Below are 57,315 nucleotides of genomic sequence, written 5' to 3'. Positions count from 1 at the left end.
GCGCACTCCGTCGGCGTCACCGAAGAACTCCGCGTGCCGCAGCTGGTTGATCTTGTCGGGGCCGATCGAGCCGTTGGCAAGGTGTCCGAGATACCACTTCACCTGCTCGACGGAACCCGCGAGGAAACCGACTCCCGCTCCGGCGAAGGTGATCTTGGACGTCGACGCGAAGATGATCGGCCGGTTGGGGTGACCCGCGGCGCTGGCCAGCGACAGGATGTCGGCGCTCTTGGCCTCGTCCTGCGTCAAGTGGTGGAACGCGTAGGCGTTGTCCCAGAAGATCTTGAAATCGGGCGCCGCAGTCGGCATCGACGCGAGCTGCGCCGCAACCTCCTGGCTGCACACCGCACCGGCGGGGTTGGAGTAGGTCGGCACGACCCAGATGCCCTTGATCGTCGGGTCGTCGGCGACGAGAGCTGCGACGGCATCAGCGTCCGGACCTTGCGGCGTCATCGGCACCGACACCATCTCGATGCCGAGCGACTGCAGCAGCGTGTGGTGCCGGTCGTAGCCGGGCACCGGGGTGATGAAGCGGACCTTCTCATCCTGCGACCACGGCCGCGGGGAGTCGACACCGCCGAAGAGGGTCAGGTAGTAGAGGGTGTCGCGCATCATCGTCAGGCTCGAGTTGCCGCCGGCGACGATCTGCTCCGGCTCGACCCAGAGAAGCTCGGCGAAGATCTCGCGCAACTTGGCGATGCCCTGCAGGCCGCCGTAGTTGCGGGTGTCGACGCCGGCCTCGTCGACATACGAGGTGGGGAGCTTGAGGAGATCGTTGGACAGATCGAGTTGCTGTGCCGACGGCTTGCCGCGCGTCAGATCGAGCTTGAGACCGCTGGCCTTCAACGTCTCGTATGCCGTCTGCTGCACCTGGCGGAAGGCAGCGATCTCGTCGGCGGAAAGCTCGGTCAGCGGTTGCGCGTTGGACACAGCGTGGTTCTCCTGGGGACTTCCGAAGCGGTCGCCCCGATTGTCTCAAAAGCCGTCGACGCCACCCCGCACCGGACCGTATGACGGACGGTCACCGGGTTTGCGCGCTGCGGCAGCCTCCGCATGGTCGAGCGCACGCGGGACCTGGGTCAGGCATCGCACGCCCTCTCGCGCCTGTGTCGCCGCTACCCGCCACTGGCCGGACCGAGCCAGTCCCCACGAGGTGCGCGCCGCATAGACGAACGAGTAGAGCAAGGCCTTGCGGGTCGTCCCCGGACGCCGCGCCACCGCGACGTGCCTGCTGATCGTGCCGATCGCGGCGACCCGCTCGCGGATGTTGTCCCCGTTGCGGATTCGGTGCGAAGTGTCGGACCCGCGGTGCTTGCGGTAGCCGGCGAGGACTTCGTTGACGAAGACGAGCGGCGGCAGCACGAACACCGCGCGTTCACCGAGTTCCTGCAGTCCCGACCTGACCTGGACTTCGACGCCGTGACCATCGGGCACATGAACCTCGGCGTACAGCTGCGCCAAGCCTGACCACCACCATGCCGAATGACGACATCGGGCATGCTGCTCGCATGGAGCAGTCACAACTGGACCAACTCGTCACCGACCTCGCATCGGCCGACCCCGCCATACGAGATGAGGGTGCGTATGGCGGACTGGTCAAGGCGCTGACCGAGCACGCGCTGACGGTCGAGCAGCGGCGCGAACTGGGCGGGTGCATGGTCGAGCGGCTCCGCGACCCGGAGCCCTACGCGCGGTCCTTCGGATCGCTGATCTTCGCCGTCCTGGCCTCCACCTGGACCACAGACGACGGCGAATGGCCCGCCGCATGGACAGATTCCCTGCTGGCCTGGTGGAGCGCCGAGACCGACCTGCGTGGGTATGTCGAGCCGGTCGGCTGGATCCACGCCGTCGCGCACGGTGCGGATGCGGTCGGGGAGCTCGGCGCCACGGGTCTCGCGCCCGCCCCTCGACTGCTGACGGCAATCGCCGAACGCCTCACCATCGCAACGGATTTCGTATGGCGCGACCAGGAGGACGACCGAGTGGCCGCAGCGATCTGTGCGGTTCTGCTCGGCGACGCGACGGCCGACCTCGGCCTCCTGCTCGGACCGATCTCCGCGATGTTCGAGGCCGGCGAACACGGGCCGGTGCCGCCCGCCGCCAGCAACGCCATGCACACCTTGCGCAGCCTGTATGTCGCCCTCGGCAATGAGCTCGTGCACCCAGAAACCGGTGAGCCGGCACGCATTCCGGACAACGGCCGCTTGCAGCACGCCATCGCGGCCACGCTGGCGCCGACCACCCCGTGGTTGTTCAGCGCAGCCGGCGGATCTGCGGATTGATCGCGAACACCGCACACAGAGCGCTCATCGCCAGACCGAAGCACGTGGTGGTCACCACCACCGACGATGCACCGACGAGCAGACCGAAGATCGGTGTGGTCGCCGGTGTGAGCACCAGGTCACCCAGGTTGCTGACCGACGAGACGCGGCCGAGATGGCTGGGCGCGATGATCCGCTGGAACGACCCGCTCAGCCAGACCGATGCTTGCCCGGCCGTGACACCGACGAGCGTCATACCCAGGACGAGTCCGACGCGGCTCGGCAGTCCGACCGCGGACAGTCCGATGCCTTGCAGCACCAGCAGCTGGAACGAGCGCCGGGGCAGATAGTCGCCCTGCCAGCGCGTGCCGGCGACGGATCCGACGATGGCGCCGATGGCGAACGTCGCCTCCGAGACACCCAACCAGCCTGAGCCCCAATGAGATTGGGACACCCGCAACGCAACGCCCACCGACATGACCGGCGTGACGAAGACGTTCAGCGCGGCCAGCCCGAGCAAGAAGACTCGGGCGACTTCCGATCCGCGGATGTAGTCCCACCCGGACCGCAGTGATTGGGACACTGGCTCCTTCGGCGCCCGCGGCAATCGGTAACGGGTCTGCACGACGAGCCGCAGCACGATCAGCACAGCGAGGAACGTCAGCGCGTCGGCGACCATCGAGAAGCCGAATCCCCACTGGATCACGACCGCACCCAGCGGTGCACCGAGCAGCCGAGCCAGCCGTGAACCGGTCTGGGCCCACCCGCTGACTGTCACCAGATCGTCGGAGTCAACCAGTTGCCGCACGAGCGTCCTGGCCGCCGGCCCGCTCAGGCCACTCACCGTCCCGAAGCAGATCGCGACCGCGAAAAGCACTGCGCCGGCATGCAATCCGAGCTGCCAGCAGGTCGCAGCCACGCCCAGAACGACAACGCGGGCGAGTTCGCCCAGGATCATCACTCGGCGAGTGTCGTGGCGGTCGGCGATCACACCGCCGAACAGGGTGCACACTGCCTGCGGCAGCATTTCGACCCCGAGCACGAAGCCAGCCAGCCCCGGAGAAAACAGGTGTACGGCGGTCCACGCGAGACCGATCGCGAAGACGGTGTCGCCGGCCTCGGAGACGATCACGGCCAACAGGTACACCTGCACCATGCGGTCGCGGCGGACGGGCGGCGGCGGCGCAGCGACGAGCTCCGGTTGGTCCAGCGCCGGCGTCGTTCTCATGCGGGGTCCCCGCGAAGTACTCGGAGGAGCGAAGCGGGGGAGAGACTTCGTGGGGTGCTCAAACCGCACCCGGCTCACTGGGAAAGACCCGCGCGATGAAGCGAACCGGGCGCCGCTCGGCGTCGGGATGCGCCCCGGCGTCGGCTCGCACCTCACGTGACCACTCGTCCGACAGCGTGTTCACGCGCTGTTTGAGATCCTCCAACTGGTCGGGCGTCGCCGGCACGAACGTGTCGGTCGCCAGGCCCTCCCGCCATTGCGGTGGCAACTCGTCGCGGGTGCGCATCCACTGGACGGTGGCGGCATTGAGGTATTCCAGGTTCGCTCGTTCGGCGGCGTCGGCGACCTGCCGGGCGAAGCTGCCGTCCACGTAATCCTCGTTGCTCCACGACAGCCGACGGTTCTTCCCCCGCCACCACGATTCGCGGGTGTCCCGCGCGAGTCCCGGCGCGGGTTCAATGAAGCCGACCTTGTGCATCGGCTTGAGGTGATGACTCACCGAACCCACGGCGATGTCGAGACGGGATGCGAGCTGTCCCACCGTGGCCGGTCCGTCGTTGGTGAGGATCTCGTAGATACGGCGTCGCACCGGGTTATGCAGAGCGAGCAGCGCGTCGATCAGGGCAGCCCCGGCGGGCAGTTCGGGCGGCTCGTCGGCCGGTGCGGAGTCGGTATGCCGCTCGGCGGCGGTCTTGCGTGGCATGCGACCAGGGTGGGCGCTGGAGACGACATACACAAGCACTCTTGTATAACTGCCGACCGCGCCGGGGAGGCTCCGCGCTGGCGAACCCAGGACGAGCTCTATATCGCACGTTTCTCAAAATGCGTGATTGCGACACGCAGGGTCGTCACAACTGTCACAATATTCTCCGCACACCCTCGTGACGCACGCGCAGCCGAGGTGAGCACGACCGCCAGACCTCCGCCCCTCCCTGAGCCATGAGGACAACACACATGGGTTCCCCCGCCTTCTCACCGCCGCCACGGCGCTGTGCACCGTCGCCACCGCGCTGGGCACGGTGTCCGCAGCGCCGGCACACGCCAACACCAGGCCCACTCCCCGCGCCAGCGCCCTGAGCGGTGCGGCCATCCCCGGACCGGCCGGAGACCCGGTCTGGGCGCTGCGGTCCACGCACCGCAGCACCATGGCCCTCACCTGGGTGTCCTGTGTGCCCACCACAACGGATGCGACGACAGCGGCGCAACTGGCGTCGTCGATGACCTACGCGCGGATGGGCCGACTGCTCAGCGCCGAGCAGGTCGCCTGCGCGCGCCGTGTCGTCGGCGCAGCACGTGCGAGCGGCCTGGACCGCAAGGCCGCCGAGATCGCACTGATGACCGCCATGGTCGAGACGACGCTGCACAACTACACCGGTGGTGACCTGGACAGTGTGGGGCTGTTCCAGCAGCGCAACTCCTGGGCCACCTACGACCAGCGCATCAACCCCGAGTCCGCCACGGCGAAGTTCCTCGCCGTCATGCAGCAGATCTACCCGCGGAACACCTGGCTGGCCGCCCCGGCCGGTCAGGTCGCCGCGGACGTACAGCGACCGGCTGCGGCATACCGCGGCGAATACGCGCTGGCGCAGTCGTCCGCCGACGCCCTGCTAAACGCGCTGTGGCCACAAGGCACTCCGACTCCGACCCCGACACCGAAACCCACCCCCAAGCCGACGCCGAAACCGACCCCGAAGCCGGCCCCCAAGCCGACGCCGAAACAGATTCCGCGTCCGGTGAAGCTGCGGGTACTGCATCCCGGCATGCAGGGCGCGGATGTGAAGTACGCACAGCAACTGCTGAACCTGCTCGGCTCGCACTTGACCGTCGACGGTGACGACGGCCCGGCCACGACGGCCGCGGTCAAGTCCTTCCAGCGCCGGCAGCACCTGAGTGTCGACGGCATCGTCGGCCCTGTCACCTGGTCCCACCTGCAGGCCGCCACCGGTCAGCAGTCCGGTCGGGCACCCGAGACGAAGCCCACCTCCAAGCCGAAGCCCGCTCCGAATCCCACGTCCAGGCCCAAGCCCACTGCCAAGCCCACCCAGATCCCCCGCCCGGCGAAACTGCGGGTGCTGCACGTCGGGATGCGCGGTGCGGATGTGAAGTACGCACAGCAACTGCTGAACCTGCTCGGCGCGCACCTGACCGTCGACAGCGATGACGGCCCGGCCACGACGGCCGCGATCAAGGCCTTCCAACGCCGGCAGCACCTGCAGGTCGACGGCATTATCGGCGCCATCTCCTGGTCCCACCTACGGGCTGCCACCGGGCACTAGGACCGCACAGCATCCCCAAGCACATGCGAAAGGCCCCGAACCTCCTGAGAGGTCCGGGGCCTTTCGGCTGATCAGGTCAACCCGACGGTTGGAACTCGTCGAATTACTTGTTGATCTTGGTGACCCGGCCGGCGCCGACGGTACGGCCGCCCTCGCGGATGGCGAAGCGCAGGCCCTCCTCCATGGCGATCGGCTGGATCAGCGTGACGGACATCTCGGTGTTGTCACCGGGCATGACCATCTCGGTGCCCTCCGGCAGCGTCACGACACCGGTGACGTCCGTGGTCCGGAAGTAGAACTGCGGGCGGTAGTTGTCGTAGAACGGCGTGTGACGGCCACCCTCGTCCTTGCCCAGGATGTAGACCTGACCCTCGAACTCGGTGTGCGGGGTGATCGAACCCGGCTTCACGACGACCTGACCGCGCTCGACCTCTTCGCGCTTGGTGCCACGAAGCAGCAGACCGACGTTCTCGCCCGCACGACCCTCGTCGAGCAGCTTGCGGAACATCTCGATGCCGGTGACCGTGGTCTTGGCCGGCGGGCCGGTGTGGATGCCGACGATCTCGACCTCTTCGTTGACGTTGAGCACGCCGCGCTCGATACGACCGGTGACGACGGTGCCACGACCGGTGATCGTGAAGACGTCCTCGATCGGCATCAGGAAGGGCTTCTCGATGTCGCGGACCGGGTCCGGGATCGACTCGTCGACCGCGTCCATGAGCTCCTCGACCGTCTTGGTCCACTCCGGGTCGCCCTCGAGCGCCTTGAGAGCCGAGACCTTCACGACCGGGGCGTTGTCGCCGTCGAACTCCTGGCTCGACAGCAGCTCACGGACCTCCATCTCGACGAGCTCGAGGATTTCCTCGTCGTCGACCATGTCGGCCTTGTTCAGCGCCACCAGGATGTAGGGAACGCCAACCTGACGCGCGAGCAGCACGTGCTCACGAGTCTGGGGCATCGGGCCGTCAGTGGCCGCGACGACCAGGATGGCGCCGTCCATCTGCGCAGCACCGGTGATCATGTTCTTGACGTAGTCAGCGTGACCCGGGGCGTCAACGTGTGCGTAGTGACGCTTCGCGGTCTCGTACTCCTGGTGCGAGACGTTGATGGTGATACCGCGCTGGCGCTCCTCGGGAGCGTTGTCGATGTCCGCGAACGCCGACGCCTTGTTGAGGTCGGGGAACTTGTCCGCCAGCACCTTGGTGATAGCAGCCGTCAACGTGGTCTTGCCGTGGTCGACGTGACCGATCGTTCCGATGTTGACGTGCGGCTTGGTCCGCTCGAACTTGGCCTTAGCCACTGTGGGGTCCTCCTTCAAGGACAGTTACTGACGCCGGGGCGGCGCCTTCGGATGTTGTGTTTCTTTATTGACAGCCGGGCTGACGATAGGCGCTGCGACATACACGATCAATTCGGTATGCCGCGGCGCCAGGCATCACTCGCCCCGGATCTTCTTGATGATCTCCTCCGCGACGTTCCGGGGAACCTCTGCGTAGGAGTCGAACTGCATCGTGTAGTTGGCACGACCCTGGGTCTTGGACCGCAGGTCACCGACATACCCGAACATCTCCGACAACGGCACGACAGCCTTGACGACCTTGGCACCGCTGATGTCTTCCATGGCCTGGATCTGACCGCGACGGGAGTTGAGGTCACCGATCACATCGCCCATGTAGTCCTCCGGGGTGCGAACCTCGACGGCCATCATCGGCTCCAGCAGCGCCGGGTCGGCCTTGCGGGCCATCTCCTTCAGCGCCATCGAGCCGGCGATCTTGAACGCCATCTCCGAGGAGTCGACGTCGTGGTAGGCGCCGTCCAGCAGGATGGCCTTCACACCGACCAGCGGGTAACCGGCCAGGACCCCGAGCTGCATGGCCTCCTGGATACCGTGGTCGACCGACGGGATGTACTCGCGCGGTATGCGGCCACCGGTGACCTTGTTCTCGAACTCGTAAAGCTCGCCGTCCTCGGTGTTGAGCGGCTCCAGCGTCAACTGCACCTTCGCGAACTGACCGGATCCACCGGTCTGCTTCTTGTGGGTGTAGTCGTACTTCACGACCTCGCGACGGATCGTCTCGCGGTAGGCAACCTGCGGCGCACCGACGTTGGCCTCGACCTTGAACTCGCGCTTCATGCGGTCGACGATGATGTCGAGGTGCAGCTCGCCCATACCGCCGATGACGGTCTGGCCGGTCTCCTCGTCCTGGCGAACGGTGAAGGTCGGGTCCTCCTGCGCGAGCTTCTGGATCGCGGTGCCCAGCTTCTCCTGGTCGCTCTTGGTCTTCGGCTCGATCGCGACGTGGATGACGGGCTCCGGGAAGCTCATCGACTCCAGGACGATCTGCTCGTTCGGGTCGCACAGCGTGTCACCCGTGGTCGTGTCCTTCAGACCGATCGCCGCGTAGATGTGCCCGGCGACTGCTTCCTCGACCGGGTTCTCCTTGTTGGCGTGCATCTGGAACAGCTTGCCGACGCGCTCCTTGCGACCCTTGGTCGAGTTCACGACAGCGCTACCGGCTGCGATGCGGCCGGAGTAGACACGGATGAAGGTCAGCGTGCCGAAGAACGGGTGTGAGGCGACCTTGAAGGCCAACGCCGAGAACGGCGCGTCCTTGCTCGGCTCGCGGGTGATCTCCTCGTCCTCGTGGTTCGGCTTGTGGCCGATCATCGGGGGGACGTCCAGCGGCGACGGCAGGTAGTCGACGACCGCGTCGAGCATCGGCTGCACACCGCGGTTCTTGAACGCGGAGCCACACAGCATCGGGTAGAGCTCGGAGTTGACCGTCAGCTTGCGGATCGCGCCCTTGATCTCGGCGGTCGTGAGCTCACCGCCCTCGAGGTACTTCTCCATGAGCGCGTCGTCCGCCTCGGCGACCCGCTCGACGAGAGCTTGGCGGTACTCGTCGGCCTTGGCCTTGAGGTTCTCCGGGATCTCCTGGATTTCGTACTTGGCGCCCATGGTGACGTCGCCCTTGGAGTCACCCGGCCACACCAGTGCACGCATCTCGACCAGGTCGACGACGCCGACGAAGTCGGCCTCGGAACCGATCGGAAGCTGGAGCACGAGCGGCTCCGCGCCCAGGCGGTCCTTGACCGTCTGCACGGTGAAGTAGAAGTCGGCGCCCATCTTGTCCATCTTGTTGACGAACGCGATACGGGGGACGTCGTACTTGTCGGCCTGACGCCACACGGTCTCGGACTGGGGCTCGACGCCCTCCTTGCCGTCGAAGACGGCAACGGCGCCATCGAGCACGCGCAGCGAACGCTCCACCTCGACGGTGAAGTCGACGTGGCCCGGGGTGTCGATGATGTTGATCTGGTTGTTGTCCCAGAAGCTGGTGACGGCCGCGGAGGTGATGGTGATGCCCCGCTCCTTCTCCTGCTCCATCCAGTCGGTCGTCGAGGCACCGTCGTGGGTCTCACCGATCTTGTGGTTCACACCGGTGTAGAACAGGATGCGCTCGGTCGTCGTGGTCTTCCCGGCATCGATGTGCGCCATGATGCCGATGTTGCGAACCCTTTTAAGGTCGGTCAGCACGTCGAGTGCCACGTTGTCTTCTTTCGTGTGTTCTTGAAGTTGATCAACTCGTATGAGCGAACGGCGGTCACCCGTCCAGGCCCGCCGCCCGGTGTCGAACACCGGGCGGCGGAACGCATCACCAGCGGTAGTGCGCGAAGGCCCGGTTGGACTCGGCCATCTTGTGCGTGTCCTCGCGACGCTTGACAGCGGCACCCAGGCCGTTGCTCGCGTCGAGGATTTCGTTCATGAGGCGCTCGGTCATCGTCTTCTCGCGACGCTGACGGGCGTAGCCCACGAGCCAGCGCAGCGACAGCGTGGTCGCGCGACCCGGCTTGACCTCGATCGGGACCTGGTAGGTCGCACCGCCGACGCGGCGGCTCTTGACCTCAAGGCTCGGCTTGATGTTGTCCAGCGCGCGCTTCAGCGTGACGACCGGGTCGGTGCTGGTCTTCTCACGGCAGCCTTCGAGGGCGCCATACACAATGCGCTCGGCGATGGACTTCTTGCCGTCCAACAGAATCTTGTTGACCAGCTGGGTGACCAGCGGCGAACCGTAGACCGGGTCGACGACGAGGGGACGCTTCGGGGAGGGGCCCTTGCGAGGCATTACTTCTTCTCCTTCTTCGCGCCGTACCGGGAACGGGACTGCTGGCGGCCCTTGACACCCTGGGTGTCGAGGGAGCCGCGGATGATCTTGTAACGCACACCCGGGAGGTCCTTCACACGACCACCGCGCACGAGCACGATGGAGTGCTCCTGCAGGTTGTGGCCGACGCCCGGGATGTAAGCGGTGACCTCGATGCCCGAGGTGAGGCGGACACGCGCGACCTTGCGAAGCGCCGAGTTCGGCTTCTTCGGGGTCGTGGTGTAGACGCGGGTGCACACACCGCGTCGCTGGGGGCTGCCCTTGAGGGCCGGCGTCTTGACCTTAGCGATCTTGTCCTGCCGACCTTTGCGGACGAGCTGGTTGATTGTAGGCAACCTACTGTCTCCGTAACTGATCGAATCTTGTCTGCTGGCACGGGTTTTCACCCTGGCCAACTCCTTGGGTTTCCCGGTCGTCCCACCCACGCGTTCGGGAGTGTCGGACCGGCGCCCTCCCCCGCACTTCTCGTATGACGAACTGACCTGTCGAAACGACCGGCCGACGCGCCCGATGAGCTGCCCGGCGAGAGCGTGTGGTGGTCTGGTGCCACACTGTCCGGCATACCCGTTGAGCAGGGCGGCGGACCAGCGGGCAGGGCAGAGCCCACGCACGAATAACAATCGTACCGTTCCGCTACATGACGGCAAAATCGGTGCGGTATCCGCCCTCGCGGCGACGCCGCCCGCTCCCATCTGGCAGATTTGCCGGTGCCACCGTTCGTCGTTCGACCTGGAAGTTGACTCCCCGTGCCGGGAACCCCGCAGCCCACACACCCCGTGCTCTCCGTCGTGGTGCCTATGTACAACGAGGAGGAAGTCCTGCCGTTGTTCGTCGAACGCTTGCGCCCGGTCCTGGACGAACTTCCCGTCAGCTACGAAGTCGTCGCCGTCGACGACGGCTCCTCCGACAACACCTCCGTGCTGCTGCAGCGAACCCTGCGTGACTGGCCGGCACTGCGCGTCGTGCGGCTGCGAGCCAACTCCGGTCACCAGGCGGCGATCTCGGCGGGGCTGCAACGCTCGGTCGGCGACTGGGTCGTGACCATCGATGCCGATCTGCAGGATCCCCCGGAGACGATCGCCCGGATGTATGACGCAGCGGTCGCCCGCAACGTCGACGTGGTCTACGGCGTGCGCACCGACCGCACCGCCGACTCGGCGTTCAAGCGGCATACCGCCGGAGCGTTCTACCGGATGATGCGACGGCTGGCGAAACTCGACCTGTCGCAGGACGCCGGCGACTTCCGGATGATGTCCCGCTCCACGGTCGACGCGATCACCGCCCTGCCCGAGCACAACCGGGTGCTGCGCCTCGTCGTGCCGACCCTCGGCTTCCCGTCGACGACAGTGGAGTACCGCCGTGACGCCCGCGCCGCCGGCGAGTCGAAGTATCCGCTGTCCAAGATGATCCGCCTCACGCTCGACTCGATCACCGGCTACTCGCAAGCGCCGCTGCGATTCGCCACCTGGTTCAGCCTGCTCGGCTTCATCGTCGCGGCGCTGGTGCTGGTCTACGTCATTTGGAGCAAAGTCTCCGGCGGCACGACGTCGGGCTGGGCCTCGACAGTCGTGATCCTCGCGGTCTTCTCCGGTCTCCAGCTGCTCTGCCTCGGCATACTCGGTGAGTATGTCGGGCGCACCTACACCGCTCTGCAGCAACGACCCAGTTACTACGTCGCCTACGACTCCGAGCACACCGGTCCGTTGCACACCGGCGAGACCGACGAGCCGATCGACTGACGCCGCCCCGAGCGTTCAACGACGGTTCATCCGCGCGGACCGATGTGGCCATGTCGGGCTGTTAGTTTCACGCGGTGATCCAGGGGGCCCTGCGAACGGGCATGAGCAAGGCTGCCGGAATCGTGCCTGACGGGTTCGCCGCCCGCCTCGCGACGCTCACTCGTCGGCCGGGCGTGCTGTCCGTGACCTGCGTGATCGTCTCGATCCTGCTCGGCAACGCAGCGTTCCTGCTGCATCTGCGCAACAGCAACCCGATGCTCCTCTTCTCCGGACTGGGATCACCACGTCACGGGCTGGTCATGGGCAGCAGCACCATCGACCCCAACTACGGCTGGACCTCGCAGGCACTGGGGCACCTGGCCGCGAACTCGTGGTTGCACGGCCACGTCCCGCTCTGGAACGTGTACGAAGGTCTCGGCCAGCCGCTCGGCGGCGAAATGCAGTCCGCGGCCTTCTTCCTCCCCTTCGTCCTGCTGCAAGCGCTGCCGAACGGCATCTTCCTGATGCACGTCGCGCTGGAGTTCGTCGCCGGCTTCAGCATGCTGGCCTTCCTGCGTTCGCGACGCCTGGGCTGGGCCGCTGCGACCGCCGGCGCCTGCCTCTTCGCGCTCAACGGCGTGTTCTCGGTGATGGCGAACGCACCGTTCAACCCCATCGCCTTCTTGCCGATGGCCTGCTGGGGCGTCGAGCTGATCGCCCGAGCCGTTGAGCAGCATCGCCGGCCGCACGCCGGACTCTGGGTGACGGCGTTCGCCTTCGCCTTCATGCTGTTCGCCGGATTCCCCGAAACGGCGCTGCTCGAGGGGCTGTTCGTCGGCGGCTGGGCGGTGGTCCGGCTCACCGAGTTGCTGCGTGGGCTGCGGCGGGCGTTCGCCGCATGGACCGTTGTGGCGACCGGAGCGGGCCTGGCCATCGCCGCGCCGGCGATCACTGCGTTCGTCGCCTTCATCGACGTCGGCTACACGGCTTACCACGGCGGCGCTGCGAACCTCTACTCCTATCCGCGCGCGAAGGTCACGTCGCTCGCCCTGCCGTATGCCGTCGGGCCGATGGGTAACGCGATCTCGGCGGGTCAGGCCGGTTATCTGACGCTGACCGCGGTCACGGTGGGGATCGTCGCCTTCTTCCGGCCTCGAGGCCGCCGCGTCATGCTGGCCTTCCTCGGAGTCCTGGTCGCCGTGTTGGTGCTCAACATGTTCGACGTATCTCCGGTGAAGCAACTGCTCGACGTCACGCCGGGCGTGCGCAACGTCCTGGTCGCGAAGTACGGCATCGCGCTGATCGAGTTCGCCGTCGCGATCTGCGCGGCATACGGCATCGACGACCTCCGTCGAGGTCGCGCGTCGCACCGCGGGGTGCTGGTCGCCGTCGCAGCGGTCGGCGTCTATTGCGTCGGCGCGCTCGGGTACGCCGCGCACCGTGGGGTGCTCGGCCACGCGGCGTGGACGACTGTCGTCATGACGGTCACCCTCGGCTGCTGCGGGGTTCTCGCCATACTCCTGTTGCGCGCGGGGTCCTCCTCCGCAGGCGCGGCGCTTGGCGGCCGTCGCCGCTGCGATCGTCGGCGTGTTCGCCACCGCCACGTATGCCGTGCCTCAGCTGTCCGCGAGCCCGCCCCGGCCGGTCGACCTGGGTCCGGTGCGCTATCTGCAGGACCACCTCGGCACCTATCGCTTCTACACACTCGGCCCGATTGAGGCGAATTACGGCTCGTACTGGCGCATTTCGCAGTTCAACGCGAATGACCTGCCGGTCCCGAAGAAGTACGCCAGGCTGGTGGAGACCGGTGTCCGCCCGACGTATTGGAAGGCCCTGCCGCCCGCCGTGCGCGGGCAGTTCGTCGGCTACCGGCTGATCATTTACAACACGCCTGCGTCCGAGCAGCGGATCCTGCTGAAGGCGTATGGCGAACGCCAACAGACCTTCCGGGACGCGAGCGTGCGGTATGTCGTCACGCGCCGCGGCGTCGGCGCGGCCGGCCTCGGTCAGCGGTTCGGCCTCCGCCTCGTCTACCAGAACGAACGAGTGGAGATCTGGCGGGATGCGCGCGCCGTGCCGTACTTCACCACGTCACCGGCCGGCGCCTGCAGCACGCTCCGTCAAAGCCTGACGGACGTGACGGTGCGCTGCCAAGAACCGGCGACCTTGGTTCGCCGGCAACTGTCGACGCCCGGATGGCGGGCGGACGTCAACGGCCACGAACGACGAGTGGTCTATTCGCCGACCCAGTTGTACCAGCGGGTCACCCTTCCGGCCGGCACCTCGACCGTCAGCTACAGCTACCACCCGGCGCACTTCCGGCCGGCGGTCGCTGTGTCACTGGCTGTGGTGCTGCTCATGCTGCTGGACGTCGGGACGCTACTCGTCATACGCCGGCGACCTCCCGAGCCGAACCCCTGACCGACTCACCGACCGACTGCCCGACCGACCGACTGACGACCCCGAACCCCTCTACCGAGAGGACACCGCATTGCCGAGAGGACAGCGGAATCGGACCCAAATCGCCCGAATCCCCTGTCCTCTCGATGTATCGCCTGTCCTCTCGGTAAGCCCCCGACCTCACGGTCGGGGGCTTCCCTTTACTTAACTTCGATCAGCTGTCCCGTTGAGCTGATCTCCTCATGCCGAAGCCGGTGTGCGCGCTCACTGTCGTTCGCGCGCACACCGGCTTCAACGATCGTCGATCAGCTGTCGAACCCGAGGGAGGCGTCGTCCAAACGGACCGCCTCACCCGAACCCGGGCCGAAGACCGGGTAGTCGTACGGCTGGTAGTCGGGCAGTGCGTAGAGCGCAGCCTTGGCTTCCTCCGTCGGCTCGACCTTCACGTTGTTGTAACGCGGAAGACCGGTACCGGCCGGGATCAACTTACCGAGGATGACGTTCTCCTTGAGGCCGAGCAACGGGTCGCTCTTGGCGTGCATTGCCGCCTCGGTGAGGACTCGTGTCGTCTCCTGGAAGCTCGCTGCCGACAACCACGAGTCGGTGGCCAGCGACGCCTTGGTGATACCCATCAGCTCGGGGCGACCGGACGCCGGGCGTCCACCCTCTGCGAGTGCACGACGCGACGCATCCTCGAAACGACCACGCTCGGCGAGCTCGCCGGGCAGCAGGTCGGTGTCGCCGGCCTCGATGATCGTCACACGGCGCAACATCTGCCGCACGATGACCTCGATGTGCTTGTCGTGGATCGACACGCCCTGCTGGCGGTAGACGCTCTGAACCTCGTCGACCAGGTGCTTCTGCACGTCGCGGGCGCCCTGAATACGGAGCACCTGCTTCGGGTCGATCGCGCCCTGCATCAGCAGCGTGCCGACCTCGACGTGGTCGCCGTCCTGGATCAGCAGACGGCCGCGCTTGCTGATCGGGTAGGCGTGCTCTTCCGAGCCGTCATCCGGGGTCAGCAGGATGCGACGAACCTTGTCGGTCTCCTCGATCTGAACGCGTCCGCTCGCCTCGGCGATCGGCGCGACACCCTTCGGGGTACGAGCCTCGAAGAGCTCGACGACACGCGGCAGACCCTGGGTGATGTCATCACCCGCGGCGCCACCGGTGTGGAAGGTACGCATCGTCAGCTGGGTGCCGGGCTCACCGATCGACTGCGCGGCGATGATGCCGACAGCCTCACCGATGTCGACCAGCTTGCCGGTTGCCAGCGAGCGGCCGTAGCACTTGGCGCAGGTACCGACGCGGGACTCACAGGTGAGCACCGAACGAACCTTGACCTCCTCGACGCCTGCTGCGAGCAGCTTGTCGAGGTTGACGTCGCCGAGGTCCGAACCGGCCGGTGCAAGCACCGAGCCGTCGACCTCGACGTCAGTCGCCAGGGTGCGGGCGTAGACCGAGGTCTCGACGTTCTCGTGCTCGACGAGCGCGCCGCCGTCCGTGCCGCGCTGACCGATCGGCAGGGTGAGACCGCGGTCGGTGCCACAGTCGTCCTCGCGGATGATGACGTCCTGCGACACGTCCACCAGACGTCGGGTCAGGTAACCCGAGTCGGCGGTACGCAGCGCGGTGTCGGCCAGACCCTTACGGGCACCGTGGGTGGAGATGAAGAACTCCAGCACCGACAGGCCCTCACGGAAGTTGGCCTTGATCGGGCGGGGGATGATCTCGCCCTTCGGGTTGGCCATCAGACCACGCGCACCGGCGATCTGCCGGACCTGGAACCAGTTACCGCCGGCGCCCGAGGACACCATCCGGAAGATCGGGTTCTTGCGGTCGAAGTTGTTCTGCATGTCCAGGGCGACCTCGTTGGTCGCCTGGGTCCAGATCTCCACGAGCTCCTGACGGCGCTCGTCGTCGGTGATCAGACCGCGGTCGAACTGCGTCTGGATCTTGGCGGCCTTCTCCTCGTAACCGACCAGGATGCCCCACTTGTTCGAGGAGGTCTGCACGTCGCTGATCGCGACGGTGCAGCCCGAACGGGTCGCCCAGTGGAAACCGGCTTCCTTCAACGCGTCCAGGGAGGCAGCAACCTGCACCTTGGGGTAGCGCTCGGCAAGGTCGTTGACGACAGCGGACAACGCCTTCTTGTCGATGTCGTAGTTGAGGAAGGGGTAGTCCTCCGGCAGCGTCTCGTTGAACAGCACTCGACCCAGGGTCGTGTCCAGCTCGAACGCCTTCAGGCGACCCATCTCGTCGGGCTCGACGCCCTCCGGGATCTCGTAACCGGCCGGCGGGACGTAGTCGAAGATCCGGATCTTGGCCAGTGAACCCAGCTTGATCTCGCCACGGTCGAACGCCATACGAGCCTCGGACGCGGACGAGAACGCGCGCAAGTGCTCGCCGTCCTCCAGCTTGGCCTCCCCGTCCTGTGCGGACAGGAAGTAGAGGCCGGTGATCATGTCCTGGCTGGGCATGGTCACCGGACGACCGTCGGCCGGCTTCAGGACGTTGTTGCTCGACAGCATCAGGATGCGCGCTTCGGCCTGGGCCTCAGCGGACAGCGGCACGTGGACCGCCATCTGGTCACCGTCGAAGTCGGCGTTGAAGGCGGTGCAGACCAGCGGGTGGATCTGGATGGCCTTGCCCTCGACCAGCTGCGGCTCGAAAGCCTGGATGCCGAGTCGGTGCAGCGTGGGCGCGCGGTTCAGCAGCACCGGGTGCTCGGTGATGACCTCTTCGAGGACATCCCACACCTCGGCGCGCTGACGCTCGACCATGCGCTTGGCCGACTTGATGTTCTGTGCCAGGTCGAGGTCGACCAGGCGCTTCATCACGAACGGCTTGAACAGCTCCAGGGCCATCTGCTTGGGCAGACCACACTGGTGCAGCTTCAGCTGCGGGCCGACGACGATGACCGAACGGCCCGAGTAGTCGACGCGCTTACCGAGCAGGTTCTGACGGAAGCGGCCCTGCTTGCCCTTGAGCATGTCGGACAGCGACTTCAGCGGACGGTTGCCCGGTCCGGTGACCGGACGGCCGCGACGGCCGTTGTCGAACAGCGAGTCGACAGCTTCCTGCAGCATGCGCTTCTCGTTGTTGACGATGATCTCGGGCGCGCCGAGGTCGAGCAGTCGCTTCAACCGGTTGTTGCGGTTGATGACCCGGCGGTAGAGGTCGTTCAGGTCGGAGGTCGCGAAGCGGCCACCGTCCAGCTGCACCATCGGACGCAGGTCCGGGGGATGACCGGAACGCAGTCCAGCACCATGCCGGTGGGGTGGTTCTTGGTCAGCAGGAACGCGGTGACGACACGCAGCCGCTTCAGGGCACGCGTCTTGCGCTGTCCCTTACCGGTGGCGATGGTCTCGCGCAGCGACGCGGCCTCGGCGTCGAGGTCGAAGGTCTGCAGACGCTTCTGCAGCGCCTCGGCGCCCATGCCACCCTCGAAGTAGAGACCGAAACGGTCACGCATCTCGCGGTAGAGCACCTCGTCGCCCTCGAGGTCCTGGACCTTGAGGTTCTTGAAGCGATCCCAGACCTGCTCCAAGCGCTCGATCTGCTGATCGGCGCGCTTGCGGATCTGGTTCATCTCGCGCTCGGCCGACTCGCGAACCTTGCGACGAGCATCCGCCTTGGCGCCTTCCTTCTCCAGCTCGGCCAGGTCGGCCTCGAGCTTGGCGGCGCGGGTGTTGACGGCGTTGTCGCGAGCGTTCTCGAGTTCCTTCTTCTCGACCTCGATCTGCGCCTCGAGCGAGGGCATGTCCTTATGACGCTGGTCGACGTCGACGGACGTGATCATGTATGCCGCGAAGTAGATGACCTTCTCCAGGTCCTTCGGGGCGAGGTCGAGCAGGTAACCGAGACGGCTCGGAACACCCTTGAAGTACCAGATGTGCGTCACCGGAGCGGCGAGCTCGATGTGGCCCATGCGCTCACGACGGACCGCCGAACGGGTCACCTCGACGCCACAGCGCTCACAGATGATGCCCTTGAAGCGGACTCGCTTGTACTTGCCGCAGTAGCACTCCCAGTCGCGGGTCGGACCGAAGATCTTCTCGCAGAAGAGTCCGTCCTTCTCCGGCTTCAGGGTGCGGTAGTTGATGGTTTCGGGCTTCTTCACCTCACCATGGCTCCACCCTCGGATGGATTCAGCGGTGGCGAGGCCGATGCGTAGTTCGTCGAAGAAGTTGACGTCCAGCACGTTGTGCCTTCCTTCTCGTGTCTAGCGAAAGTCTGAAATAGCTTGTGTTCTAAAGGGTTTGGTGAGGTATGCCGAGCCAGGCCCGGCATACCTCGCCGGTTGTCTGTCTCAGACTTCCTCGACCGAGCTGGGCTCACGCCGGCTCAGGTCGATGCCGAGTTCCTCCGCTGCGCGGAAGACCTCTTGGTCGGAATCGCGCAGGTCGATCAGGCTGCCGTCGCTGGAGAGCACCTCGACATTGAGGCACAGCGACTGCATTTCCTTGATCAGAACCTTGAACGACTCCGGAATGCCGGGCTCGGGGATGTTCTCGCCCTTGACGATGGCCTCGTAGACCTTCACGCGGCCGGTCACGTCGTCCGACTTGATGGTCAGCAACTCCTGCAGGGCGTAGGCGGCGCCATACGCCTCCAGTGCCCAGACCTCCATCTCACCGAAGCGCTGGCCACCGAACTGGGCCTTACCGCCGAGCGGCTGCTGGGTGATCATCGAGTAGGGACCCGTGGAGCGTGCGTGGATCTTGTCGTCGACCAGGTGGTGGAGCTTCAGGATGTACATGTAGCCCACCGACACCGGCTCCGGGAACGGCTCGCCGGAGCGGCCGTCGAAGAGCTGGGTCTTACCGGTGTGGTCCACCAGACGCACGCCGTCGCGCGTCGGCAACGTCGCGTCGAGCAGGCCGGTGACGACGTCCTCGGACGCACCGTCGAAGACCGGCGATGCGACGCGGGAGTTCGGCGGGGCTTCCTGAGCGTCCGGCGCGATCTGCTTGGCGAACTCGGGGTCACCCTCGATCTTCCAGCCGCGCGAGGCGGACCAGCCGAGGTGCAACTCCAGGATCTGGCCGAGGTTCATTCGACGCGGCACACCGTGCGGGTTGAGCACGACGTCGACCGGCGTGCCGTCCTCCAGGAACGGCATGTCCTCGACCGGCAGGATCTTGGAGATGACGCCCTTGTTGCCGTGACGACCGGCGAGCTTGTCTCCGTTGGTGATCTTGCGCTTGTTGGCGACATACACGCGAACCAGCTGGTTGACGCCCGGGGGAGCTCGTCGCCCTCTTCGCGATCGAAGACCTTGACGCCGATGACCGTGCCGGTCTCGCCGTGCGGGACCTTCATCGAGGTGTCGCGCACCTCGCGCGCCTTCTCACCGAAGATCGCGCGGAGCAGTCGCTCCTCCGGGGTCAGCTCGGTCTCACCCTTCGGGGTGACCTTGCCGACCAGCAGGTCGCCGTCGCGGACCTCGGCGCCGATGCGGATGATGCCGCGCTCGTCGAGGTCGGCCAGCACGTCCTCGCTGACATTGGGTATGTCGCGAGTGATCTCCTCCGGACCCAACTTGGTATCACGGGCGTCGATCTCGTGCTCTTCGATGTGAATCGAGGACAGCGTGTCGTCCTGCACCAAACGCTGGGACAGGATGATGGCGTCCTCGAAGTTGTGACCCTCCCAGGACATGAACGCCACGAGCAGGTTCTTACCGAGCGCGATCTCGCCACCATCGGTCGCGGGACCGTCGGCGATGACGCCACCGGCCTCCACGCGGGAGCCGTTCTCTACAACCACGCGGTGGTTGTAGCAGTTACCCGCATTGGAGCGGATGAACTTGCTGATCCGGTAGGTCGTCTGCGTGCCATCGTCGTTGAGGACGGTGACCAGCTCGGCGGAGACCTCGGTCACGACGCCGGCCTTCTCGGCACGAACGACGTCACCGGAGTCGAGCGCAGCACGATGCTCCATGCCGGTGCCGACCAGCGGCGCCTCGGCGCGCACCAACGGCACGGCCTGACGCTGCATGTTGGCGCCCATCAGCGCACGCGACGTGTCGTCGTGCTCCAGGAACGGGATGAGGGCAGTCGCCGCGGAGACCATCTGACGTGCGGAGACGTCCATGTAGTCGACCTCGTCGGCCGGAACGTCGCTCGCCTCGCCACCGCGGGTACGAACGAGCACCTGCTCCTCGGCGAACGTGTTGTCGTCGGTCAGCGCCGCGTTGGCCTGCGCGATGACGAAGTTGTCCTCTTCGTCCGCGGACAGGTAGTGGATCTCGTCGGTGACCTTGCCGCCCTTGACCTTGCGGTAGGGAGTCTCGATGAAACCGAACGTGTTGATCCGGCCGTAGGACGCCAGCGAACCGATCAGACCGATATTGGGACCTTCAGGGGTCTCGATCGGGCACATGCGGCCGTAGTGGCTCGGGTGGACGTCACGAACTTCCATGCCGGCGCGGTCACGGGACAGACCACCGGGGCCGAGCGCGTTCAGGCGACGCTTGTGCGTCAGCCCGGACAGCGGGTTGTTCTGGTCCATGAACTGCGACAGCTGACTGGTGCCGAAGAACTCCTTGATGGAGGCGACCACCGGGCGAATGTTGATCAGGGTCTGCGGCGTGATCGCCTCGACGTCCTGAGTCGTCATCCGCTCACGCACCACGCGCTCCATACGGGACAGACCCGTGCGGACCTGGTTCTGGATGAGCTCGCCGACGTTGCGGATGCGACGGTTGCCGAAGTGGTCGATGTCGTCGACCTCGACGCGCAGCTCCACCTCCTCGCCGTCACGGTGACCCTTGATGGTCTCCTGACCGGCGTGCAGGGCCACGAGGTACTTGATCGTCGCGACGATGTCGTCGACCGACAGGGTGCTGTTGTTGATCGAGGTCTCGAGACCGAGCTTCTTGTCGATCTTGTAGCGACCGACCTTGGCCAGGTCGTAGCGCTTGCCGTTGAAGTAGAGGTTGTCCAGGAGGTTCTGGGCGGCCTCACGGGTGGGCGGCTCGCCCGGACGCAGCTTGCGGTAGATGTCCAGCAGCGCCTCGTCCTGAGTGGCGGTGTGGTCCTTCTCCAGCGTCTGGCGGATCGACTCGTACTCGCCGAACTCCTCGAGGATCTGCGCCTCGGTCCAGCCCAGTGCCTTCAGCAGCACAGTGACCGACTGCTTGCGCTTGCGGTCGACGCGGACGCCGACCTGGTCGCGCTTGTCGATCTCGAACTCCAGCCAGGCACCGCGGCTGGGGATGATCTTGGTGGTGAAGATGTCCTTGTCGGACGTCTTGTCCAGCGAACGCTCGAAGTAGACGCCCGGGCTGCGGACGAGCTGCGAGACGACGACACGCTCGGTGCCGTTGATGATGAAGGTGCCGCGGTCGGTCATCAGCGGGAAGTCGCCCATGAAGACCGTCTGGCTCTTGATCTCACCGGTGGTGGAGTTCATGAACTCCGCGGTGACGAAGAGCGGCGCGGCATACGTCATGTCGCGCTCTTTGCACTCCTCGATGGAGTACTTGACTTCCTCGAACCGGTGGTCGCGGAAGGACAGGCTCATCGAGCCGGAGAAGTCTTCGATCGGAGAGATCTCCTCGAAGATGTCCTCCAGGCCGGACCGGTCTGGGACGTGCGTGTTGCCGGCGGCCTTGGCCTCGGCCACGCGGGCCTGCCAGCGCTCGTTGCCGAGCAGCCAGTCAAAGCTGTCGGTCTGCAAGGCCAACAGGTCGGGAACTTCCAGGGGCTCGCGAATTTTCGCGAACGACAGACGGCCAGAAGCCGTCTTTGCCGAGGAGAGGGATTGTGTCGCAGTGCGCGAGGCAGCCAAGGATGGATCCTTCCAAAGGCTTTCAAAGCGGGCGGTTCGAAGCGCGCTTCCGCGACCTGCGGCACCATCGGCGGCCGTCGCACACCGACCGTGAAGCACGGCGGCATGACGCTCAAGTTTTCAACGTTTCCGATACGAAATCGGGCACGCGGACAGAGCACGGTCAAAGGTGGGTTTGCTGGATACGGGCAGCGCAAAGCAACACACTACATGAGAAAGCCCCGCGTGTCCACACGCGGTAGCGATCGAACCTCGCAGGCCCCCAGCTAGACATCCGATGGTGAAGAGGGTGCACCCTCAGGCGGCTGCCGGTCAAGGGTTCGGGGACAGATGGCGTGTCGCGGTCGGCGGTGTCTCGTCCCGGCCTCGCCCCCGACATACGACGAGCACCACCGGACCCGGGGAGAATGGCGGGTCCGGCAGCGCTCGTCGGGTGTGTTGGGCCGATCGGCTCAGACGCCGGTCACCGACTTGATCCAGGAGCGGCTGGCCGTCAGGTTCGCGTAGTTGGACCCGGCGTGGATGTCGCTGCCCGGGTCGGCGACGTCGCCGGTCGAGCAGACGCCGACGACCTTGCCGCCGACGAAGAGCGGGCCGCCGGAGTCCCCGTGGTTGGACGCGCCGTCCGAACCCTTGACGTGGATCGCGTTGCCGCCATACGCGTCGGTGCTGGAGCCGACGATGTTGACCGTGGCTTTGTTCAGGTGTGTGGGCTGAGCGCCGCCCGCGGTCAGTCCGTAGCCCCAGATGACTCCCGTGCCGCCGGCCGGGGTGTAGGAGGAGGCCAACGGTGCATAACCGCTCAGCGACTTGGTCGAGGACAGGTGCACGAGCGCCACGTCGCCGTGGGAGGAGCCGGCCACCTGGTCGGCCGCCACGGGTGTGCCGGGGCTGGTCACCGAGTTGCTGAAGTAGACGTCCATCCACTGCGTGCCGTCGATGCAGTGCTGAGCGGTCAGGATCCACTGGGAGGAGATCGCCTCACCGGTGCAGCCGTAGGTGCCGCCGCTCTGCCCGAACACCAGCTGGACGATGTATGGCGAACTGCCGCTCGTTCCGCCGATGATGTGCGGGCTGACGGCGTCGCCGGTGACGGTGGTGGCCGACGCGGAAGCTGTGCCGGCTCCGGCGAGTGCCGCGGTGGCGGCGGTCGCAAGGGCCAGGCGGATGAGGCTGCGCATGTAGTGCCTTCTTCTGCAGATCGAATCGAACGGGGTATGCCGCCATAAACGTGAAAACGCTTGCGGCCCCGCAACTTTCGCCGCCTCCGAGGGCGTGCACAAGGGTGCGCGGATAACTCTTGCCAAAGCCGGAAGGGCGCTTGACCAAGTGTTTACATGCTCTTGGCCAAGCGCCCTTCTGTCGGTCGCGTGCGTTGTGTTGGGTACGGGTCAGCTGCCCCGGAGGACCTCCACGTGGTCGTGCTGTGCCACGTCTCGCGCCAGTGCCGCGAGGTGCCAGCGGGTGTCGCCGAAAGTGTGCTCGATCGCAGTGATGCGCGCCGTGTGATGCCCGACGACATACTCGGCCGTCATACCGATGCCGCCGTGCAGCTGGATCGCTTCCTGGCCGATGTGCCGACCGGACTGGCCGGCGACGATCTTGGCGCGGGAGGCGCTGGTGGCGTCATACGGATCGGCCGCGAGCGCCATACCGGTGTAGAGCACGGTGCTGCGGGCGAGCTCGAGCGAGACGTACATGTCGGCCGCACGCTGGGTGAGGGTTTGGAATGTCGCGAGCGGTACGCCGAACTGCTTGCGGGTCTTGAGGTATTCGACCGTCATCGGCAGTGCTGCGTCCATGGCGCCCACAGCTTCTGCAGTCACCGCCAGGATGCCGAGGTTCACCCCGGCCTGTATGGCGCGCGCCGCGTCGTCGATCGCACCCAGCGCCACCGCGGGAGTGTTGTCGAAACGCACGCGCATGCCCGACGCCTTCGCGCCACTGACCAGGAAGAGACCCGTCCGGTCCCCCACCCGCGCCGTCACGATGAGGTGATCGGCGGCGTCGGCATACGGGACCGGCTCCTTGGTGCCGGTGAGCGTCACGTCGCCGTCCGTGCCCGACGCGGTGACGTCATACGCCTCGAGGGACCAGGCCCGACCGGGCTCGGCGAAGGCCGGCACGATCAGCGAGCTGCCCTCGAGCAGGTCGGGCAGGAGCTTGGCCCGTTGCTCGTCGCTGCCGCCGAAAGCGATCAGCCCGGCGGCGGCCAGGGCGTCGGCGTATGCCGTCACGACACGCGCCTTGCCGAGCTCCATCGCGGCGAGCGCGACCTCGACGGTGGTTGCACCGGCTCCGCCGACGTCCTCGCCGAACGGCAGCGCGATCAGGCCCATCTCGGCGATCGCGGTCCAGACCGCCGGGTCGTGCGACCCGGGACCGACTGCGACATCGCCGTGCGCCTCGGCGGGAGCGTGCCGCGACGCCAGCTCGCGGACCGCGCCCTGCAGTGCCTTTTGTTCGTCGTCAAAGGTGAAATCCATTGTCCGGTCAGCCTTTCAGTCCGAGGATGCCCGAAGCGATGATGCTGCGCTGCACTTCGTTCGACCCGCCGTAGATCGACGCCTTGCGGAAGTTGAGATAGGTCGGCGTCGCGAGCGCCGTCCACGCCTCGAGGTCGGTGTCGTCCGGCTGCGACCACTGCAGGGACGCCGGGCCGGCGATGTCCGCACTGAACTCGAAGACGTCCTGCTGCAGCTGCGAACCGCGCAACTTCAGGATCGAGGACGCGGGCTCCGGCTTGTCGCCGTGCGAGTTGGCAGCGACCCGCAACACGGTCAGCTCCAGTGCCGCGAGTTGCGTCTCCAACTCGACGAAGCGCAGCGCGATCAGCGGCTCGTCCAGCAGCGTGCCGCGACCGGACTTGGTCGTGCCGGCGTGCTTCTTGGCGTCGCTGAGCGCCCTCTTGATGGTGCCGACGGGCGCCACTCCCACCCGCTCGTTGCCGAGGAGGAACTTGGCGATGGTCCAGCCCTTGCCTCGCTCGCCGATGATCTGGTCGGCCGGCACGCGGACGTTGTCGAAGAAGACCTCGTTGACCTCGTGGCCGCCGTCGATCAGCTGGATCGGCCGGACGCTGATGCCCGGTGTCAACATGTCGATGACCAGGAACGAGATGCCCATCTGCTTCTTGGGCGCATCGGGCTCGGTGCGCACGAGGGCGAAGATCCAATCGGCATACTGCCCGAGCGTGGTCCAGGTCTTCTGCCCGTTGACGACCCATTCGTCGCCGTCGAGGACCGCCTGGGTGCGCAGGCTGGCCAGGTCGGAGCCTGCGTCGGGCTCGGAGAATCCCTGGCACCACCAGATGTCGAGGTTCGCGGTCGCCGGCAGGAAGCGGTCCTTCTGCTCCTGCGAGCCGAACGTCGCGATGACCGGACCCACCATGTTGGCGTTGAAGGCGAGCGGCGGGGGACGCTTGCCGCCTGCATCTCCTGCAGGTAGAGGTGGCGTTGCAGTTGCGTCCAGTCCTGGCCGCCGGACTCGACCGGCCAGTGCGGGACGGCGAGACCGGCCTTGTTGAGCAAGCGCTGGGAGGTGCGCATGTCGTCGGGGTCCGGCTCACCACCGGCGGCCCAGCGTTCGCGAAGGTCGACCGGGATCTCGGTGGTGAAGAAGTCACGCATCCGCTGCTGGAAGGCAGCGTCCTCGTCGGACAGTTGCAGGCGCATGGCGAAGCGGCCCTTCCTGATCGGCAGTGTGCTACCTCACAGTAACCCAGGAGCTAAGCGCTTGCTTAGCGAGCCCGGATCGGTTCCGTGCGGGAGTCTCCCCAGTGTCGACATCGGTACGTCCGAGACGGCCTGACCCGAGCACTGCCCGACCCTGGGGAGACTTCGGTACACCGGCGACGACGTCGTGTTCGGATTCATGCCTCGTCACCGCAGTACCATCGCGACGAAAAGCACTGCCCATCAACCGAATTCGGAGACTTCGTGAGCACCTACGCATCCGACCCGATCCCGTCCGACCCGGGCGCTCTCGGCCTGCAACCGCATCCGGAGGGCGGGTGGTTCCGCGAGACCTGGCGCCATCCGCAGACGGTCGAAACGGCATACGGCACACGGGCTTTGGCAACCTCGGTCCTCTTCCTGCTGCAGCCGCAGGAGGTGTCTGCGTGGCACCGTGTGCGATCCTCGGAGCTGTGGATCTGGCAGGGCGGCGGGCCGGTCCGGCTCACGCTCGGCGGCACCGCCGATCAACCTGTCGAGGCCCACAGTGTGACCCTCGGCCCCGGCGGCCAGCACCTCGTGGCAGCCGATGAATGGCAGTCAGCCGCTCCCGCCGACCCCGAGCGCGCGACGCTCGTCGCGTGCATCGTCTCCCCCGGTTTCGACTTCGCCGACTTCAGCCTGCGGGACTGAGGCACGCGACGAGCCGCCCAGCACGGCAGACCGACGAACAACACCAGCGCCTGAGCGATCGACAGCAGCGCGGACAGGCCGGACCAGGGCAGCCGGTCACGGCTGCCGATCGCCTCACCGGCAGCGCCACGTGTCTGAGCAAAGAGCGCGTAGCCGGCGAGGAAGCCGATGACAGCGGACGCCGCCCGGTCCGGCGTGACGGCCGAACAACCAGCGGTAGCCCAGGTAGTTCGCCGCCATCCCGACGGCCATCGCCACGACCTTCCCGGCGGGCGCAAGCAGATCATGCGAAACGCTCGGTTGCGCGGCGTGGCCGCCGTGCAACACGCACCAGATGACGATCGACTGCACGATCAGCCCGGAGAACAAGGTAACTGTGACGAAGGGCAGGAACGTCTTGGTCGCGCCGGCATCCGACCGGAACACGACGAGTCGATTCGCCAGGTAGCTGAAGCACACCGTGATGCAGGTGGACAGCACGTTGGCCGCGAGCGCCGGCACGCCGAGGACGACGGCGAAGACCGAGAAGAGCGTGAGGTCCAGCAGTGTTGTGAAGACACCGACCCCGGCATACCGCAGGAATCGGGCGCGTTCAGCCGACAGGGGCACGGGTGCGCGCTCGCTCCACGACGTCGTCGGTATGACGCCCCGCCTGCCACTGCGCACATTCGGGAGGGCCGAGTCGCAGGTAGGCCAGGCGCGCGCTCTCCTTCCGTGCGTAGAGCAGGCCGTTGAGGATCAACCCGATGACCAGACACAGCACTGCGACGATCATCACGGATGCGGCAAGGAACGCCGTGGGAAAGCGGGGCACGTCACCATTCCCGGCGAAATGCCACACGACCGGGATGCCCAGAGCCAGTCCGACGAGCGCGAAGCACGTCGCCAGCACGCCATAGAGGAGCAGCGGGCGCTCGTGTTGCACCAGGCGACCGATCAGCTTCAAGATGCGGAACCCGTCGTGGTAGGTGCGCAGCTTGCTCTCGCTGCCTTCCGGTCGGTCCTTGAATCCGACCGGCACTTCGGCCTGCGGCACCCGCAGATTCATCGAGTGCACGCTCAGCTCCGTCTCGATCTCGAACTCCCGCGAGAGCGCAGGGAACGACTTGACGAATCGGCGGGAGAACACGCGGTAGCCCGACAGCATGTCGGTGATCGGCTCACCGAAGAGCGAGCCGACCAGGCGGTTGAACGCCTTGTTGCCGAGCTCATGACCGGGGCGGTAGGCGCTGACCTCGTTGTTGTCGACCCGGGTGCCGAGCACGTGGTCCAGGGGGCCGGCGATCAACGCGTCGATCAACTGCGGCGCCGCCGCGGCCTCATACGTGTCGTCCCCGTCGATCAGCAGGTAGATGTCGGCGTCGAGATCGGAGAAGGCCCGGCGTACGACATTGCCCTTGCCCTTGCGGCTCTCGGTCCGCACGATCGCGCCTGCCTCGCGGGCGACCTCGGCGGTCCGATCGGTGGAGTTGTTGTCATAGACGTACACCTCCATCTCCGGGACCGCGGCGCGCAGATCGGTAACGACCTTCGCAACGGCGGCCTCTTCGTTGAAACACGGCACGATCGCCACGATCGACGGAGCGGACATCTGAACCGGTCCCCTTTGTTGGATGCAGCATCTGCTCGCAGAGGGTGACACGGCAACAGATGTCAGCGGTGATCGTCCGACAAACAGTCGGTGTAGAGCAGGTGACGTCTACGGACGTGTCGCACCCGCCACCGACGGCATCGCCGTGTCCGTCAATTGGAAAGCCGATTCGACACCGTCGTCGCTGCCAGGGCATCCGCAAGCATCGACTGCCCGAACCATTCGGGTATGGCGCCACGGACCTCCGCGACGGCATCGATCTGCAGATCGTGGGCGCCGATTGCCTCGCGCCAGGTGCGGTCACCACGCCATATGGCGGTCAGCACTGGTAACGGTCCGATGATCGTTGCGCAGGGGTCGACGCCGGGGTCGTAATCGCAACAGTCCGGTACTCCGTGTGCGACGACCACCCACCACCGAGCGTTCCGTGGCGCGAGATCGGTGAAAACGACTGCGACACAGCTCGGTTCAGCCGGCCAGTGGGCGACCGGCAACGTGCGCTTGATATCCCACATCAGCAGTTGGGGGTCGAGATCCTCCGCCCCCAGGTCGGTGACCCACCGCAGCCCCCACACGCCGAGCGAGGTGACCACACTGTGGAGGTCGCGACCGCACTCGGTCAGCCCGTAACCCGCTCCCGTGCGCACGACGATGCCATGCCGCTCCAGCGTGCGCAGGCGCTTCGCCAGCAGCGCCGGGGACATGCGGGGCACACCACGCCGGATCTCATTGAAACGCCTACTGCCGAGCAGCAATTCGCGGACGACCAGCAAAGTCCAGCGTTCGTCGAGGATCTCCATGGCCTTTGCCAGCGGGCAGAACTGTCCGTATGTCGCCGTCACCGCACCGCCTCCTGCACGTTGCCCTACCTCCCATGGTGCGCCGGACCGGAGACGAGAGCCAGTACAGATTCGTAACTGGCGAGCAGCGCGTCCGCACGCGAATGCTGGAACGCAGTTTCGACCGATGTCTCGGCCGCTGCCGTCCGAAGGAGGAGCCATGTCCGTCACCTCATCTGCCCACACGTCTGCCGACGCCGTGCTGAAGCAGCGACACCGCACGATGTGGGCGAGCGGGAACTATCCGCGCATCGCCCGCGAACTAGTCGCCCCGCTCGGCCGCGAGCTGGTCACGGCCCTAGGGATCGGACCGGGAGATCGCGTGCTCGATGTCGCCGCCGGAACCGGGAACGCGAGTGTGCCTGCTGCCCTGACGGGTGCCGATGTCACCGCATCCGATCTCACACCCGAGCTGCTCGACGCCGGACGGGCCGGCGCGCCTGACGCCCGGGTGACGTGGGATGTCGCCGATGCCGAGGCGCTTCCTTACGCCGATGGGTCCTTCCACATCGTCATGTCGTGCATCGGAGTGATGTTCGCGCCGCACCACCAGCAGGCAGCCGGCGAGATGGCGCGGGTATGCCGGCCCGGTGGCCGGATCGGAGTGCTGTCCTGGACTCCCGACGGCACCATCGGCCAGCTCTTCGCGGCCATGCGGGACTTCATGCCGCCACCACCGCCGGGTGCTGCCCCACCGCCACTGTGGGGAGACGAGCAGCATGTGCGCGAACTGTTCGACGGTGTCTTGGAGCAGGTCACCGCGCAGCGCCACGTGCTCCCGGTGTCGTTCTTCTCCGACGCAGCCGCCTTCTGCGACTACTTCCACCACTACTACGGACCCTCCGTGTCGACCTACCGGCTGCACGCGGATGAGCCCGACCGCATCCAGGCCCTCAACTCGGCAGTGACGGAGGTGGCCGAGCGCGCAAACACCGCCACCGATGGCGGCTTCACGATGGACTGGGGATTTCTCCTCGTCACCGGCTATCGAGTATGACGCTGCGCCAACTTCAAAGGAGCCCCGATCCGCAATGGATCGGGGCTCCTTCAGGAGTGCAGTTGAGCGTCAGCTCACTTGACCTCGACGGACGCGCCGGCGCCCTCGAGCTGCTCCTTGGCCTTGTCGGCGGCAGCCTTGTCGACGTTCTCCAGGACGGGCTTGGGGGCGCCGTCCACGAGGTCCTTGGCTTCCTTCAGGCCGAGGGAGGTCAGCGCGCGGACCTCCTTGATGACCTGGATCTTCTTGTCGCCGGCAGCGGTGAGGATGACGTCGAACTCGGTCTTCTCCTCGGCAGCCTCGGCGGCGCCGCCAGCGGCACCACCGGCAGCGGCAACGGCGACCGGAGCAGCAGCGGTGACGTTGAAGGTGTCCTCGAACTCCTTGACGAACTCGCTGAGCTCGATCAGGGTCATCTCCTTGAACTGGTCAAGGAGCTCTGTGGTGCTGAGCTTTGCCATGTTTGGCAACCTTTCGTTGTTTCTACGACCGGGGGTCGTATGCCGTGAGTGGCGTTGTCTTCTAAAAGATTCGAGCTTGATGCGCCGTATGGCGATCAGCTCTCGTCGCCACCCTCGGCGACGTCAGTGGCAGCCTCGGCCGGAGCCTCGGCAATCTCTTCGGCTGCCGGGGTCTCGGCGGGGGCGTCGGTGGCAACCGGGCCCTCGGTCTCGACCTTGGCCCGCAGTGCGTCGACGACCCGAGCGGTCTGCGACAGCGGCGCGGCGAAGAGGTAGACCGCCTGGCTGAGCGACGCGTTCATGGCGCCGGCCAGCTTGGCGAGCAGGGTCTCGCGAGACTCGAGGCTCGCGAGCTTGGTGATCTCTTCCGATGACAGGGCCTTGCCGTCCAGCACGCCGCCCTTGATCACCAGCAGAGGGTTCGCCTTGGCGAAGTCACTCAGACCCTTGGCAACCTGAACCGGGTCGCCGGTGATGAAGGCGATCGCCGAGGGACCCTGCAGGTCCCCGTCGAATGCCGTCACACCAGCCGCCTCGGCGGCGCGCTTGGTCAGCGTGTTCTTCACCACGGTGTAGGTCGCGTGCTCACGGATGGAGCTGCGCAGCTCGGTGAGCTGAGCCACGGACAAGCCGCGGTACTCCGTCAGCACGGCCGCACCCGAGTCACGGAACTTGTCCGTGAGCTCGGCGATGGCTGCCGACTTGTCGGACTTGGCCATGCGGACCTCCTTCATTGGTGGATGTTCGTCCCGATGGTCACCCATTGGTGGATGTCCGTCGCGGGTCTTCCGAAGGTCCACCGCGCGGAGTCCGACATACGAAAAAGAGCCCCGGCGCAGATGCCCGGGGCTCACAAGTGATCGGTCGCCATACGAGATGTATGGCGTGATCGTGCTGCCTGGTTCACCTGCGCTGGTCGCCCGCTCGTACGGCGGAACCTTCGGTCAGATGCTGGGCACCTGAACAACCGGCGGTCTTCGGTGGGCCAAGAGTACGGTTCCAGGCGACCGGCGAGCAAATCGGCGCTTCGCGCATAACAAGACCAACCCCTCGGCGCGTCTTGGTGGTAGCAGGATTCACCACCACGGGAGGACCACCATGAGCATCGATCTGGAGGAGCAGCTGCGCCAGGCCTATGGGCAGTTGCCGGATGGGGACGGCAACCGCGGCGACGTGCTCGCCCGCTCCCGCCATACGGCGGTCAAGCTACGTCGTCGCCGTACGGCGGGCGTGTGCGCCGGCGCCCTCGCCGCCACGCTCGTAATGGGGACCGCTGCAATCGCAGGATCCAACCTGGCGTCGGCGGGCCAGAAGACCACACTTCGGCCGGCCACGGCCAGCCACACCGCGAGCCCCCGCCGGCCGTATTGCAGCCGGTGCCCACCACAACGCAGGAACCGATGCCCACGGAAGCCACGGACAAGCCACTCGCCGGGCTGTCCGGCAAGTTGTTGCCGCACGGCAGCCAGCTCCCGGCCGGCTTGACCTATCGCGGGGCCTACTCGTACGACTACAAGAAGACCTGGCCCACGTCCTTGGCTGACGGCTACGAGAATGCCGTCCCGGTGACGGGTCTGATCGGAGCCGACCAGAGCTTGAACGGACCGACGAACGCTCAGATCAGGGCGGCATACGGGACCGTGTCGGGCGTGACCGATATGGCCGCGAACTCCCACGCTGATACCGATCCGCGGTTCAAGTCGGTCATGTCCACGATCGTGCGGTTCCGCACACCTACGTTCGCGCAGTCCGCGATCGCCAAGGCGCAGCGCAAGCAAGGTGGGATGTATTGGATCAGGCCGACGTTGACCCGTGCGAACGTCGCATGGTCCGGCGTGACCGGCGTGACCGGAGATCACGGCGTCTACACCTTCGCGACCGGGGTGGGACCGCAGGACTACGTGGCCTACCAGGTCGTCGGCGAGTACATCGTCTCCGCGGATTCGCAATCGGCGGCGTCCGCAGAGCAGGCCGTGACCGACATGGTCGGCAACCTCAGGACCGCCGGGCTGCTGCCATGACACGGGCCAGGGGAACGGACGACGAGTTCGAGCAATTCGTCGACCGCGAATATGACCGGTTGCGCCGGATCGCGATTTCCCTGACGGGCAACCAGCACGACGCCGAGGATCTGTTGCAGGACAGTTTGGCCAAGCTGCTGGTCCATTGGGGCAAGGTCGCAGCCACGGCGTCACCGACCCGCTACGCGCACCGGACGATCGTCAACACGTTCCTGTCCGGCAAGCGCCGTCGGTGGTCAACAGAGGTCGTGTCCACCGAGATGGTTGACCGGCGCGTCGAATCCGCCGATCCCACAGCGCAGTTCGTGCAGCGTCACGACCTGCTCGCTGAGGTGCTCCTGCTCCCTCCGAGCCAACGCGTCGTGATCGTGCTGCGCTACCTGGAGGACCTTTCGGTCCCGGAGGTCGCCGGCATCCTCGGCAAGCGGGAGGGCGCGGTCCGTGCCACCTGCCACCGCGCCCTGGACAATCTGCGAAGGAAGCCGGACAACCTGCAGATCGCTACCGGCAGGGCAGCGCACGCCGGCCTGGTGACCGGCGAACCGGGGTGACCGAGGGCCGTGTCTAACAGGGCGCCGGCCCTATGCGTCCACCCGATCGGTCGGACGTCATACGCCACCTGAGCTCGAATCCCCACTAATCTCAAAAGAGTTCACGCGCGCCGCGCTCGCGTGAGTCTCTGCGGCGCGCAGCCCGGTGCGAATGTGTTCCATAACACTCGCTTAGTATGTCGATAACTCCCCTGGTTCTTTTTGAAAGGTCGACATGTCTCGTCGTCGCGCGTCTCTCATTGCTGCAACCGCTCTCGCAGGAAGCCTCGTGCTGGCCTCCTGCAACGCCAACTCCCACGGCGCCTCGTCGACCGGCTCCGCGAGCGGCGGTCACGGTGCCACCGCCGCGGCGAAGAAGGGCGGCACGCTCTACGAATACTCCTCGAGCAAGGAGATCCACTTCGATCCGGCCAAGAGCCAGAACCTCGGCACCAGCTCGATCCACCTGATCGTGCGCGGGCTCACGTCCTGGCAGACCTCCCCGACCGGAGACACGAAACTGGTCCCTGACCTTGCGACCACGACCGGCACGGCATCCGACGGCGGCAAGACGTGGACGTTCAAGCTGAAGGCCGGTCAGAAGTATGCCGATGGCAGCACGATCACCGCGCAGGACATCAAGTTCGGCATCGAGCGCAGCTTCGACCCGCAGCTGCAGGGCGGCCTGAGCTACCACAAGGCGCTGCTCGTCGGCGGCGAGAAATACCAGGGGCCGGCCAAGGGCAAGCAGCTCGACTCCATCCAGACTCCCGACAAGACCACGATCGTCTTCCACCTGGTGCGCCCGTTCGCCGACTGGGGCTGGGTCGCGTCGATGCCGGCGTTCGCTCCGATACCCGCGACGGCAGGGATGGGCATCCCGAAGTACGACCACACTCCGCCCTCCTCCGGCCCGTACCAGGTCGCGTCATACACGGTGGGTTCGACGGTCACCCTGAAGCGAAACCCCAACTGGCAGAAGAGTTCTGACACCGTGCGCAGTGCAGCGCCGGAGAGCATCGTCTACGAGATGGGCCTGGACCCCGACACGCTGGCCCAGCGGATGGTGGACGACCAGGGCGATGACAAGAACGGCGCCGGCGTGGGCGTGACCGCCGCGATTGTGCCGAAGATCAATGCCGACCCGTCAGTCAAGGCACGCACGACCGTCTCGCCGTCCGGCGCCGCCGAGTTCCTCGTGCTCAACACCAGCCGGCCGGGCCTGAAGGACCTCAACGTCCGCAAGGCCCTCGAGTATGCGATCAACAAGAAGTCACTGCAGACCATCGCCGGTGGCCCCACGTATGCCGGCTCGATCGCCACCACGCTGATCCCGCCGGGCGTCCAGGGCTACCACAAATACGACCTCTACCAGGCTCCCGACACCGGTGACGTCGCCAAGGCGAAGCAACTGCTGGGCAACGTCAAGGTGCCGACACTGAACCTTGTCTACGACTCGACCACCCCTGAGCTGGCCAAGCAGGCGGCGTCGGTCAAGGCTGACCTGAAGAAGATCGGCATCAACGTCAAGACCACGCCGCAGGACAGCGACACCTGGTCCGCGACGGTCTCGCAGAGCAACAACTTCGACCTGGCCATCTCTGGCTGGCAGGCCGACTACCCCGGCGCATACGCCCAGCTGCAGCCGGTCTTCGCGTCCAACCAGGTCGGCGGCGGCAACTACAACCTGTCCAAGTTCAAGGACCCGGCGGTCGATGCAGCGATCGACAAGGCGACTGCCATCACCGACCCGGCCAAGGCCGACGCGGCCTGGGCAGCGCTCGACAAGCAGATCCTGCAGCAGGCGCCGGTCGTGCCGCTCTACTACTCGCACCAGGCCTACCTCAACGGCAGCAACGTCACCGGCACCTACATCCCGACCTTCCCCACGTACCCGAACGTGTTGGTCCAGGGTCTGAAGAAGTGACGACGGCGGTTGCGCGCAGCCGCTCGCCGATAGCAGTCGCCATCCGCCGGACCATGCGGTCCGGCGGTGGCCGGCTCGGGGCGGCCGCTCTGCTGGCGGTGCTCCTCGCCGGTTTCTGCGCTCCGCTGCTGACCGCTCTGGAGGGGCAGAATCCGAGCGACTTCAATGGTGACCTGGTCGATGGCAACAACGGCGGCAATCCCTACGGCAGCTTCGGCGGGGTGAGCGGGAGCCACTGGTTCGGTGTCGAGCCGGGCACCGGCCGGGACCTGTTCGCGCTGGTCGTCTACGGACTGCGCACTACGATCCTGATCGCACTGGCAGCCACGATCGTCTCGGTGGTCATCGGCGCTGCCGTCGGTATGGCGATGGGCTATCTCGGCGGCTGGTTCGAGGCTGTCCTCGGCAGGTTCGTCGACTTCATGTTCGGCTTTCCCACGTTGCTCTTCCTGATCGCGTTGCAGTTGATCGTGCCGGCCGACATCCCGAAGCCGGTCGTGCTCGCCGTCGTACTCGCAGCGTTCGGCTGGGTGGGCACGGCCCGACTGATCCACACACAGACCAAGCAGTTGGCAGCGCGTGAATTCATTGACGCCGCAAAGGCTTCCGGGACTCCGTTGCGCCGAGTCTTCGGCGGGGAACTGCTGCCCAACCTCGTCGGCACGCTTGCCGTTGTCGTGGCCCTCAGCTTCCCCGCGACGGTGGCGGTGTCTGCGGGCCTGAGCTTCCTGGGCGTCGGCATCGGAGCCGACACCCCGGACCTCGGTGTCCTCATCGGCTCGTCGATCACCTGGACCTACACCGGTGCCGATGCCGGCTACCTGATCTTCCCGTCGATCGTGTTGCTGCTCATCGTGCTGGGCGCCACCCTGCTCGGGGACGCGCTGCGCGATGCGTTCGACGTCCGCACCGAGGAGAACGCCCGATGACCTCCTACGTCGCTCGGCGGCTGCTGGTCTCGCTGCTGGTGCTGCTCGCGATCTCCTTCTGCGTCTTCATGCTCTTCTACAGCGGGCCGTCCGACCCCGCGCGCGTAATGTGCGGAAAGCCTTGCCAACCGGAACGACTCACCCAGGTGAAGCAGTTCATGGGCACCGACGACAACGCCTTCGTGCAGTGGCTGGACTTCCTCAAGGGGCTGTTCGTCGGTCGGACCTATGGCACCGGCGCCGAAGCCGCACACTGCGCCGCGCCATGTTTCGGTTTCTCCTTCGACCAACGTCAGTCGGTCACCAACCTGATCTGGTCACGCCTGCCGGTCACCGCGTCGATCGCCCTCGGCGGTGCGGCTGTCTCCCTGCTCGTCGGTATGACGCTCGGCCCGCTCGCCGCGATCTTCCGCGGCCGCTGGCCGGACGCGCTGGTCCGGGGCGGATCGTTGTTCCTGGTCGCGACCCCGGCATACCTGTTGGGGCTGTTGGGAATCCTGCTCTTCGGATTCCAATTCAACGTCGTCCCGGTGTCCGGCTACGTTCCGTTGACCCAGAGTCCGGTTGACTGGGCGTGGCACCTGGTCCTGCCGTGGTGCGTCATCGGGTTGATCAACGCCGCCGGCTACGCGCGGTTCGCACGCAACCAGATGCTCGACGAGCTCGGCTCCGACCATCTGCTCGCCCAACGAGCGACAGGTGCACCGAAGCGGACCGTCCGCCGCGCCGCACGACGCGGGGTGTGGGTGCCGATCACCACCCTCTTCGGACTCGACCTGGCGATGTTGCTCAGCGGCTCGATCTTCACCGAGCGCGTCTTCAGCATGCACGGTATCGGCGACCTGTTGATCGGCGGTGTCTCGTCGCACGATCTCGGGATCGTCGTGGGCACAGCGCTTTTCGGCGCCGCGCTGATCATCATCGGCAACCTGATCGTTGACGTCGTGCAGGGTTCGATCGATCCGCGGGTGCGTCGTGGCTGAGCCGAAGACGCCGATTGCCGGCCTCCGGCCGGACGCTGAGCCAGCATTGAGCCTGCGCGATTTGCGGGTCACCTTTCGGGGCAGCTCCGGACCCGTACCCGCCGTCAACGGCGTCTCGCTCGACGCATACCCCGGCCAAGTGCTCGCGATCGTCGGCGAGTCCGGCTCGGGCAAGTCCGCGACGGCGCTCGCCTCGATCGGTCTGCTACCCGACTCCGCCACGGTCGACGGCAGCGTCCTGATCAACGGAACCGATCTCAACGCGATGCCCGAGAAGCAGCGAGTTCCGTTGCGGGGCAGCAGCATTGCGATGGTGTTCCAGGATGCGCTGGCTGCCCTGAATCCTTACCGGACCATCGGGCGGCAGATCGGTGACGCATACCGGATGCACCATGACGTCGATCGATCGACAGCCCGCGAACGCGCTGTCGAGGTCCTCGGCCGGGTCGGCATTCGCGAACCCGAGCGGCGGGTCCACGATTACCCGCACGAGTTCAGCGGCGGCATGCGGCAGCGCGCGATGATCGCGATGGCCATCGTGAACGAGCCGGCAATCCTGATCGCGGACGAACCGACCACGGCTCTCGACGTGACAGTGCAACGACAGGTACTCGACCTGCTCACCGGGCTCACCGACGACCTGGGTATGGCGCTGGTCCTCATCACCCACGACCTCGGCGTTGTCGCCGAGACAGCAGACCAGATCGCCGTCATGTATGGCGGCCGGATCGTCGAATCCGGAAGCGTGCTGGACATTTTCGATCGTCCCGCACATCCCTACACACGCGCCCTGCTCAGGGCGACGCCGAACCTGGAGTCCCCGGGCAGGCTTGCCGCCATACCCGGTCTGCCCGCGTCGGGCACCAACCTGCCCGCCGGCTGCCCCTTCCATCCCCGCTGCGCGTTCGCTGCCGAAGTGGGCGAGACATGCCGCACCGAGCGGCCGTCGCTGGAGACCCGTCCGGGCACATCAGGGCATCGCGCGGCGTGCCACTACACCGCGGAGAAGGAGTTGCCCCATGACTGAGCCGCTGCTCAGCCTGGCGAACGTCAGCAAAACGTTCCGGGGCCGCTCGGCCTTTCGGCCAGCCGCGGAAACACATGCGGTGCAAGACGTTTCGCTGGAGGTCGCCCCTGGTGAAACGGTCGCGCTCGTCGGTGAATCAGGGTCGGGCAAGTCCACCTTGTCGCGCCTCGCGCTGCGGCTGACGGACGTGACGTCCGGACGCATCATCTTCGACGGCAATGACGTGACCCGAGTCCGCGGCCGCGGGTTGCGCACGCTGCGCCGCGAGCTGAGCGTGGTCTTCCAGGACCCCTACACCTCCCTCAATCCGCGGCAGACCGTCGCGCGCATCGTCTCCGGACCGCTACGCAACCACGGCCTGCCGCGCGACCAGAAGACACTGATCGACCTCATCACGTCGGTGGGTCTCGAACCGGAGCACCTGGACCGCTACCCACACCAGTTCTCCGGTGGGCAACGACAGCGGATCGGCATCGCACGAGCCCTCGCCACGCAACCGCGGATGATCATCGCCGACGAACCGGTGTCGGCGCTCGACGTGTCGATCCGCGCGCAGATCCTCAATCTGCTCGGCGACCTGCGCGACGAGCGAGGGCTGGCGCTGCTTGTCGTGTCACATGACCTGGCGGTCGTGCGCGGCATCGCCGACCGTGTCGCCGTCATGCAGAACGGACGGCTGGTCGAGTCCGGTCCGGTCGAGCAGATCTATGCCGACCCGAAGGACCCCTACACCCGGTCGCTGCTGGCTGCCGTGCCCGTGCCGGACCCGCACCGCCGGTCCCGCCCACTGCCCACATCCACCTGACCCACCTCATCCCACCTGACCGCACCCATGCCGAGTGACGGCTTCTTCGCCGAGTGACGGTCCGATCCGGCCGTCACTCGGCGAGAGAGCCGTCACTCGCGAAGGGGGTGCCTGCCCATAGGGTCGTCCCGTGGAGCCACTCATCCGTGAACTGACCGATGCCGACCGCGAGGCCAATCATCGGCTCGGCGCCGAAGCGTTCGGCTACGCCCCGGATGGGCAACCGAGCTCGCTGCCACCGGTGGGCGGTGCGGTCCTCGGCGCCTTCGTCGGCGACGAACTCACCGCCAAGATCCGAGCGCGCGACGACGAGATCCCTCTTCCGGGCAGCCGGACATTGGCTATGTTCGGGGTGGAAGGCGTCGCAGTGGCTCCCGAGGCTCGCGGTCGTGGGCTGCTGTCACCGCTCTTCCGCGCCGGATTCGATCGGGCACGGCGAGTCGGCCAGCCGATCAGCATTCTCTTCCCGACCGCCGCGGGCATCTACCGGCGCTTCGGCTACGAGGTCGTCGGCAGCCTCGAGCAACGCGAGATCCCGATGTCCGCTCTGGCCAAAATCAAAGCACCGGAACGCATTTCACTGCGGCGCGCCTCAGCCGCAGACCTCGACGCGATCCGTCTGCTGTATGCCGCCTGGGCCGCCGAGCGCTTGGGACCGCTCACCCGCATCCGCCCGTCGGCGCCGATCCTTTCCGCCGACTACCTCGGTTCGCCTGCTGCGGTGACGCTGGCCATCGACCAGTCCGGAAAGCTCGTCGGCAGCGTGCGTTGGACGCGCGGGACCGGTTACGACCCAGAGACATCGGTCATCGAGGTCGAGGACCTCATCGGCCTCACGCCCGACGCCAGCCGAGCGATGTGGCGCTTCCTCGGGACGTTCGACTCCGTCAGTAGTCGTGTCAACGTCGAACTCCCCTCTGGCGACGAGTCACTCACCGCACTGCCCGCCGAGCCCGCGCCTCCGGCGAAGGAACACCGCTACATGTTGGCGCTGCTCGACATACCTGCCGCGCTCGCTGCTCGTCGTGGTGTGCCAGGACTCACTGCGCAGCTTCCGTTCAAGGTCACCGGCGGTTTCGCCGACGGCGTCGACGGGCAGTACGTCTTGAAAGCCGCGAGCGGCGAATTGCATTGCAGCCGAACCGATTCCGGCGTTGGCCCGACGTTCCACGCTCGCGGCATCGCCGCCCTGTATGGCGGAGCACAGCGCTGCGCCGGGTTGCGCGCCGGTGGCATGCTCAACGGCCCGACGGACACGGACCCGGTGTGGGACTCACTGTTCAACGTCCCCACCCACGTCCGCGACTACTTCTGAGCACCGCACCCATGCCGAGTGACGGCTTCTTCGCCGAGAGAGCCGTCACTCGGCATAAGTGGGAGTGGGTGCTTCGGTCTCGGCAGGGTCAGGCCGGCGTGGAGTTCGCCGGCGCTGTGATTGTGATGGCCGGACCCCAGTCGGTGTAGTGCATCTGCGAGGTGCTGGTGCCGCCGGCCAGCACCTCCGTGCTTTGCGGCAGCCCGCTGGTGGAGATGACTTCGACGATGTCCTCATCCTTCGGGGATGAGTTGACGAGCTTGCCGAGACCGAGTCGGGCCGACTCGTCCGCCACCATTGCCGCCGTCAGGTGCGTCCGGTAGGTCACCGCGGAAGTGGTCACCGAGGTGACCTTCCAGGTGACTCCGGTCAGACCGACGGTCTGCCCGTTCATGCTCTGGCTCATGGTCGCGAGCAGCGGCGCGAATTGCTTGGACAGCGAGTCGGTGCCGTCCGGCCGGATCGCCAACCAGCCGGACTGTTGCGACGGAACGTTGAGGTAGAGCACCCCACCGACATACACGAGATTGACCTTCTCGCCGGCAATCTGCTCGGTCAGCTTCGTCGCTGCCTTGCCGTCCGTGCCGTACGAGACGACACCCGCCGCGACCTGGGTCGCCTGGGCACCCGCGGTATGGGTGATGTGCGCGGACTTTCCGCGCACGGCCTGCTGCGTCTGCTTCTCGAGTTGGGTGCCTGACACGCTGTCGCCGACCTTCGCGGCCAGCCGGATCGCCGGCATGGCCGTTGCCGTCACCCGAGTCGACGGTGACGTTGACGGCACGCTGGACGGGCTGCTCGCATCGGTGCTGCTCGACGACGCGGCCGTGGCCGGAACCTTCGACGCCGTGGTGTTCGAGACGGCGCTGGTGCTGGTGCTACACCCGGCCAGCGGCAACGCCACCAGGCTTGCTGCGCTCGCGAAGACAACTGCCGATTTCATCCCCCACATTTTCATGGCGTGATCATAGGCCTCAGCACATCCGAGGAGATCAGGGAATCGCTGAATACGCACGCGGCGCAAGGTGATCCGCCATACGAAAGCGGCCGTCGCCCCGTGAGGGACGACGGCCGCTTCAGGCGTGCGAAGGACGACGATCAGGCGTCGACGTCCTCGCCCAGCAGGTTGCGCGTGATGGAAGCGTCGAGCGGGATGCCCGGGCCCATCGTGGTCGACATCGTCGCCTTGGAGATGTAGCGACCCTTGGAGGCCGACGGCTTCAGACGCAGGATCTCGTCAAGCGCCGCACCGTAGTTCTCGACCAGGGCCTTCTCGTCGAAGGAGACCTTGCCGATGATGAAGTGCAGGTTGGAGTGCTTGTCTACGCGGAACTCGATCTTGCCGCCCTTGATGTCAGTGACAGCCTTGGCGACGTCCATCGTCACGGTGCCGGTCTTCGGGTTCGGCATCAGGCCACGCGGACCCAGGACCTTACCGAGACGACCGACCTTGCCCATGAGGTCCGGGGTGGCGACAACGGCGTCGAAGTCGGTCCAGCCGCCGGCGACCTTGGCCAGCAGGTCGTCCGAGCCGACGAAGTCCGCACCCGCGGCCTCGGCTGCAGCAGCCTTGTCACCGTTGGCGAAGACCAGCACGCGGGCGGTCTTACCGGTGCCGTGCGGCAGGTTGACGGTGCCGCGCACCATCTGGTCCGCCTTACGCGGGTCGACACCGAGGCGGAAGGCCACCTCGACGGTCGAGTCGTACTTCGTCTTCGCGCCGGACTTGGCCAGACGAACCGCGTCGAGCGGTGCGTAGAGCGCGTCCTTGTCGATCTGCTCCGCTGCTGAGCGGTAGCTCTTGCTGTGCTTCATGTGTTGCTCTCTTTCGAAAGTTGTGGTTGTGCGGGCCGAAGCAGGCCCAACCACGAATTTGTTTGTGTATGACGGGGTTTCGATACGGGCTCGCCTAGCGGCTCGCCCTACTCAACCCGCTTGCTGCGTCAGAGCTCGGTCTGGATACCCATCGAGCGCGCCGTGCCGGCGATGATGCGCGAGGCCATGTCCAGGTCGTTGGCGTTCAGGTCAGCCATCTTCTCCTGGGCGATCTCACGGACCTGGTCCTTGGTCAGCTTGCCGACCTTGTCCTTGTGCGGCTCGCCGGAACCCTTGGCCACGCCTGCAGCCTTCTTGATCAGCTCAGCGGCCGGCGGGGTCTTGGTGATGAAGGTGAACGAGCGGTCTTCGTAGACCGTGATCTCCACCGGGATGACGTTGCCGCGCTTGTCCGCCGTGGCATCGTTGTACGCCTTGACGAACTCCATGATGTTGACGCCGTGCTGACCCAGCGCGGGGCCGACGGGCGGTGCGGGAGTGGCCTGACCGGCCTGGATCTGCAGCTTGATGAAGCCGGAGACCTTCTTCTTCGGGGGCATGCTGTATTCCTCTTCGTGGGCCTACGCCATGGGCGATGACCCGGTTGCAGTTACCCCCGGATCTGTCCGGGCGGGCGTGAAGTGCTGTCGTGCGTCAGATCTTGGCGACCTGGCTGAACGACAGCTCGACCGGAGTCTCCCGGCCGAAGATGGACACGAGCACCTTGAGCTTCTGGGTGTCGGTATTGATCTCGGAGATCGAGGCGGGCAGCGTCTCGAACGGGCCCTCCATGACGGTGACGGACTCGCCGACCTCGAAGTCGACCTCCGCGCCAGTCGATGCCCTGCCGGGCTTGCCGCCGCCGGAGGGGGCAGTCGCGCCGGAGCCCGACTCGTCGGCCGGGTCCTCGAAGACCGGGTTGAGCATGGTGACGACCTCGTCGACCGACAACGGCGACGGCTGGTGGGCGTTACCCACGAAACCGGTCACACCAGGGGTATGCCGCACCGCACCCCAGGACTCGTCGGTCAGGTCCATGCGCACCAGCACGTATCCGGGCATCCGCACGCGGGTGCCGGTCTTGCGCTGGGAGTTCTTGATCTCGGTGAACTCCTCCATCGGAACCTCGACCTGGAAGATGTAGTCCTCCATGTTGAGGCTCGTCATACGCGTCTCGAGGTTGGCCTTCACGCGCTTCTCGTAGCCGGCGTAGGAGTGCACGACATACCACTCACCGAACTGGATCTTCAGGTCGGCGATGTAGGCGGCGCGCTGCTCCTCCGCGCTGAGCACGGGGCCTTCGTCATCGGCGGACGCGCCCTCGGCGGACTCGTCGCTCGCGACGTCCTCGCCCAGGTCGGCGGCCTCGCCGGCAACCTCGGCCTCTGCCTCTTCGTCGCCCTCGGCGCCGTCGACGGTCTCCTCGTCACGCTCTGCATCCGCTTCCGCCGCGGCATCGCCGTCGGCTTCGGCGATCTCGGCGTCGATCTGCGGGTCATCGGCGACCTCGTCGGCATCGGCGTCGAACTCTTCGCCGGTGTCCTCGGTGTCGGTCTCGGTCCGGTGGATCGCGTCCAGCTCGGCCGGGTCCTCGGGGTCGGCGCCCTCGCTGGCCGCGGCCAGCGCCTGATCGGTGTCACTGTCACCGTCAGCGACGTCCAGGTCGTCCTCGATCGTCTCGCGCAGGTCGTCGGCCGGCGCGTCGGACTCACCCTCGCGGGCGATGTCGAGAGCCTCGGAATCCTGTGAGTCCTCGGCGCTCAGGTCGGCGTCCCACGCCGTGTCCTCGGCGCGGGTCGCATCCAGCTCCGCGGTCTCCTGCGGGTCCAGCTCGCCAGTCATTGCCCTGCTTTCCGTAAAGTCCGTGTCGTACCGGATGCCATGTATGACGCCGTGCGTCATACGCCTCAGGCGAAGACCCAGTCGACGAGGTGCACCAGCAGCTGGTCCGCGCCGACGACGAAGGCCATCAAGATCGCCAGGAAGACGACCAGCGCGATGGTGTAGCTCCTCAGCTCATCACGGCTAGGTCGCACCACCTTGCGCAGCTCATCGATGACCTGCCGGATGAACAGCACAATCTGGCCGAGAAAACCGCCCTTGGGCTTCTCGTCGGCGGAGCCGCGGGTCGAGGCGGTGCTCGTGCTCACGGTGACTCCTGACTTGTCGTTTACTGCTGGATCTGTCGTGCAGGGCACGAGGGACTTGAACCCCCAACCCCCGGTTTTGGAGACCGGTGCTCTGCCAATTGAGCTAGTGCCCTCCGAGCTTCAGGCCGCGTCGCACGCCACGTTTCGGGCATGCCACATCAGCTTGAGATTGATCGGTGGATCAAGCATACGGGTTGGCCCCCGCTCCTCACAAAACGGTGGGCGGTCGCCTTCGGTTCCGGACGCCGATGGTCAATCGTGCCAGGACGGACCATCTACGTGCTGCACGGTGTGAGGGAACGCCCGCGAGCACCGCCTCCGGGCCCGACCGAACAGGGTCACACAGAACACTTCGATGATTTTTGCTGAATTTTTTGGCTCCTAACGCTCACTTAACGTCATCGACTGGCTAGCCTCGACTTCGATGGGCCGCAGACCCCTGCTGCGTCCCGCCGAGAAAAGAGGTCAACCACATGAACCGGAGCACCACCCTCCGAACCGCTGGAGTCGCCGCCATCGCGCTGGCCACCGTCGCCGCCGCACCTGGAGCGCACGCCGCCGCAAAGGCGCCGTCATACACGGTCGGCGTCGGCACCATCGGCACCTACAACTACCCGACCGACACTCCCGCGGCGCCGTTCACCGACGCCGACGGCACCTTCCACTTCCAGCAGTCCGCCTCCCTGTATGGCGCGAACGACCCGCACGAGTGGGAGTTCTACACCGGCAGCAACATGGACACCGCCACCAAGGACCAGGCGCTGTCCACCGCCGCCGACCCGAACAACCCCCAGGACAAGAACAACGACACCGTATGGCGCTGCCTCAACGGCCCGACCGGCCGCGAAGCGACGGCCACCCCGACGCCGACCGGCTACGCATTCGCCAATTATTGCGACCTGGTCGGCACCTGGGTCGACCCGGACACCGGCAACTGGATCGGCCTGATCCACAACGAATTCACGCCCAAGCCGTTCGGCGACGGGCTGCACATGGACGCGATCGACTACGCCATCTCGACCGACCACGGCAAGACCTGGAAGATAACCGGCCACGCGATCACTTCGCCATACAGCACGCAACGCGGTGACACCAAGGCGTTCCCGGAGCAGACCTATTACTACGGCGACGGCGACCCACGCCTGTTCGTCGACATGAAGTCGGGCTATTTCTACGTCTACTACGGCTCGCGGATCGTCAACAAGGGCGGCAGTTGGGGCGGCTTCACCGAGCACGTCGCACGCGCGCCGATCAGCGGCAAGATGGCCACCGGCACCTGGCAGAAGTACTACGACGGCGCGTGGCACCAGCCGGGCGTGGGCGGCAAGGAGGCCGACCTCGTCTCCACCCAGCGTTCCGCCAGCGGGTATGTCGCAGCCGACAAGATGTACGACCCGAAGAACACCGGGACGATCGCCCAGCAGCAGACAGCAGGCACGATCCCGGCCAACTCCGACCTGTTCATCCTGAACATCGCGTATGACGCATACCTCGGCAAATACATCGGCACGCCCGAGCACCTCACGCCGAACGAGCCACAGCGGATCTTCGCGACGGACGACCTCGCGCATCCGAAGTGGACGCAGATCGGCGACACGGGCGCGGCATACCAGACCGAGTCCTGGTACCGCTGGTTCATGGACCCGGTCAGCAAGACACAGGGCACCACTGTCGGCAAGACCTTCGACAGCTACTGCTCGATCGCCTGCGCGAACGGCTCCGACGGAGACTTCGCGACGATCACGGTCGACAGCGACCAGCCGGCGAAATCACCGGTCCGCGACGGGCAGGACTACCTGCTGACCGCCGGCGGTGGTGTCCTGGGTGCCATCGGGTCCAAAGCTGTTGTGACGCAGGGTAATTCAGCGTCGGCACACTGGAAGTTCACCTCCAACGGCGACGGCTCCTACACCGTCGTGAATGCAACCTCCGGGCTCGCGCTCGGTGTCGACGACACGAACACCGCAGGCCGTGCCTGGGGTGCGGCGACGACGGCGTCGCCGGTTGCTTCCTCCGGACCGTCGGCCGGGCAACAGTGGTTCATCCAGGCCACCGAGGGCAAGGGCGGCAATGCGTTCCGCCTGGTCAACCGCTACAGCGGGCTCGTCCTGGACCTCGGCGGCAGCGCGGGCAGCACCGCGCTGACCCAGCCCTACCGCAACTGGAACGGCGGCCTGAGCAAGAAGCCGGCGACCCAGGCGCTGCACTTCGTGCCGGTGAGCTGATCGAGCGGACCCACAACGTCACGAGCGGACCCGGAAATCCAGGTGATTTTCGGGTCCGCTCGCTCGGTATGGGGTCCGCTCGATCGCGTCTACTAGGTTCGGGACATGCCCGATCGTTCGGTGACGACTCTCCCGAAAGCCCATCTGCACCTGCACTTCACCGGGTCGCTACGGATCACCAGCCTGCGGGACCTGGCCATCAAGCACCACGTACACCTGCCCGAAGCGCTCCTGGCCGACTGGCCACCGACACTGTCGGCCCGCGACGAACGCGGCTGGTTCCGGTTCCAGCGCTTGTATGACGCTGCACGCGCGTGCGTCAAGGACGAGTCGGACCTGCGGCGCCTCGTCCGGGAGGCCGCCGAGGACGACGTCGCCGAGGGCTCGCGATGGTTGGAGATCCAGGTCGACCCCACGTCGTACGCCGCGGGGCTGGGTGGCATCACGCCGGCGTTGGAGATCGTCCTCGACGAGGCGCGAGCCGCGAGCGCCGACCTGCCGATCGGTGTCGGAGTGATCGTTGCAGCGTCGCGGTTGAAGCACCCGATGGACGCCCGAGCGCTGGCCCGGCTGGCTGCGCGGTATGCCGGCGACCAGCCCGGCGAAGTCGTCGGGTTCGGCCTTTCCAACGACGAACGCCGTGGCGTGACAACGGATTTCGCGCACGCGTTCGAGATCGCCCGCAAGTCCGGCCTGGCGGCGATGCCGCACTCGGGTGAGCTGCTCGGTCCGGACGCGGTCAACGAGACGCTCGGTTCGCTGCAACCGACGCGGCTCGGTCACGGCGTGCGTTCGGTCGAGTCGCGTTCTGTGCTCAATCGGGTCGTCGACTCCGGCGTCGCGCTCGAGGTGTGCCCGGGCTCGAACGTCGCCCTCGGCGTCTACTCCACGCCCGCCGACGTGCCGCTGCGCCCGCTCGTCGACGCCGGCGCGACGATCGCGCTGGGCGCCGACGATCCACTGCTCTTCGGCAATCGCCTTGCTGATCAATACCGTTCGGCCCGGGAGGACCACGGCTTCACCGACGCCGAGCTGGCTGCCCTGGCGCGTTCGTCCATCGATGCATCACTCGCTCCGGCCGACGTGCGCAAGGCGGCATACGCCGACATCGACTCCTGGTCGGCGTCAGCGCCGGGCGACCTGCCGCAGCGCGATGTCCACGATGCGTGACCGATAGCCCATCTCACCGGTCTCGGCGAGCGGTATCCAGCGGGCGAAGTCGGTCGACCCGTCGACCTCGGTCGTGCCGAAGTCGCCACCGGTGATCGTGGCGTCGAAGAGGATCCGGACCGACTTGAAGGCCCGTCCACCCACTCGGCCGTCCGGCGTGGTGAAGGAGTCCGTGGTCAGCGGTCCGCCCAATGCCACGTGGTAGCCGGTCTCCTCGAAAACCTCTCGGACGACACCGTCTTCGACGGACTCGTCGTACTCGACTCCCCCGCCGGGCAACGTCCAACCGGCCTTGCCGTGGCCCTTGCCGTTGTACCAGGTCAGCAGGATCTGCTCGTCCCGGACGATCACGGCGTATGCCGCCAGCCGCGTGTCATAGTCGGTGAAATGCATGGGCGCGATTTTTGCACGCACGCAACCGCACCGGCGCTCACCAGCGCAACCCAGCGTCCTCCAGAACCGCTTCCACCTCGAGCCGCTCGACCGACGACCACTCCCGCGGTGGCAGGCCTTCATCCACTTGCAGTGCGGTGCAACAGGATTCAAGTACGTCGTCATACGCCAGGGTGGTGGCGTGCAGTCGGTGCACGCGGGCGGCCGCCTTCGACACTCGCAGGACGTCGAGTTCGGCATACAGCCGCGTCAGGTCCGAGGAGAGAAGCGCGATGTCGCGCGGCGCAGGTGCGGGGTCATTAGTCCGCCGCGTGCGCGGCGCGGTCCAGACACGAACGGCCTTGTCACACGCGAGCAGGATCGCAGCCGGGGCCACACAGGCTCCTACGTATCCGATCAGTCGCCACATCGCGACCTCCCAAGTGCCACTTCCATGGTGCCACCGGAACTGCCGAAAGAAACCGATATGCCGCTCGCGCTACAGATCGTGGCCGACGAAGATCGGCTCGTTGACGAGCGTCACACCGAAGGTGTCACGCACGCCGTCGCGGACCTCGCGGGCCAGGTGGGCGACGTCGGAGGCCTTGGCGTCACCACGGTTGGTGATCGCCAACGGGTGCTTGGTCGACAGAGCTGCGGGACCCGGCATGCCGTGGCCCTTGTCGAAGCCCGCGTGCTGGATCAGCCACGCCGCGCTGGTCTTCACCCCGGTGCCGTTGGTGGGCCAGTGCGGCGGAGCCGGTGCGTCGGCGCCGAAGCGGTCGGCAGCGACGCGAGCGAGTTCGTCATACGCACTGGAGCTGATGATCGGGTTGGTGAAGAACGAGCCGCACGACCAGGTGTCGTGGTCGTCGGTGTCGAGCACCATGCCGCGTCGGCGGCGCTGTTGGAGCACCGCTTCGCGGGCATCACCCAGCGGCACGCGCGCTCCGAGGTCCACGCCGAGACCTTTGGCAAGCGCTTCGTAGCCGACCGGCTGCGACAGCTCGGTCGGTCGTAGCGCGAAGAGCACGTCGAGCACGACATACCGGCCACCACCGCGGTATGACGAACCCTTGAAAAGCGAGTGTCGGTAGGCAAACTCACAGTCTGCGTTGGCGAAGGTCCGCACCTGCTGGTCCTGACGGTCCCAGGTCCGCACGGATGCGATCGTCTGCGCGACCTCCTGGCCGTAGGCGCCGACGTTCTGCACCGGCGTCGCACCGGCCAGCCCCGGTATGCCGGACAGCGCCTCGACCCCTGACCAGCCCTCGGCACAGCAGCGCGCGACGAAGTCGTCCCACTCCTCGCCCGCCGCGACCCGGACGTGCACTCCCCCACAGTCATCGGCCGACTCGACGTCGATGCCGCTGTTGGCGATGCGCAGCACCGTGCCGGGGAAGCCGTCGTCGGCGATGACCACGTTGGACCCGCCGGAAAGCACCAGCAGCGGCTCGTCCGCGTCGTCGACCTCGCGGACGACGTCGACGATCTCGTCGGATGTCTCGGCCACGACCAAGCGGGCGGCCGGGCCGCCGACCCGCATGGTCGTGAGCGGGGCCAGCTCGACGCCGTTCGCCTCCCGCATCAGGCGGGCTTCAGCGCCACGGTCGCCCGCGCACGCACCAGCACCTTCTGCTCACCGGAGGTGGCAGTGATGTCTATGGTCGCGGTCTCACCGTCGACAGCCTTGACCGTGGCACCGACCTCGATGTCCGCTCCGCCGTCGGACGGCACCGGCACCGGCGCGCTGAAGCGCACGCTGTATGACGTGACCCGACCGGCGTCGCCCAGCCAGTCGACGACCGGCTGGATCGCCGCGCCCATGGTCCACATGCCGTGCGCGATCACGTCGGGCAGGCCGACGGACTTGGCGAACTGCTCGTCCCAGTGGATGGTGTTGAAGTCGCCACTCGCGCCGGCATACCTGATCAGCGTGGCGCGGTCGACGTGGATGGTGCGGCCGGGGATGACATCCCCGGCGTTGATGTCCGTCATGCCTCGTCCCCTCGAATCACCACGACCGACGTCGCGCTGGTCACGACCTCGCCGTCCGGCGTGGTGATCTTGGTCCCCATCGTCACCATCGAGTGGCCGCCCGCCTGGCGGACCTTCTCGATCGTCGTGGTCGCCTGCACCTCGTCGCCGGCGACCAGCGGACGGTGGTGCTCGAAACCCTGCTCACCGTGGACGAGCCGGCTGTAGTCGATGCCGGCGTCCGGGTCGGTCATCACGTTGGCGTCGCCCTGCTGGGAGATCATCACCGCCATGGTGGGCGGCGCGATCACGTCGGCATAGCCGCGCGAGCGAGCGACCTCCGGATCGAAGTGCGCTTCGTCGGTCGCACCGACAGCCTTCGCGAACTCAGCGATCTTCGCGCGTGAGACGACATACGGCGCAGACGGCGGATAACTCCGCCCGGCCACCTCAGGGTTCACAGCCATGGCGTCAGACTACTGGGCGCCATACACGCGAAAGCGCCCCGGGACCGTTGCCGGTCCGGGGCGCTTCGTGATGCGTCAGTACGCCACGACTCAGCCGCAGGCTGTTCGATTGAACACAGGTTGATACGAGGATGAGGAACGAATCCTCGCTATCAACGAGTCTCGCGGTGCAGCGTGTGTCGCTTGTCACGCGGGCAGTACTTCTTGAACTCAACCCGGTCGGGGTTGTTGCGACGGTTCTTCTTCGTCACGTAGTTGCGCTCTTTGCACTCAGTGCACGCCAAGGTGATCTTGGGGCGAATGTCTGCGCTCTTGCTGGCCACGGCAACCTGCTCTCGGAATTTCTCTGTATGTGGTGCGAATATGTCTGAAGTTGTAGCGGGGGCGGGGCACGATCCCGCGACCTCACGATTATGAGTCGTGCGCTCTAACCAGCTGAGCTACCCCGCCTCGGCGGATGGATGGTGGTCCACCAGAGCCCCCAAACGGAATCGAACCGTTGACCTTCTCCTTACCATGGAGACGCTCTACCGACTGAGCTATAGGGGCCTGCCTGGCACGAGCGCGACGAGTCGTCGCCCTGCTCGGCAGCGCAGCGAAAAGGCTACCGTAGGACCTCTTCGATCACGAAATCGGCGCAACCTCCCCGCGGACCAGCACGGTTCCCTTGCGGTTGTTGCGCAGCGCCAGATCCCACGATCCCGCGGTTTCGTGCGCCACCAGACGCATTGTCCCCGGGATGAGGACCGGCTTACGGAACGACATCGTGGCGACATACGCGTCGGGCAAGCGGTTCTCGATCGCGGCGAGCATCGCCGCCTGACTCCACATGCCGTGCGCGATCGTGGACGGGAAGCCCATCGCCTTCGCGGTGACGGAATTCATGTGGATCGGGTTGACGTCGCCACTGACCGCCGCGAACCGCCGCCCGAGGCTCCCCGACAGGCGCCAGATCAGCCCGGCACCGTCAGCGGCCTCCGCCTCCTCCGCGCGCTCCGGGACGTCGCCGTCGATCTTCTGGCCCCGATAGAGGTATGTCGCCAGACCCTCCCACACCAGTTCGTCGCCGACGTGCGCCTGTGACACCACGTCGACCTGCACGCCGCTCTTGTGCGGGCGGGCGTTCGTCGCCCAGGTCGACAGGTCCAGCGGCTCCCCGAGCAGGATCGGACGGTGCACCGTGAGGGTGTTGTCGAGGTGCACGCTGCCCATCAACGGATAGGGGTAGCTCTTGTCCGCGAAAAGCGTCACCTGCAGCGGGAACACCAGGTTGTGCAGGTAGGTCGCGGGCAACTGCTCCCGCAGCGCGAAACCGCACACGTGGTCGTAGTCCGCGAGCGCATCCGGGTCGACCTGCACGCCGCGCCGAACCACCTGTATGTCGGGCAGCCCGCCCTTGCCGTGGCGACCCCGGGAGGTCGCGACGGCGCGGGCGAAGATCTTCGGCAGGCTCGGGTTGCCTTGAAGCTCAATGACTTTCGTCATACCTAAGCGCCCAGCTGGCTCTGGCCGCAGACGCGCAGCACCTGGCCGGTGACGCCCGCCGAGCCGGGTTCGGCGAAGAAGGCGATGGCCTCGCCGACGTCGGTCGGGCTGCCGCCCTGCAGCAGCGAGTTGAGCCGGCGGCCCACCTCCCGGGTGGCGAAGGGGATCTTGGCGGTCATCTCGGTCTCGATGAAGCCCGGAGCCACCGCGTTGACGGTGATCTCGCGGTCGGCGAGATTCTGCGAGAGCTGACGCACCATGCCGATGACGCCGGCCTTGGACGCCGCGTAGTTGGACTGGCCGCGATTGCCGCCGATGCCGCTGATCGAGGCGACGCCGATGATCCGGCCGCCCTCTGCCAGGCCGCCCTTGACCGACGGGTCCAGCAGCGTCTTGTTGATCCGGAACTGCGAGCGCAGGTTGACGTCGAGCACACTGCCCCAACGGCTTTCATCGGTGTTGACGAAGAGCTTGTCGCGCGTGATGCCGGCGTTGTGCACCATGACGTGCAGCTTGTCGCCCTTGCGTGCGACGGCCTCGGCGATGCGCGCGCCGGCGTCCTCGGCGGTCACGTCGAGTTGCAGCGCGGTGGCGCCGAGCTTGTTGGCGACCTTGCTGAGCGAGTCACCTGCGGCCGGGATGTCGACCAGGATCAGGGTCGCACCGGCGCGGGCGAAGACCTTGGCGATCTCTGCACCGATGCCGCGAGCGGCGCCGGTGATGACGGCGATCCGCCCGGTGAGCGGGTGACGCCAATCGGTCGAGTCCGGGACGTCGGCGGCGCGCACGCGCACCGGCTGGCCCGAGACGTATGCCGAGCGGGAGGACAGGAAGAACCGCAGCGGCGCCGCAAGCACGGAGGGATCGTGCTGCGCATCCTGGTCGACCCACAGCAGGTTGGCGGTGCTGCCGCGCAGCATCTCCTTGCCGATGGAGCGGGTGATGCCTTCCAGCGCCTGCTGGGTGGCAGCGGCTTCGGCATCCTCGAGCTCGGCCGGCGGGGTGCCGATCACGACGAGACGTGCCGACGAACCGAGCTTCTTGATCGCCGGTCCGACCGTGGCGCGCAGCTCGTCCAGCTGGTCGAGCGTGCGGGCAGCGCTGGCGTCGAAGACGATCGCACCGAGCTTGGTGTCGTATGACGCCTCGGCCGATGCCTGCACGACGTCGGCGCCGGACGCCTTGATGATGCCGGCGGCAGCAGCGGCGACCGGTGCGTCACCGATCCCCGCGACGGCCGCGGGTCCGGCCAGCAGGTCCTGGCCCTCGGCGTAGCGGCGCAGCTGCGCCGGCCGAGGAGACCCAGCTGGCCGGCGATCTTCTTGCCGACCGGGTTGGTGTTGACGAGGTTCGAGTAGGTGTCGCTCACTTGGCTGCCTCCAGAATCGCGACGACGCCGAGTCCACCGGCGGCGCAGATGGAAATGAGTGCACGGCCAGAACCCTTCTCGTGCAACATCTTTGCGGTGGATGCGACGATCCGCCCACCAGTTGCGGCGAAGGGGTGCCCCGCAGCGAGCGAGGAGCCGTTGACGTTGAGCTTGTCACGGTCGATGGTGCCCAGCGGCGCGTCCAGACCGAGTTTGTCCTTGCAGAACTCCGGGCTCTCCAGCGCGGCCAGGTGGCACAGCACCGTCGAGGCGAAGGCCTCGTGGATCTCGTAGAAGTCGAAGTCCTGCAGCGACAGGTTGTTGCGCTCGAGCAGCCGGGCGATGGCGTATGGCGGAGCCATCAGCAGGCCCTCGTTGCCGGTCACGTAGTCGACGCCGGCGGTCTCGCCGTCGACGAAACGGGCCAGCGGGGTGATCCGGTGCTCGTCGGCCCACTCACGCGAGCCGAGCAGCACCGCGGACGCACCGTCGGTGAGCGGCGTGGAGTTGCCGGCGGTCATCGTGGCGCCCTCGCCCTTGCCGAAGACCGGCTTCAGCTTGGCCAGCTTCTCCGGCGTGCTGTCCGGACGCAGGTTGTTGTCCTTGGTGACCCCGAGGTATGGCGTCAACAGGTCGTCGAAGAAGCCGCGCTCGTAGGCCGCGGCGAGGTTGTGGTGGCTGCGGGCGGTCAGCTCGTCCTGCGCCTCGCGGGTGATGCCCCACTCCTTGGTGGTGATCGCCTGGTGTTCACCCATCGACAGACCGGTGCGGGGCTCGCCGTTGGACGGCTGGTCGGGCGCGAGCTGGCCCGGGCGAATTTTGGCGAGGGCCGAGATGCGCTGCTGCGGAGTCTTGGCGTAGTTGACCTTCATCAGCGTCCGGCGCAGCGAATCGTTCACTGCGAGAGGGGCATCCGAGGTCGTGTCGGAGCCACCTGCGATGGCCGAGTCGATCTGGCCGAGAGCGATCTTGTTCGCGGTCAGGATGGTCGCCTCGAGGCCGGTGCCGCAGGCCTGCTGCACGTCATACGCCGGGGTCGTGGGCGACAGGTGCGAGCCGAGGACGGACTCGCGAGTGAGGTTGAAGTCACGCGAGTGCTTCAGCACCGCACCGGCGGCGACCTCACCGAGGCGCTCGCCGGCCAGGCCGTAGCGCGAGACGAGGCCGTCGATGGCCGCCGTCAGCATGTCCTGGTTGGAGGCCTTGAGGTACTTACCTCCGGACCGGACGAACGGAATGCGATTGCCGCCGAGGACATAAACATCGCGGAGGTCACGAGCACCCATGAAGAGATCTCCCAAGATTTGCTGAACCGAAACTTACCGATACCGAGAGTAGCAGGTACAGCTGGTTTCGGATACTCTCGGTGGTATGACGCCTCCGCAGGACTCCCGAGTCGACGGTCGCGATGCCCGGTGGACCGCGCATCGCGAGCAACGACGTCGCGAGTTGACCGACGCGGCGTTGCGCGCGATCCGCAACCACGGCGCCACGGTCGGGATGGACGAGATTGCCGCCGAGGCCGGCACCAGCAAGACGGTGATCTACCGCCACTTCGGTGACCGGCTCGGCCTCTACCTCGCGGTCTGCGCGAGCGTCGACAGCAACGTCCTCGGCGACCTGCAGCAGGCCCTCACCCGTGCCGGTGACGCCTCCGGCAACCCTCCCCTCGCCGGCGACGCACGTGCAGTCATCGAAGCCGTCATCGACAGCTATTTCGTGCAGGTCGAACGCGATCCGGAGGTCTACCGGTTCGTCGTCCGGCGTCCCGCACTCAATGTTTCACCCGAGGACGACCCGGTCATCGGGATCAGCGACACGATCGCCGACGTGCTGCAGCCGATCTTCGCCGAAGCGCTGCGCGACGCCGGGCAGCCGACCAGCGCGGCCCGCATCTGGGCGCACGGGCTGATCGGTTTCGTCCGGGAGTCGGCCGACCGGTGGTTGGCCGACCCCGACCGTCCAGCACGCGCGGTCGTCGTCCGGCACATGGCGGATTTCGCGACCTACGGATTGACTGGAGCCCTCGGCCTCGACTCAAGGAGTACGAAATGACCGACAGCACTACTGCCCATCCGTCGGCCGAAGGACGGCCAACAAAGCAGGTTGACGAGAACATGAGGGACGAATGTTCTCGTCAGCTGCGCGATGTTCTCGATGGTCGCTGGATCGAGTTGCGTCAAAGGGCTCGCGCCGAATTGCCGGCCGAGTTGATGCTCGCGCCTGCCGGGCTCTCCATCGAGGAGCACCGCGAGCGCACGACGTCGTCCCTGCTCAAGCTCGCCGAACTGGGTTACGGCCGTGCGGGATTCCCGGCGGCACACGGCGGCGAACTCGACTACGCCGCGTCGTGCGTGCTCTTCGAGATGCAGGCCTTCGGCGATCTGTCGCTGTTGGTGAAGACCGGCGTGCAGTTCGGCCTCTTCGGCGGTGCGGTGGCCCGACTGGGCACGCACCGGCACCATGCGGCATACCTCGCAGACATCATGTCCGCGAAACTGCTCGGCTCGTTCGCGATGACCGAGGTCGGTCATGGCTCGAACGTTCAGGCGCTGGAAACCATTGCAACGTATGACGACTCGACCAAGGAGATCGTCATCGACACGCCAACCGAGGGCGGCGTCAAGACCTACATCGGCAACGCGGCACGTGATGCGCGGATGGCTGTCGTCTTCGCACAACTGATGACCGGGGACGAGAACCACGGCGTGCACGCGATTCTCGTGCCGGTACGCGACGAGGCCGGCAACCCGGAGCGTGGCGTGACCATCGGCGACAACGGCCCCAAGGGCGGGCTACCCGGTGTGGACAACGGGACGTTCTCCTTCGATCACGTGCGCGTGCCGAAAGCCAACCTGCTCAACGCTTTCGGCGACATCGACGACAACGGCAAATACGTCTCCGACATCGACAACCCGAACCGCCGCTTCTTCACGATGCTCGGCACCCTGGTGCGCGGACGCGTGTGTGTCGGCGGTGGGTCCGGCGCCTCGGCGAAGAAGGCGTTGGCGATTGCGCTGCGCTATGGCTCGACCCGGCGCCAGTTCGCCGCATCCGAGGACCAGGACGAGATCGTCGTGCTGGATTACCTTGCGCACCAACGGAAGCTGCTCCCCCGCTTGGCCAAGTCGGTCGCCCTGAGTTTCGCGCAGAACGCGGTGACCGAGCGCCTGCAGGAGTTGCAGGGCGGCCCGGCCGATGCGAGTGCGGAGCGTGACGTCGAGGGGCAGCGCGAGCTGGAGTCACGCGTTGCCGGGCTCAAGGCGGTCACCACCTGGCACGCTCTCGACACGATCCAGGCGTGCCGCGAGGCCTGCGGCGGGGCGGGTTACATGGCCGAGAACCAGCTCACCCAGATGCGCGCCGACGTCGACGTGTTCACCACCTTCGAGGGCGACAACACGGTGTTGTTGCAGTTGGCCGCCAAGGGGTTGCTCACCGATTACAAGGCGATGTGGGGAGACCTGGACGTCCCGGCGATGGTCGGCAAGTTCGTCGGCCAGGTGGGCGAGCGGATCGTCGAGCGGACCACCGGCCGCGCGGGCATCCAACGACTCATCGACGCTGCCACCGGCCGCGACGACGAGACAGCCACCGACAGCCTCGCCTGGGCCGGATCGATGTTCGAGCAACGCGCCGACCACGCGTTGGAGACGCTCGGCAACCGGCTGCGAAAAGCCACCAAGGACAACGCTTTCGAGCTCTTCAACAATGCGCAGGACCATGTCCTCTTCGCGGCACGGACGCACATCGACCGGTGCGTGCTGGAGGCCGCGGTCGATGCGCAGCAGGCCATGCCCGACGGCCCCGCCAAGGACCTCCTCGAGCGAGTGCTGATCCTCTACGCACTCAGCTCGATCGAGGAGGACAAGGGCTGGTTCATCGAGCACGGACGCATCACCACCGCCCGCAGCCGTGCGGCGACGGCGTCCGTCAACTCGTTGTGTCAGGAGCTTCGCGAGCAAGTGACGACTCTCGTCGACGCACTCGGCGTCCCGGACGAACTGATCACCGCGCCCATCGTGCAGTGAGGCGGGCGATCTACGCGGCGCGCTCGACGACTTGCTGGACCAGTCCCAGTCGATCACTCGATCGTTGCTCGGGGTCGGTGGCGACCAGCCGGACTACGACGACGACCAGGACCGTGCGGAAGACGGTGAAGCCCGGCCCGCCGTCGCACCCGAAGGAACCGCGGAGGTCGGCTGGTTCACCTACGGTCCCCCGACGGACTGAGCTGACCTTCCGAGCACGTCATATACCATCGTGGTATTGTTTTGGTATGTCGGTGCAGATGACTCTCAGGGTCGACGAGGAGCTTGCAGCCTTCGTCGATGAAGCCGTGAAGGCCGGCGAGGGCAGTCGGGCCGACGTGGTCAACCGTGCGATCAGGCGGGAGCTGCGCAGGCGAGCCGCCGAGGCGGATGCCCGCATTTACGCGGCCGACGCCGACCCCGAGCTCGAATCGGACGCCTATGCGCAGTGGGCGGCGGCCAACGCATCCCGCGTGGCGTCCGAGCTCGATTGATGCATCCGATCTGGCTGGCTCGACTCGACAAGACACGCCCGGTGCTGGTGCTCACCCGCGACGAGGTGCGCGACGTCCGCAAGCTGGTGACGGTCGCACCTATCCACAGCACAGTGCGCGGA

General features: G+C 66.5%; 53 protein-coding genes, 3 tRNA genes and 3 pseudogenes (2 of these 59 only partly in view). 23 read left to right on the top strand and 36 right to left on the bottom strand.

Features of this window, described 5'->3' with window-relative positions; translation table 11 throughout:
- A protein-coding gene (locus tag ACFQDH_RS08850) for an aspartate aminotransferase type Ic (RefSeq protein WP_382400442.1) crosses the window boundary here: on the bottom strand, positions 1–930 show its 5' portion. Its footprint begins 351 nt before the window's first position; the window shows 930 of its 1,281 coding nt (coding positions 1–930); its start codon is at positions 928–930; its stop codon lies off the left edge, out of view.
- A 45-nt stretch (positions 931–975) separates the two neighbouring features.
- Entirely contained in the window at positions 976–1,461 is a 486-nt protein-coding gene (locus tag ACFQDH_RS08845) for a hypothetical protein (protein WP_382400440.1), read from the bottom strand.
- Between the two features lie 47 nt (positions 1,462–1,508).
- Here ACFQDH_RS08845 and ACFQDH_RS08840 point away from each other — a divergent pair, with 47 nt between their 5' ends.
- The gene (locus ACFQDH_RS08840; protein WP_382400438.1) at positions 1,509–2,282 is read left to right on the top strand and encodes a DUF2785 domain-containing protein; all 774 of its coding nucleotides are present in this window, start codon (positions 1,509–1,511) and stop codon (positions 2,280–2,282) included.
- Here the strand turns inward: ACFQDH_RS08840 and ACFQDH_RS08835 are convergent.
- Together ACFQDH_RS08835 and ACFQDH_RS08830 are read right to left on the bottom strand one after the other, a co-directional pair.
- Positions 2,254–3,489, bottom strand: coding sequence for an MFS transporter (locus ACFQDH_RS08835; RefSeq protein ID WP_382400436.1), 1,236 nt, complete (start codon positions 3,487–3,489; stop codon positions 2,254–2,256). The genes ACFQDH_RS08840 and ACFQDH_RS08835 overlap by 29 nt on opposite strands.
- A gap of 58 nt (positions 3,490–3,547) precedes the next feature.
- Positions 3,548–4,192, bottom strand: coding sequence for a helix-turn-helix domain-containing protein (locus ACFQDH_RS08830; protein ID WP_382400434.1), 645 nt, complete (start codon positions 4,190–4,192; stop codon positions 3,548–3,550).
- Between the two features lie 316 nt (positions 4,193–4,508).
- On the opposite strand from ACFQDH_RS08830, the gene ACFQDH_RS08825 reads away from it, so the two are divergent.
- Positions 4,509–5,765, top strand: a complete 1,257-nt coding sequence (locus ACFQDH_RS08825) for a peptidoglycan-binding domain-containing protein (RefSeq protein WP_382400432.1) — start codon at positions 4,509–4,511, stop codon at positions 5,763–5,765.
- A 103-nt stretch (positions 5,766–5,868) separates the two neighbouring features.
- Here ACFQDH_RS08825 and tuf read toward each other — a convergent pair whose 3' ends face one another.
- The 4 genes from tuf to rpsL all read right to left on the bottom strand — a co-directional run bounded on the left by tuf (position 5,869) and on the right by rpsL (position 10,266).
- Positions 5,869–7,065, bottom strand: a complete 1,197-nt coding sequence (gene tuf / locus ACFQDH_RS08820; protein WP_382400430.1) for an elongation factor Tu — start codon at positions 7,063–7,065, stop codon at positions 5,869–5,871.
- A gap of 135 nt (positions 7,066–7,200) precedes the next feature.
- On the bottom strand, positions 7,201–9,315 hold the full coding sequence (gene fusA / locus ACFQDH_RS08815; RefSeq protein ID WP_382400428.1) for an elongation factor G: 2,115 nt from the start codon (positions 9,313–9,315) through the stop codon (positions 7,201–7,203).
- A 106-nt stretch (positions 9,316–9,421) separates the two neighbouring features.
- Positions 9,422–9,892 carry a 30S ribosomal protein S7 gene (gene rpsG / locus ACFQDH_RS08810; RefSeq protein WP_382400426.1) on the bottom strand — a complete coding sequence of 157 codons (471 nt, stop codon included), beginning with the start codon at positions 9,890–9,892 and terminating at the stop codon, positions 9,422–9,424.
- Positions 9,892–10,266 (bottom strand): 30S ribosomal protein S12, encoded by a 375-nt coding sequence (gene rpsL / locus ACFQDH_RS08805; RefSeq protein ID WP_325550883.1) that lies wholly within the window; start codon positions 10,264–10,266, stop codon positions 9,892–9,894. The genes rpsG and rpsL overlap by 1 nt, the downstream gene beginning before the upstream one ends.
- Positions 10,267–10,677: 411 nt before the next feature.
- Here rpsL and ACFQDH_RS08800 point away from each other — a divergent pair, with 411 nt between their 5' ends.
- The 3 genes from ACFQDH_RS08800 (at position 10,678) to ACFQDH_RS08790 (ending at position 14,070) form a co-directional block, all read left to right on the top strand.
- A complete protein-coding gene (locus tag ACFQDH_RS08800) occupies positions 10,678–11,670 on the top strand; it encodes a glycosyltransferase family 2 protein (protein ID WP_382400424.1) in 993 nt (330 codons plus the stop codon).
- 74 nt (positions 11,671–11,744) lie between these two features.
- Positions 11,745–13,367, top strand: a complete 1,623-nt coding sequence (locus ACFQDH_RS08795; protein ID WP_382400422.1) for a hypothetical protein — start codon at positions 11,745–11,747, stop codon at positions 13,365–13,367.
- Positions 13,309–14,070: a hypothetical protein gene (locus tag ACFQDH_RS08790; RefSeq protein WP_382400420.1), complete on the top strand. Its 762-nt coding sequence runs from the start codon at positions 13,309–13,311 to the stop codon at positions 14,068–14,070. Before ACFQDH_RS08795 ends, ACFQDH_RS08790 begins: the two co-directional genes overlap by 59 nt.
- A 284-nt stretch (positions 14,071–14,354) precedes the next feature.
- On the opposite strand, the pseudogene ACFQDH_RS08785 reads toward ACFQDH_RS08790, so the two are convergent.
- From ACFQDH_RS08785 to ACFQDH_RS08760, 6 genes and pseudogenes are all read right to left on the bottom strand, one after another.
- A pseudogene (locus ACFQDH_RS08785) lies at positions 14,355–18,253 on the bottom strand (DNA-directed RNA polymerase subunit beta').
- 108 nt (positions 18,254–18,361) lie between these two features.
- Positions 18,362–21,846, bottom strand: a pseudogene (rpoB, locus tag ACFQDH_RS08780) (DNA-directed RNA polymerase subunit beta).
- 452 nt (positions 21,847–22,298) lie between these two features.
- Entirely contained in the window at positions 22,299–23,027 is a 729-nt protein-coding gene (locus ACFQDH_RS08775; RefSeq protein WP_382400418.1) for a S1 family peptidase, read from the bottom strand.
- A 210-nt stretch (positions 23,028–23,237) separates the two neighbouring features.
- Entirely contained in the window at positions 23,238–24,332 is a 1,095-nt protein-coding gene (locus ACFQDH_RS08770; protein WP_382400416.1) for an acyl-CoA dehydrogenase family protein, read from the bottom strand.
- Positions 24,333–24,339: 7 nt separating this feature from the next.
- On the bottom strand, positions 24,340–25,236 hold the full coding sequence (locus ACFQDH_RS08765) for an acyl-CoA dehydrogenase family protein (RefSeq protein ID WP_382400414.1): 897 nt from the start codon (positions 25,234–25,236) through the stop codon (positions 24,340–24,342).
- A gap of 83 nt (positions 25,237–25,319) precedes the next feature.
- A pseudogene (locus tag ACFQDH_RS08760) lies at positions 25,320–25,475 on the bottom strand (acyl-CoA dehydrogenase family protein); the annotation flags it as partial.
- Between the two features lie 309 nt (positions 25,476–25,784).
- On the opposite strand from ACFQDH_RS08760, the gene ACFQDH_RS08755 reads away from it, so the two are divergent.
- Positions 25,785–26,213, top strand: a complete 429-nt coding sequence (locus ACFQDH_RS08755; protein ID WP_382400412.1) for a cupin domain-containing protein — start codon at positions 25,785–25,787, stop codon at positions 26,211–26,213.
- A gap of 114 nt (positions 26,214–26,327) precedes the next feature.
- Here the strand turns inward: ACFQDH_RS08755 and ACFQDH_RS08750 are convergent, their stop codons facing one another.
- The 3 genes from ACFQDH_RS08750 to ACFQDH_RS08740 form a co-directional block, all read right to left on the bottom strand.
- Positions 26,328–26,822 carry a GtrA family protein gene (locus tag ACFQDH_RS08750; RefSeq protein ID WP_382400410.1) on the bottom strand — a complete coding sequence of 165 codons (495 nt, stop codon included), beginning with the start codon at positions 26,820–26,822 and terminating at the stop codon, positions 26,328–26,330.
- Positions 26,806–27,804, bottom strand: a complete 999-nt coding sequence (locus ACFQDH_RS08745) for a glycosyltransferase (protein ID WP_382400408.1) — start codon at positions 27,802–27,804, stop codon at positions 26,806–26,808. Before ACFQDH_RS08745 ends, ACFQDH_RS08750 begins: the two co-directional genes overlap by 17 nt.
- Before the next feature lie 152 nt (positions 27,805–27,956).
- Entirely contained in the window at positions 27,957–28,646 is a 690-nt protein-coding gene (locus ACFQDH_RS08740; protein ID WP_382400406.1) for a winged helix-turn-helix transcriptional regulator, read from the bottom strand.
- Between the two features lie 157 nt (positions 28,647–28,803).
- On the opposite strand from ACFQDH_RS08740, the gene ACFQDH_RS08735 reads away from it, so the two are divergent.
- Positions 28,804–29,640 (top strand): class I SAM-dependent methyltransferase, encoded by an 837-nt coding sequence (locus tag ACFQDH_RS08735; protein ID WP_382400404.1) that lies wholly within the window; start codon positions 28,804–28,806, stop codon positions 29,638–29,640.
- A gap of 74 nt (positions 29,641–29,714) precedes the next feature.
- Here the strand turns inward: ACFQDH_RS08735 and rplL are convergent, their stop codons facing one another.
- Both rplL and rplJ read right to left on the bottom strand, forming a co-directional pair.
- Positions 29,715–30,101, bottom strand: a complete 387-nt coding sequence (rplL, locus tag ACFQDH_RS08730) for a 50S ribosomal protein L7/L12 (RefSeq protein WP_382400402.1) — start codon at positions 30,099–30,101, stop codon at positions 29,715–29,717.
- 95 nt (positions 30,102–30,196) lie between these two features.
- The gene (rplJ, locus tag ACFQDH_RS08725) at positions 30,197–30,820 is read right to left on the bottom strand and encodes a 50S ribosomal protein L10 (protein WP_382400400.1); all 624 of its coding nucleotides are present in this window, start codon (positions 30,818–30,820) and stop codon (positions 30,197–30,199) included.
- A gap of 681 nt (positions 30,821–31,501) precedes the next feature.
- On the opposite strand from rplJ, the gene ACFQDH_RS08720 reads away from it, so the two are divergent.
- From ACFQDH_RS08720 to ACFQDH_RS08685, 8 genes are all read left to right on the top strand, one after another.
- Positions 31,502–32,122 (top strand): hypothetical protein, encoded by a 621-nt coding sequence (locus ACFQDH_RS08720; RefSeq protein ID WP_382400398.1) that lies wholly within the window; start codon positions 31,502–31,504, stop codon positions 32,120–32,122.
- Positions 32,119–32,673 carry a SigE family RNA polymerase sigma factor gene (locus tag ACFQDH_RS08715; protein WP_382400396.1) on the top strand — a complete coding sequence of 185 codons (555 nt, stop codon included), beginning with the start codon at positions 32,119–32,121 and terminating at the stop codon, positions 32,671–32,673. Before ACFQDH_RS08720 ends, ACFQDH_RS08715 begins: the two co-directional genes overlap by 4 nt.
- Before the next feature lie 214 nt (positions 32,674–32,887).
- Positions 32,888–34,579 (top strand): ABC transporter substrate-binding protein, encoded by a 1,692-nt coding sequence (locus ACFQDH_RS08710; protein WP_382400394.1) that lies wholly within the window; start codon positions 32,888–32,890, stop codon positions 34,577–34,579.
- Positions 34,576–35,508, top strand: a complete 933-nt coding sequence (locus tag ACFQDH_RS08705; RefSeq protein ID WP_382400392.1) for an ABC transporter permease — start codon at positions 34,576–34,578, stop codon at positions 35,506–35,508. Before ACFQDH_RS08710 ends, ACFQDH_RS08705 begins: the two co-directional genes overlap by 4 nt.
- On the top strand, positions 35,505–36,491 hold the full coding sequence (locus tag ACFQDH_RS08700) for an ABC transporter permease (RefSeq protein ID WP_382400390.1): 987 nt from the start codon (positions 35,505–35,507) through the stop codon (positions 36,489–36,491). The genes ACFQDH_RS08705 and ACFQDH_RS08700 overlap by 4 nt, the downstream gene beginning before the upstream one ends.
- On the top strand, positions 36,484–37,518 hold the full coding sequence (locus ACFQDH_RS08695) for an ABC transporter ATP-binding protein (protein ID WP_382400388.1): 1,035 nt from the start codon (positions 36,484–36,486) through the stop codon (positions 37,516–37,518). Before ACFQDH_RS08700 ends, ACFQDH_RS08695 begins: the two co-directional genes overlap by 8 nt.
- Positions 37,511–38,323 carry an ATP-binding cassette domain-containing protein gene (locus ACFQDH_RS08690; protein WP_382400386.1) on the top strand — a complete coding sequence of 271 codons (813 nt, stop codon included), beginning with the start codon at positions 37,511–37,513 and terminating at the stop codon, positions 38,321–38,323. The genes ACFQDH_RS08695 and ACFQDH_RS08690 overlap by 8 nt, the downstream gene beginning before the upstream one ends.
- Before the next feature lie 130 nt (positions 38,324–38,453).
- Positions 38,454–39,638: a GNAT family N-acetyltransferase gene (locus tag ACFQDH_RS08685; RefSeq protein ID WP_382400384.1), complete on the top strand. Its 1,185-nt coding sequence runs from the start codon at positions 38,454–38,456 to the stop codon at positions 39,636–39,638.
- An 88-nt stretch (positions 39,639–39,726) separates the two neighbouring features.
- Here the strand turns inward: ACFQDH_RS08685 and ACFQDH_RS08680 are convergent, their stop codons facing one another.
- Complete coding sequence (locus ACFQDH_RS08680) at positions 39,727–40,341, bottom strand: hypothetical protein (protein WP_382400382.1); 615 nt, start codon at positions 40,339–40,341, stop codon at positions 39,727–39,729.
- On the opposite strand from ACFQDH_RS08680, the gene ACFQDH_RS08675 reads away from it, so the two are divergent.
- Entirely contained in the window at positions 40,331–40,603 is a 273-nt protein-coding gene (locus ACFQDH_RS08675) for a hypothetical protein (RefSeq protein ID WP_382400380.1), read from the top strand. The genes ACFQDH_RS08680 and ACFQDH_RS08675 overlap by 11 nt on opposite strands.
- 133 nt (positions 40,604–40,736) lie before the next feature.
- Here ACFQDH_RS08675 and rplA read toward each other — a convergent pair whose 3' ends face one another.
- The 5 genes from rplA to ACFQDH_RS08650 all read right to left on the bottom strand — a co-directional run bounded on the left by rplA (position 40,737) and on the right by ACFQDH_RS08650 (position 43,716).
- Entirely contained in the window at positions 40,737–41,453 is a 717-nt protein-coding gene (rplA, locus tag ACFQDH_RS08670) for a 50S ribosomal protein L1 (protein WP_382400378.1), read from the bottom strand.
- Between the two features lie 128 nt (positions 41,454–41,581).
- A complete protein-coding gene (rplK, locus tag ACFQDH_RS08665) occupies positions 41,582–42,013 on the bottom strand; it encodes a 50S ribosomal protein L11 (RefSeq protein WP_382400376.1) in 432 nt (143 codons plus the stop codon).
- 94 nt (positions 42,014–42,107) lie between these two features.
- Positions 42,108–43,031 carry a transcription termination/antitermination protein NusG gene (nusG, locus tag ACFQDH_RS08660; RefSeq protein WP_382404837.1) on the bottom strand — a complete coding sequence of 308 codons (924 nt, stop codon included), beginning with the start codon at positions 43,029–43,031 and terminating at the stop codon, positions 42,108–42,110.
- A 329-nt stretch (positions 43,032–43,360) separates the two neighbouring features.
- Positions 43,361–43,603 (bottom strand): preprotein translocase subunit SecE, encoded by a 243-nt coding sequence (gene secE, locus ACFQDH_RS08655; RefSeq protein WP_382400374.1) that lies wholly within the window; start codon positions 43,601–43,603, stop codon positions 43,361–43,363.
- A gap of 40 nt (positions 43,604–43,643) precedes the next feature.
- Positions 43,644–43,716 (bottom strand) — tRNA-Trp (locus ACFQDH_RS08650).
- Between the two features lie 360 nt (positions 43,717–44,076).
- Between ACFQDH_RS08650 and ACFQDH_RS08645 the strand changes: the two genes are divergently transcribed.
- Both ACFQDH_RS08645 and ACFQDH_RS08640 read left to right on the top strand, forming a co-directional pair.
- On the top strand, positions 44,077–45,828 hold the full coding sequence (locus tag ACFQDH_RS08645) for an RICIN domain-containing protein (protein WP_382400372.1): 1,752 nt from the start codon (positions 44,077–44,079) through the stop codon (positions 45,826–45,828).
- 105 nt (positions 45,829–45,933) lie between these two features.
- Positions 45,934–46,998, top strand: a complete 1,065-nt coding sequence (locus ACFQDH_RS08640; RefSeq protein WP_382400370.1) for an adenosine deaminase — start codon at positions 45,934–45,936, stop codon at positions 46,996–46,998.
- Here ACFQDH_RS08640 and ACFQDH_RS08635 read toward each other — a convergent pair.
- From ACFQDH_RS08635 to ACFQDH_RS08585, 11 genes are all read right to left on the bottom strand, one after another.
- On the bottom strand, positions 46,954–47,391 hold the full coding sequence (locus tag ACFQDH_RS08635; RefSeq protein ID WP_382400368.1) for an NUDIX hydrolase: 438 nt from the start codon (positions 47,389–47,391) through the stop codon (positions 46,954–46,956). The genes ACFQDH_RS08640 and ACFQDH_RS08635 overlap by 45 nt on opposite strands.
- 37 nt (positions 47,392–47,428) lie before the next feature.
- Complete coding sequence (locus ACFQDH_RS08630) at positions 47,429–47,767, bottom strand: hypothetical protein (protein WP_382400366.1); 339 nt, start codon at positions 47,765–47,767, stop codon at positions 47,429–47,431.
- Between the two features lie 102 nt (positions 47,768–47,869).
- Complete coding sequence (locus tag ACFQDH_RS08625) at positions 47,870–48,958, bottom strand: UDP-N-acetylmuramate dehydrogenase (protein ID WP_382400364.1); 1,089 nt, start codon at positions 48,956–48,958, stop codon at positions 47,870–47,872.
- Positions 48,958–49,368, bottom strand: a complete 411-nt coding sequence (locus ACFQDH_RS08620; RefSeq protein WP_382400362.1) for a MaoC family dehydratase — start codon at positions 49,366–49,368, stop codon at positions 48,958–48,960. The genes ACFQDH_RS08625 and ACFQDH_RS08620 overlap by 1 nt, the downstream gene beginning before the upstream one ends.
- On the bottom strand, positions 49,365–49,814 hold the full coding sequence (locus ACFQDH_RS08615; protein WP_382400360.1) for an FAS1-like dehydratase domain-containing protein: 450 nt from the start codon (positions 49,812–49,814) through the stop codon (positions 49,365–49,367). Before ACFQDH_RS08615 ends, ACFQDH_RS08620 begins: the two co-directional genes overlap by 4 nt.
- A gap of 152 nt (positions 49,815–49,966) precedes the next feature.
- On the bottom strand, positions 49,967–50,137 hold the full coding sequence (gene rpmG / locus ACFQDH_RS08610) for a 50S ribosomal protein L33 (protein WP_188836662.1): 171 nt from the start codon (positions 50,135–50,137) through the stop codon (positions 49,967–49,969).
- A gap of 53 nt (positions 50,138–50,190) precedes the next feature.
- Positions 50,191–50,264: transfer RNA gene (locus tag ACFQDH_RS08605), tRNA-Met, on the bottom strand.
- A 26-nt stretch (positions 50,265–50,290) separates the two neighbouring features.
- A tRNA-Thr gene (locus ACFQDH_RS08600) sits at positions 50,291–50,363 on the bottom strand.
- A 75-nt stretch (positions 50,364–50,438) separates the two neighbouring features.
- Positions 50,439–51,299: a MaoC family dehydratase gene (locus ACFQDH_RS08595; protein ID WP_382400358.1), complete on the bottom strand. Its 861-nt coding sequence runs from the start codon at positions 51,297–51,299 to the stop codon at positions 50,439–50,441.
- A 2-nt stretch (positions 51,300–51,301) separates the two neighbouring features.
- Positions 51,302–52,732 carry a 3-oxoacyl-ACP reductase gene (locus ACFQDH_RS08590; protein WP_382400356.1) on the bottom strand — a complete coding sequence of 477 codons (1,431 nt, stop codon included), beginning with the start codon at positions 52,730–52,732 and terminating at the stop codon, positions 51,302–51,304.
- Positions 52,665–53,954 carry an acetyl-CoA C-acetyltransferase gene (locus ACFQDH_RS08585; protein ID WP_382400354.1) on the bottom strand — a complete coding sequence of 430 codons (1,290 nt, stop codon included), beginning with the start codon at positions 53,952–53,954 and terminating at the stop codon, positions 52,665–52,667. Before ACFQDH_RS08585 ends, ACFQDH_RS08590 begins: the two co-directional genes overlap by 68 nt.
- 85 nt (positions 53,955–54,039) lie before the next feature.
- Here ACFQDH_RS08585 and ACFQDH_RS08580 point away from each other — a divergent pair, with 85 nt between their 5' ends.
- The 5 genes in view from ACFQDH_RS08580 to ACFQDH_RS08560 are tightly spaced (at most 46 nt apart) and all read left to right on the top strand, a layout consistent with a single transcriptional unit that may run on beyond the window.
- A complete protein-coding gene (locus ACFQDH_RS08580) occupies positions 54,040–54,723 on the top strand; it encodes a TetR/AcrR family transcriptional regulator (protein ID WP_382400352.1) in 684 nt (227 codons plus the stop codon).
- Entirely contained in the window at positions 54,720–56,699 is a 1,980-nt protein-coding gene (locus ACFQDH_RS08575; RefSeq protein WP_382400350.1) for an acyl-CoA dehydrogenase family protein, read from the top strand. Before ACFQDH_RS08580 ends, ACFQDH_RS08575 begins: the two co-directional genes overlap by 4 nt.
- A 31-nt stretch (positions 56,700–56,730) precedes the next feature.
- On the top strand, positions 56,731–56,901 hold the full coding sequence (locus ACFQDH_RS08570) for a hypothetical protein (protein ID WP_382400348.1): 171 nt from the start codon (positions 56,731–56,733) through the stop codon (positions 56,899–56,901).
- A gap of 46 nt (positions 56,902–56,947) precedes the next feature.
- Positions 56,948–57,193: a YlcI/YnfO family protein gene (locus ACFQDH_RS08565; RefSeq protein WP_382400346.1), complete on the top strand. Its 246-nt coding sequence runs from the start codon at positions 56,948–56,950 to the stop codon at positions 57,191–57,193.
- A protein-coding gene (locus ACFQDH_RS08560) for a type II toxin-antitoxin system PemK/MazF family toxin (RefSeq protein WP_382400344.1) crosses the window boundary here: on the top strand, positions 57,193–57,315 show its 5' end (the start). It continues 180 nt past the right edge of the window; the window shows 123 of its 303 coding nt (coding positions 1–123); its start codon is at positions 57,193–57,195; its stop codon lies off the right edge, out of view. The genes ACFQDH_RS08565 and ACFQDH_RS08560 overlap by 1 nt, the downstream gene beginning before the upstream one ends.

The organism is Flexivirga alba (genome assembly GCF_042661025.1).
Classification (GTDB): domain Bacteria; phylum Actinomycetota; class Actinomycetes; order Actinomycetales; family Dermatophilaceae; genus Flexivirga; species Flexivirga alba.
Note: the sequence above shows the minus strand (reverse complement) of the source record. Positions and strands in the feature narration are given on the sequence as shown.

Coding starts and splice junctions, on each gene's coding strand:
- ACFQDH_RS08840 (WP_382400438.1), top strand. CDS start 1,509: ATGGAGCAGTCACAACTGGACCAACTCGTCACCGACCTCGCATCGGCC.
- ACFQDH_RS08835 (WP_382400436.1), bottom strand. CDS start 3,489: ATGAGAACGACGCCGGCGCTGGACCAACCGGAGCTCGTCGCTGCGCCG.
- ACFQDH_RS08830 (WP_382400434.1), bottom strand. CDS start 4,192: ATGCCACGCAAGACCGCCGCCGAGCGGCATACCGACTCCGCACCGGCC.
- rpsG (WP_382400426.1), bottom strand. CDS start 9,892: ATGCCTCGCAAGGGCCCCTCCCCGAAGCGTCCCCTCGTCGTCGACCCG.
- ACFQDH_RS08775 (WP_382400418.1), bottom strand. CDS start 23,027: ATGCGCAGCCTCATCCGCCTGGCCCTTGCGACCGCCGCCACCGCGGCA.
- ACFQDH_RS08770 (WP_382400416.1), bottom strand. CDS start 24,332: ATGGATTTCACCTTTGACGACGAACAAAAGGCACTGCAGGGCGCGGTC.
- ACFQDH_RS08765 (WP_382400414.1), bottom strand. CDS start 25,236: ATGGTGGGTCCGGTCATCGCGACGTTCGGCTCGCAGGAGCAGAAGGAC.
- ACFQDH_RS08745 (WP_382400408.1), bottom strand. CDS start 27,804: ATGTCCGCTCCGTCGATCGTGGCGATCGTGCCGTGTTTCAACGAAGAG.
- ACFQDH_RS08735 (WP_382400404.1), top strand. CDS start 28,804: ATGTCCGTCACCTCATCTGCCCACACGTCTGCCGACGCCGTGCTGAAG.
- rplL (WP_382400402.1), bottom strand. CDS start 30,101: ATGGCAAAGCTCAGCACCACAGAGCTCCTTGACCAGTTCAAGGAGATG.
- rplJ (WP_382400400.1), bottom strand. CDS start 30,820: ATGGCCAAGTCCGACAAGTCGGCAGCCATCGCCGAGCTCACGGACAAG.
- ACFQDH_RS08720 (WP_382400398.1), top strand. CDS start 31,502: ATGCCCACGGAAGCCACGGACAAGCCACTCGCCGGGCTGTCCGGCAAG.
- ACFQDH_RS08715 (WP_382400396.1), top strand. CDS start 32,119: ATGACACGGGCCAGGGGAACGGACGACGAGTTCGAGCAATTCGTCGAC.
- ACFQDH_RS08710 (WP_382400394.1), top strand. CDS start 32,888: ATGTCTCGTCGTCGCGCGTCTCTCATTGCTGCAACCGCTCTCGCAGGA.
- ACFQDH_RS08700 (WP_382400390.1), top strand. CDS start 35,505: ATGACCTCCTACGTCGCTCGGCGGCTGCTGGTCTCGCTGCTGGTGCTG.
- ACFQDH_RS08690 (WP_382400386.1), top strand. CDS start 37,511: ATGACTGAGCCGCTGCTCAGCCTGGCGAACGTCAGCAAAACGTTCCGG.
- rplA (WP_382400378.1), bottom strand. CDS start 41,453: ATGAAGCACAGCAAGAGCTACCGCTCAGCAGCGGAGCAGATCGACAAG.
- rplK (WP_382400376.1), bottom strand. CDS start 42,013: ATGCCCCCGAAGAAGAAGGTCTCCGGCTTCATCAAGCTGCAGATCCAG.
- ACFQDH_RS08645 (WP_382400372.1), top strand. CDS start 44,077: ATGAACCGGAGCACCACCCTCCGAACCGCTGGAGTCGCCGCCATCGCG.
- ACFQDH_RS08640 (WP_382400370.1), top strand. CDS start 45,934: ATGCCCGATCGTTCGGTGACGACTCTCCCGAAAGCCCATCTGCACCTG.
- ACFQDH_RS08635 (WP_382400368.1), bottom strand. CDS start 47,391: ATGCATTTCACCGACTATGACACGCGGCTGGCGGCATACGCCGTGATC.
- ACFQDH_RS08625 (WP_382400364.1), bottom strand. CDS start 48,958: ATGCGGGAGGCGAACGGCGTCGAGCTGGCCCCGCTCACGACCATGCGG.
- ACFQDH_RS08620 (WP_382400362.1), bottom strand. CDS start 49,368: ATGACGGACATCAACGCCGGGGATGTCATCCCCGGCCGCACCATCCAC.
- ACFQDH_RS08615 (WP_382400360.1), bottom strand. CDS start 49,814: ATGGCTGTGAACCCTGAGGTGGCCGGGCGGAGTTATCCGCCGTCTGCG.
- ACFQDH_RS08595 (WP_382400358.1), bottom strand. CDS start 51,299: ATGACGAAAGTCATTGAGCTTCAAGGCAACCCGAGCCTGCCGAAGATC.
- ACFQDH_RS08585 (WP_382400354.1), bottom strand. CDS start 53,954: ATGGGTGCTCGTGACCTCCGCGATGTTTATGTCCTCGGCGGCAATCGC.
- ACFQDH_RS08580 (WP_382400352.1), top strand. CDS start 54,040: ATGACGCCTCCGCAGGACTCCCGAGTCGACGGTCGCGATGCCCGGTGG.
- ACFQDH_RS08575 (WP_382400350.1), top strand. CDS start 54,720: ATGACCGACAGCACTACTGCCCATCCGTCGGCCGAAGGACGGCCAACA.
- ACFQDH_RS08565 (WP_382400346.1), top strand. CDS start 56,948: ATGTCGGTGCAGATGACTCTCAGGGTCGACGAGGAGCTTGCAGCCTTC.